Origin of the sequence: Flavobacterium sp. XN-5 (assembly GCF_008033395.2) — a bacterium.
GTDB classification, from domain to species: Bacteria; Bacteroidota; Bacteroidia; order Flavobacteriales; family Flavobacteriaceae; genus Flavobacterium; species Flavobacterium hiemivividum.
Map to the genome: position 1 here is coordinate 57672 of NZ_VOGZ02000001.1, position 57671 is coordinate 115342.

Genomic DNA, 57671 nt, shown 5'->3' on the forward strand with positions numbered 1-57671 from the left:
GTGCTAATTTCGTTTCTAACTACAGAGACTATATTAAATCAACAACAAAAAACGCTTTTTTTGGAGGATTGCTTTACACCAAAGAGAAACCAGCTGACGAGAAATTATTGCGATGGACCTTTGGCAAAAATCGAGAAGCTATTCCTTTAGCTGACAGAACAAACAATCCTTATGCCACAGCATTTGTTTCTAATTTCGTAATACAGAAATCTGTTTTTGAAACCATCTTCTTTGATGAGAAAATCAGCACCTACGGCTATGAAGATTATTCTTTTATTACGACTTTAAAAGATAGAAAAATCTCCATTCAGCACATTGAAAACCCTGTTTTTCATCTAAATCTAGAAACCTCCGAGTTGTTTTTATCGAAAACCAAAACTGCTCTAAAAACACTTTCATCGATTTCTAATTGTAATTCTAAAATCACCACAGAAAGCAAAATAACTCAATTGCATAAAACTCTTTCCTTATTAAAATTGGATTCCTTGGTATCCAAATTATTCCAGCGATTTAGATTTAAACTTGAGGAAAACCTAACTTCAAAAAAACCGTCTCTAATTGCGTTCGACATCTACAAAATAGGTTATTTTTGTTTCTTAAACAGAAAATAAATGCCATTCTTTTCGGTCATAATTCCACTTTTCAATAAAGAAGAATTTATAGAAGCCACTCTATATAGTGTCTTGAATCAAAGCTACGCTGACTTTGAAGTGATCATTGTTAATGATGGCTCAACTGACAATAGTGCGCAAATAATTTCAAAATTTACCGATTCTAGAATTCGTGTTTTTACCAAAGAAAATTACGGCGCAGCAGCAGCAAGAAATTACGGAATAGAGAAATCGCAGTCCAATTACATTAGCTTTATAGATGCCGATGATTATTGGCATCCAACATTTTTACAGGAAATGCTCAAAAAAATTAACCACTTTCCTGATATTAAAGTGTTTTCGGCAGCGATAGAAATTGAAACTTCAAAAACTATTTTTCCAGCACATTATTCCATAAAAAAAACGGGCGATTACGAAATTGTAAATTATTTTTCTGCCAGCACACAGGAAACCGCGATATGTACTTCCTGTGCTGTTTTTAACAACGTTGTTTTCGAAGACGTCGGGAATTTTGATACACAAATAAAAAGCGGTCAAGACACTGATATGTGGATTCGCATTGGGTTAAAGTATGATGTTCTGTTTATTTGGAAGATACTTGCGAGGTATGTTTATGATGAAAATAGCCTTTCGAAAAACAAAAGCTTTTTAGATACAAAAGTTAATTTTTCAAAATTCACACAAGACGAAAAAACAAATCCAGAACTAAAAAATTTCCTTGATTTGAATCGGTTTTCACTAGCTATAAAACACAAAATAGCAGGAAATAAAAGTCTATTCGAGAATTGTTATTATCATATTGACCTAAAAAATTTAGCCTTAAAAAAAAGAGTATTACTACTACTTCCCGCTTTTATTTTGAAACTACTAATTGCTACCAAAACAGTTTTAACCAATATTGGTTTTAGCTCATCGATTTTTAAATAATTTGAATTCTTTATAATCACGAATATAATCGGCTTCATCAAACTCAGCCGAAGCCATTACCACGCAAACGGCTCCCGAGGAAAAGTTCTCCAATTCTCTCCAAATTCCATCCACTATCAACAAACCTACATTTGGTTTATTTAGCGTCATCACTTTCTTTGACTTTCCATCTTTCAAAACCACATCAAAGCTCCCGCTTAACGCAATTAGAAATTCCTGCTGCTTAATATGACAATGACCGCCTCGTTTACTTCCACTAGGCACATCATATAAATAATACACTCTTTTAAATTCAAAAGGAATAGTATCGCCCTCCACTACCGAAAGATTACCTCTGCGATCTTTAATCTTTGGGATTTCAATAAATTGAACATCGTCATTAGTTGTCATTTCTTCTAGCTTAAAATGGTTTCCCATTGTTTTGAAATCGTTTCTATAGATAAATGCCCTACGCTCTTGACTGCATTATCTTTGCAAAAAGTATATAACTCGCGATCTGCAAACATTCGATTAAAGGCATTAGCGAGGTTTGTAACGTTATAATTCTCTACCAATAATCCATTGTATTTATCAATTATTATTTCTCTTGGGCCTGATTTACAATCAACAGCCACAACTGGTATTCCCAATGCCAAAGACTCCAGAATCGACATTGGAAAACCTTCGTAACGACTCGTTAATACCGTAAATTTAGCTTGCTGAACAATATCAAACGGATTGCTGGTAAAAGGTAGAATTGTTACATGTCTTTCCAATTGAAATGTTTTAATCGAATCTTCTATTGTATTTAAATCTGTGCCATCTCCCATAAGCACTAATTTTATTCCCTGCTCAAACAATTTGGAAATAGAAAAAGCTTCTAGCATTAGATTGAAATTCTTTACTTTATCATCCAATCGCCCAAAATACAAGATGTAATCTTCATTATTTGCAACTTGCTTTCTAATTTGCGACCTCGAAAAATCATAAGAATTGTAAATTGTGGTGGTATTCTTTAAATAGAATTTAAGTTGTATTTCCTTTTCAATAGCTTTTGAAACACATACTATTCTATCTGTCTTTCGATACAAAAACTGCGACCAAAACACCGACTTTGGAAAGTAGTTATTTAATTTAAAACTGTGAACTACAACTATCTTTTTTCGATTTCCATAAATCCAATTAGTAATTAATTCCCGAGCCAAATTATTTCTGGGTCTATTATCTATGACAACATCGATTTGCTTCTCCTTTAAATACTGATTTAAAAGAAATCCTTTTTTTATTTTCTTAAAAAAAGGAAACCTACTTTCGCCATCGATACCTAAATTTAATAACTCTCCGCCATATTCAAAGTCAATGCCGTTATTAATAATGATATTATGTACTTCGATATTTAAATTCTCTAACATAAAACTCAATAACGACGCAAATTTTTCCGCTCCTCCATTTCCTAAAGAGGTCGAAATTATTGCTACTTTATTTTTGTTTTTTATCATTCCTGTCTAAAAGTAAATATATTTGTCAAATATACATAGAAATGAAAGTTTTACTTGTTGGCGAATTTAGTAGGTTACACAACTCCCTCAAAGAAGGCTTACAGGAATTGGGTCACGAGGTTTCAATCGTAGGACATCAAGACGGTTTCAAGAATTATCTAATTGATTATCCAATTACAAAAAAATGGGACAATGGATTTTTAAAAAAATTAAAAGTTGGAATTCACATGCTGTCTGGTTTCGACATCAGTTCCTATTTTACGTATCGCCAATTTAAAAAGCATCAAAAGCATTTCACAGGATTTGACGTAGTACAACTTATCAACGAAAACAGTTTTTATTGTAGCTATTATTATGAAAAAAGAATTCTGAAACACCTCTTTCAAAACAATTCTAAAGTTTTCTTATTGTCTTCTGGTTATGATTATTTAAACGTGAAATATTGCTTTGAAAATCCTAAATACAAATCGGTTATTCAAGCTTATTTACAAGGCCGAATTAAGGCCCAGGATTTTCAAAACGTATTGAAATATAAAACAAAATCATTTAAGAAACTTCATCAATTTATTTATTCAAACATTCAAGGCATTATTGCGTCTGACATGGATTACCATTTTCCATTATTGCAAAACCCAAAATATTTAGGACTAATTCCTAATCCAATCAATACATTAAAAATTAATTTTAAACCATTAGAAACAGACCATAAAATCATCCTATTTCACGGGATCAACCAAGCTAATTATTATAAAAAAGGAAATGATTATTTCGAAAAAGCCTTAAAAATAATAACGGTGAAATACGGCGGAAAAGTCGAAATCATTACCACCCACGATGTTCCTTATGGGACTTACATCAATTCCTATAATAAAGCGCATATTCTGCTAGACCAAACCTATGGTTACGATCAAGGATACAATGCTTTAGAAGCTATGGCTAAGGGAAAAGTGGTTTTTACAGGAGCAGAACAGCAATTCATGTCTCACTATAAACTAACCAAAAAAGTGGCTATCAATGCCATCGCTGATGTAGATTATCTGGTAAAAGAACTGTCTTATTTAATTGATAATCCGAATGATATTATTGCAATTGGCAATCGTGCCAGAGCATTTATAGAAAAGGAGCACGATTATATCAAGATTGCTGAACGCTATACCGAAACTTGGACACGCTAATTAAAATAAACTTTTCCTAAAATAAACCGCAAGCACTACTAAATACACGAAGTACGTCAAGGCATGTGCCATCACTACTCCTTCTAGTCCATAAATTGAAACTAAAAACACGCTGGAGAAATAGACAATTGAAAGAGATAGCAACTCCGTAATAATAAAGGCTAAGGTAAGTTTTTTGGCAAAAAACTGATAGCCCAAAATCAATGAAGATACTTTTAATACATCTCCTACCAATTGCCAAAAAAACAAACCGCTAACCGGTAAAAATTCGGGTGTAAAAAGTAATTTTACAATATAAAAACGCAAGAAATAAACAATCGTAACCCCGAGAATAAAAACGGGTAAAATCCCTTTGTAATAACTCCAAAAAACAGTTTTTGTATCCTCATTGTCTTTGGCTACAGCCAACTTTGGTAAGAAATAAACAGTCAAAATAGTAGTTACAAAAAGCATATAATAGGTTGAAATTCTTGTCATAGTTTCCCAATATCCCGCCTGGTCATAATCTAAAGTTTCAATTATATTATTTCGTATCGAAAGAAAAACCACAGGCCCAAAAACGGATGAAACCAGTGCCATAAGGGAATAGGAACCCAAATTCTTTATAATTGAAAAATCAAATGCAGTAAGACAGATGGTATTAAAGAGATGTATTTCTTTATTTACAAAATAGAAACTGACAAGAAACAATAAAGCAGGAGAAATAACGATCGCTAATAATGCTCCAAAGGTTTTATATTCTAAAATTAGACCTATTGAAACCAGCAATCCAATCGCATTTCCGATACTATTAATCCAGATCACATTCTTAAAGCTTCCTAAACCATTAAGAACGGAAATTAAAAAGATGGAGATAACGTACCAAGGCAATGCTACAGCCAAAGCCTTAAAAACCGAAATATATTGGTAATTAGCTCCAAAAATTTCTTGATTCCAAAATGATGCAAACAAAATTAAAGTACCGCTTAAAAAGACAGCGATAACAAATAAACTTATAAAAATAGTAGACAATATTTTTTGGAGTTGCGGTTTATCTTCTTTAGTTTCTGCAACATATTTTACAATTCCGTTTTGAAAACCTAAAGTAGCAACACTTTCTAATGAGGTCACGAAATTTCTAAGATTCCCAACAAGCGCCATACCACTTGGGCCTACAAAAACAGCCAACAATTTAGACGTAACTAACCCAATTCCTATTTTTAATATAATGCTTAAGCTATTTAAAGAACTAATTTTAAACAACTGTGATTGGTATATTTTTCTCAAAACTTCCAAATCAATATTTATTTAAAATTGCTATAATAAAAGATACTTCCTCAGCGGTCAAAACGGAACTTATAGGAATACTCAATACCGTTTGATGTATTTTCTCTGTAAAAGGAAAAGATAGTTTATGATAATCAGACAATGCCTTTTGTTTGTGTGGCGGTACTGGGTAATGAATCACAGTCTGTATTCCGTTTTCATGCAAATACTCTTGCAATTCGGCTCTGTTCTCTGTTCGAATAACAAACAAATGAAAAACATGCTTATTGGATAAATCCCATTCAGGTAATAGTATTCTTTTGTTTTTAATTTCAGACAAATACCTTCTTGCAATAATCCTTCTTTGTTCATTTTCTGCATTTAAATGCGGTAATTTCACATTCAAAAAAGCAGCTTGCAACTCATCCAATCTTGAATTTACACCCGCATAATCGTTGTAATATTTTGTCTCAGAACCATAATTACGAAGAGATCGAATGACTTTATCCAATTCTGAATTATCTGTTACAACCGCTCCACCATCTCCCAGCGCTCCCAGATTTTTTCCTGGATAAAAACTGTATGCTTTGGCATTGTCACTTTCGATTTCATTAGAAGCCCCATGAGCTTGGGCCGCATCTTCAATTACCAGTAAATCACTTGCAGCACCGATTGTATTGATAGCGTCCATCTCGGCTAATTGTCCGTACAAGTGAACTGCCAGAATCGCCTTGGTTTTTGAGGTGATTTTTTCTTCGATTAACTCAGGATTTATATTATAAGTTGAAATTCTTGGCTCGACTAAAATCGGAATTAAATCAGCTTCCAAAATCGCCAAAATACTCGCAATATAAGTATTAGCAGGAACGATTACCTCGTCCCCTTTTTGTAATTTACCTAACTTAATGTAGCCTTTAAATATCAAAACCAATGCATCAAAACCATTCCCTACTCCGACGCAGTATTTACTTCCGCAATAATTGGCAAAACTATTTTCAAAAGCTTTAACTTCCTCTCCTAAAATGTACCAACCGTTTTCTAAAACTGTTTTCAATTTTTCTTGAAAAGCAGTTTCATACGGCGCATTTATTTTTTTTAAATCTAAAAATGGTATCATATAAGATTCATTTTATAAAAATCCTGACCGTAAACAGCGCAGCCCAATTCTTCCTTTTGTTTCAAAAGTCCGGCATGATATCCTTCTTCATTGCTGTCATTTACAATCCCCATATCAAAAAAAAGTTTGCCTTCTCGCTTGTATTTCTTTATTAAATTAATGAATAAAAAATCCAATGCACGCAACTCTCCCCCTTTTTTAATGGTAGCTCCATATTGTGATTTCACGACTCTATCGGTTTCAAAAATTGTAATTCCTGCAATAATTTCATTGTTATAGTAAACAGAAAATTGCTTGATATTGTTTGGAAATTTTTCTTTTAATTTTGTTATTTCTTGTAGTGTATGAACTGGCTTAGCATTATATTTCTCATGCAGTCTTGGTTCCAAAACCAGCTTCCAAAATGATTCTAATTGGTCTTCTTCGACTATTTCTAAATCGAGATCTTCAATTCTCTTAAAATGCTTCAGTTTGCTTTTTGAAATCGTTAATGGCATTGCTAGGTTTATAGCCATATTCATTTCTTTTTTATCTAGAAACGCTCCTTTTTTAATTAAGAAAAAATCAATTTCATGATTTCCGCCTGAAGTATAAAAAGAAGGAATGGGGTTGAAATAAAAGAACTGCATCCCTTTTTCCTTTAGGAAGGATAGCAGAGAATCAATAATTCCCGCTACTTTTTCAGCAGTAATTTTAGTAGAATATACTAATCCGCCATACGTCAAACCTTGATGAGAATACACGGTCTTTCCAACTTGGTTTGCGGGCATTACCGTAATTAGTTTTTCTTCGTCAAAAATCAATAATGAAAAATCTTGAAAACGTTCCTTATGGTATTCCATAAAATCGCGATGAAATAGGAATGTAGCATTTTTGGCCTTGCTTATAAAAGCATTCCAGATATCATAATCGCTAACTTGATATTGTCTGACAGAATAATTTTTCACTGTTAAGGTTTAAACTTAATGAAAGTAATCATTTTTTAAATCTTTTCTAAAGTAGGCAAATACCATTTGAATTTTACGGCCATCAATCGAACAGAAATAATGACTAATGAAGTTATTAAATATAAAATATCGTTGTCTAAATTGAAACTTTTTAACAAGAAAAAAACCATTCCGCCAAGGATACAAATCGTGGCATAAATTTCTTTTCTAAAAATTACTGGAATCTCAGCACATAAAATATCCCGAATAACACCTCCAAAACAGGCAGTCATAGTTCCTAAAGCAATACAAATAGTAGGATGCAGGCCAACATTAATTCCTTTTTCGAGACCAATTAACGTAAAAACTCCTAATCCAATAGTGTCAAATAGAAAAAGTGACGTTCGTAGTTTTTCGAATTTTTTCCTAAATACTATCGCTAAAACAAAGGCAAAACAAATTACATAAACATATTTCAAATCGAGCATCCATCCCACAGGTGTTCTTCCAATCATGACATCACGTAAGGTTCCGCCACCTACAGCAGTTACAAAGGCTATGATAAATACGCCAAAAAGATCAAGCTTTTTATTCATAGCAGTCAAAGCTCCCGACAAGGCAAAAGCAATTGTCCCTATGATATCTAATAAATTAAACATGATTTTTATAAGTTAAATTGAAGGAACTACGCTGCTTTTATTTAAAAATAATTGCCACAAAATTAAAGAAAATTACCGGCGTAAAGTAGTTCTCGTGAACATATCTCCAAATTCTCTTTTCAGATTTACAAATATTCTGTTTCAAATTTAAAAATCTGCCTTTTCTCTATGTATCTTTGTTTCCTAATATAATAATTAAATTTTAGCATCTCTTGAAACAAATCACTTCAATTCAAAATCCATTCATAAAATCGTTGGTGTTATTACAAGAAAAAGCCAAAAACCGCAAACAAACTGGTACTTTTTTAATCGAAGGAAAACGCGAAATTTCCTTAGCATTAAAAGGAGGTTATGAAATTGAAACCATCTTGTTTTATCCCGAAATTTGTACTGAAACTGAGGCAAAAAAAATATCAAGAAATACAGAGCTAATTGAAATCAACAAAGATGTTTTTCAAAAGTTGGCCTATAGAGACACAACCGAAGGAATTTTGGCTATAGCCAAAACAAAATCACAGCAGCTGTCTGATTTAAAATTATCCGATAACCCCTTAATTCTTGTTGCCGAAGCGCCTGAGAAACCAGGAAATATTGGTGCTTTATTGAGAACTGCAGACGCTGCAAATCTTGATGCCGTAATTATTGCTAATCCCAAAAGTGATTTATACAATTCCAATATTGTTCGTTCCAGCGTAGGCTGTTTGTTTACAAACCAAATTGCAACTGGAACAACTGCAGAAATTATTGCTTTTCTAAAAGAGAAAAACATTAATTTCTATTGTGCGACATTACAAAACTCAACATCGTACCATACGCAAGATTATACCACCCCAACAGCCTTAGTCGTAGGAACCGAAGCAACAGGTCTAACCCAAGAATGGCGTGAGGCCGCCACTCAAAATATTATTATTCCGATGCAGGGAGAAATCGACAGTATGAATGTTTCTGTTGCTGCAGCTATATTGATTTTTGAAGCCAAAAGACAAAGAGGGTTTTAAATAGTAATTTCTATTTTCACATTCAAAATATAATTCAAAATCGGTCCTTGTTTAAGAGTCAAAAAATTATCTACTAGACCCTAATTTACCACTTGCGTATTTGCTAACTTATAGTTATTTTTAAAAAATGAACCATGCCGTTATGACAGAAATAGATATAGAGAAGGAAAACAAGGCAATTGCTCAGGAATACAAAGAACTACTTCGTATTAGTTACCAAACCTTATCTACAGAAGATAAGAAGCTAATCCGTAAAGCTTTTGATGTTTCTGTAGAAGCCCATAAAGAACAACGAAGAAAATCAGGCGAGGCCTATATATTTCATCCTATTGCTGTGGCAAAAATCGTCGCCTCAGAAATAGGTTTGGGAGCTACTTCAATTGCTGCCGCTTTACTACATGATGTTGTAGAAGACACACCTACGACGGTTAAAGACATTGAACGGATATTTAATCCAAAAGTGGCACAGCTTGTAGAAGGTCTAACTAAGATTTCCTTGGTTCAAAAGGATATGAATGTATCAATGCAAGCCGAGAATTTTCGTAAAATGCTGTTGACACTTAATGATGATGTGCGTGTAATCCTGATAAAAATAGCTGACAGACTACATAATATGCAGACTATGGAGTCCATGGAAAACCATAAACAAGTCAAAATTGCTTCAGAAACATTATACATTTATGCTCCACTTGCCCACCGTTTAGGTCTATACAAAATAAAAAATAAACTAGAAGATTTAGGATTAAAATACACTGAGCCAGAGGTATTCAATGAAATTATTAGCAGAATAAAAGAAACTAAAGATCAGCAAGATGCCTATATAAAAGACATTACGGAGGTACTTAAGGCTTCGTTGACTGTTGAAAACATTGACTGTATTATAAAAGGTCGCCCAAAATCGATTTATTCTATTCGAAGAAAAATGCTTGCTCAAAATGTAAGTTTTGATGAAGTTTATGACAAGTTTGCTCTTCGAATTGTGTACAAATCAAACCCGCACGATGAAAAGTTTTTAGCTTGGAAAATTTATTCTATTGTGACTGATCATTATCGTCCTAGCCCAAGCCGTTTACGTGATTGGATTTCTTCACCTAAATCTACCGGATATGAGGCCTTGCATATTACAGTAATGGGGCCAAAAGGTCGTTGGGTAGAAGTACAAGTACGCAGTGAACGCATGGACGAGATTGCAGAAAAAGGATATGCTGCTCATTACAAATATAAAAATGGCGCTACCGAAGAAGGTGGTCTGGATGTTTGGTTGAACTTATTGAAAGAAGCACTTGAAAATTCAGAAACAAGTGCCGTAGATTTTGTAGAGGATTTTAAAATGAATCTGTACTCAAAAGAAATATATGTGTTCACGCCAAAAGGAGATATCAAGTCCTTGCCAAAAGGCGCTACATCACTAGATTTTGCCTTTAGTATACATTCTGAAATAGGAATTAAAACTCGTGGAACCAGGGTGAACGGAAAATTAGTTCCTCTAAATTATGAACTAAGAAATGGAGATCAGGTAGAAATCATCACTTCTCAAAATCAAAAACCTACCATTAACTGGCTTGATTATGTTACTACTTCCAGAGCAAAAAATAAAATTAGAAATGTATTAAATGAAAATACTAAGAAAATTGCAGAAGACGGAAAAGAACTGCTTACTCGTAAACTAAAGCATCTTAAAGTTACTTTAAACGAGTCTGTAATTAATGAACTGGTCAATTTTTTCAAATTAAAAACAAGTTTAGATCTGTTTTATAGAGTTGGCGTAGGTTCCATAGATAACCAGCAACTTAAAGATTTTGCTGCTCAAAAAAGCAATACTTTAATCAACTTCTTTAAAAATAAAATAAAGCGTTCCGGACAGACAGCTGATACAGACCTTCACAAGCAGGTATTGAGTAGTAATTATGATATGCTTGTTTTTGGCAAGGAACAAGATAAATTAGACTATAAACTTTCAGCTTGTTGTAATCCTATTCCTGGAGATACCGTGTTTGGATTTGTTACTATTAATGAAGGAATTAAAGTGCATAAAAAAGATTGTCCAAATGCGATTGCCATGCAATCCAACTACGCGTATCGAATTATGCAGGCCAAATGGATAGATTCATCACAACAAGAGTTTAAAGCGATCATAAATATTACAGGAATGGATACTTTAGGACTGACAAATAATTTAACAAAAGTTATTTCAAACAATATGCAAGTGAACATTCAAAGTATATCTTTAAATGGTGATGCAGGACTATTCAAAGGTCAATTAATAGTTGTGGTTAAGAACAGCACTTTACTAAATAAACTAATCGACAATATTAAAAAAATTGACGGAATCGACAAAGTAACTCGGGTTTATAAAAAATAAAGATATTCCCGTTAACTTCTAATTACAGACCTTCATGAGCAATTGAAGGTCGCTAAAATTGCGCTCATTTTGTTTCAAAAATCACAAATTGTGTCCTTATAAATTCTTAAAGTTGAGAACTATTAGAATAAATGATTTACCTTTGCCAGATATGACACTCATTTCCACAGATAACAATAAAAACCAAGAAATTGTAAAAAATGTTTTTACAATGTATCTTGAAAAAAAAGGGCACCGAAAAACTCCTGAACGTTATTCCATCCTTCAAGAAATTTATGAAAGTGAAGAGCATTTTGATATTGAGAATCTATATATCAAAATGAAAAACAAAAACTACCGTGTCAGTAGAGCTACCTTGTACAATACAATTGAGTTATTGTTGGACTGTGCCTTGGTACGCAAGCATCAGTTTGGTCAAAATCAAGCACATTATGAAAAATCATACTTTGACAAACAGCATGATCATATTATCATGACTGATACTGGAGAAGTGATCGAGTTTTGTGATCCGAGAATACAAAGCATCAAAAAAACAATCGAAGAAATATTTGATATTGAAATTACAAATCACTCCTTATATCTATATGGAGTTAAGAAAAAACCAGTATCAGAAACTGAAATAAAATAAAACACGAACCGCTAGAAGGAGGTTTTGATAATAAATAATTAACTGCAAATAATAAACAGAATGACCGTAGATTTATTACTAGGATTACAATGGGGAGATGAAGGAAAAGGGAAGATCGTAGATGTTCTTACTTCAAAATACGATATTATTGCTCGTTTTCAAGGTGGACCAAATGCTGGACATACATTAGAATTTGACGGAATAAAACATGTCCTTAGAACAATTCCTTCTGGGATTTTTCACGACAATAACATTAATATTATTGGAAATGGTGTTGTAATCGACCCAGTTGTTTTCAAAGGTGAAGTTGACGGTTTAGCTAAATTTAATTTAGATATTAAATCGAAATTAATCATTTCAAGAAAAGCACATTTAATTTTACCAACGCACCGTTTACTAGATGCGGCTTCAGAAGCTTCAAAAGGGAAAGCTAAAATTGGTTCTACTCTTAAAGGAATTGGACCAACATACATGGACAAAACGGGTAGAAACGGAATCCGTGTTGGAGATATCGAACTAGAAGATTTTAAAGAAAGATACAGAGCGCTTGCTGACAAGCATGAAGCGATGATTGCATTTTATGATGTCAACATTCAATACAACTTAGAAGAACTTGAAAAAGAATTTTTTGAATCTATCGAAGATTTGAAAAAACTGGACTTTATTGATAGTGAAGAATATTTACACCAAGCTCAAAAAGCAGGTAAATCAATACTATGTGAAGGAGCTCAAGGTTCTTTACTAGATGTAGATTTTGGTACATATCCATTTGTAACTTCTTCTAATACTACTGCCGCAGGAGCTTGTACAGGTTTAGGAATTGCTCCTAACAAAATCAAAGAGGTATACGGAATTTTTAAAGCTTACGTTACTCGTGTAGGTAGCGGACCATTTCCTACTGAACTTTTTGACGAAGACGGTACTACAATGGCACGCGTAGGAAACGAATTTGGATCAGTTACGGGAAGACAAAGACGTTGTGGATGGTTAGACTTAGTAGCTCTTAAATATGCTATTCAAGTAAACGGCGTTACACAGTTAATGATGATGAAAGGTGATGTGCTTTCAGGATTTGAAACTTTAAAAGTTTGTACGGAGTACACTTATAAAGGTAAAAATATCGCTCACTTCCCTTACAACATCGAACCAGAAAATGTAACTCCAGTTTATAAAGAATTCAAAGGTTGGAAAGCTGATTTAACCGGTATGACTACATACGATGAATTACCAAAAGAACTAAAAGAATACATCGACTTCATTGAAAAAGAAGTTGAAGTTCCTATAAAAATTGTCTCTGTAGGGCCAGATAGAAAACAAACAATTAATAAATAAGATTAACTAACGCTCTGAAATTTCAGAGCGTTTTTTAATTGTAAAAATATTTTTTTTTCAAAAGCCTATAAACATCGTCAAATGCACAATCCGCAAATAAAAATTAAACAAACCGATTTACTTTCTGATAATTGGTACCTATTAAACAAAGTCACTTTCGACTACCAAAAAAAAGACAATAGCTGGATTACTCAAAAAAGAGAAGTCTATGACCGCGGAAATGGAGCGGCTATTTTACTCTATAATTCGAAACAAAAAACAGTAATTCTTACTAGACAGTTTCGTTTACCTACCTATCTAAACGGCAATAAATCAGGAATGATGATTGAGGTTTGCGCTGGACTTCTAGACCAAGATAATCCAGAGCAATGTGTGATTAGAGAAACAGAGGAAGAAACAGGATATCGCATTACAAAAGTCGAAAAAGTAATGGAATCCTATATGTCACCGGGCGCCGTAACCGAAATTTTACATTTATTCGTCGGTGAATATGACGAATCTATGAAGGTAAGTGATGGCGGAGGTGTAGAACACGAACAAGAGAACATTGAGGTTATGGAAATGTCTTATGATGCCGCCTATGCAATGATTGCATCTGGCGAAATTAAAGACGCTAAATCAATACTATTGCTACAGCATGCTAAAATAAATAAGCTCCTTTAAAACCAATTATTTAGAATTAAAGAATATGAATAACCAGACAAAAGGTGTTTTATTCGCCTTATGCGCTACCCTACTTTGGTCAGTAAATTTTGTAATTGCCAGCGGAATAAAAGGCCATATTCCTCCTGTAGGATTGGCTTTTTGGAGATGGGCAATTGCTTGTCTCTTTTTAGCACCATTTACAATCAAAAGCACCATTAAAAGCCGTGATGCAATAAGAAAAAACATTCGTTTTCTTGCAATCACTGCAGTTCTTGGAATCACCATCTTCAATACTTTAATTTATTTTTCTGGAAGAACAACTTCTGCAGTTAATCTATCCTTAATTGCCATTTCCATTCCTTTATTTATTGTGGCGCTATCTCGAATTGCTTTTAAAGAAAAAGTGAGCACTACAAAAATAATAGGAATCGCAACAATCATCTTTGGTGTTTTAATATTAATAACCAAGGGTTCTTTACAATCATTGTTTCAAATCCAGTTTGCATTTGGTGATTTATTAATGTTGTTTGCTTGCATTTTCTTTGCGAGCTATACCATTTTAGTTCGAATGAAACCGAAGGAATTATCTCCTAAAGTCTTTCTATTCACTGTTTTCACTTTAGGAACACTTTTCCTCTTTCCATTTTATCTTTGGGAGCACATTTATTATCAAAAAGTTATTTTTGACTCCACCACTATTTTTGCCACAACATACGTTGGCATCTTCGCATCACTGGTCTCTTATTATTTATGGAATGAGGCAATTACATTAATTGGCACTCAAAAAACAGCAGTAATCTATTATTTAATACCAGTATTTAGTGGAATATTAGCCTATTTTTTTCTGAATCAGAATATTATTATGAGCCAAATCATAAGTATGGGAATCATCGTTTTTGGTCTGCTGATTACCAATAGAAAAAAAAGTATAGTTCCAGTTACACTGTTTTTGAGCATAAAAAAAAGTATAATAAAATAGTTTTCATTATACTTTTCGACTATTAAAATACTTACAACCCTTATTTATTAGGCTGCGGAGTCATCCTTAAATAAGTTTTTATTTGCTGATATCCTTTTGGAAACTTCGCTGGAATATCATGGTCTGCAACTGAGGGTGAAATCACAACTGCATCACCGTCTTTCCAGTTTGCTGGAGTTGCTACACTATAATTAGCTGTTAATTGCAAACTATCAATAACACGAAGTAATTCATCAAAATTCCTACCTGTCGAAGCGGGGTACGTGAGCGTTAATTTTACTTTTTTGTCAGGTCCAATTATAAAAACAGATCGAACAGTAAAAGTATCATTTGCATTGGGGTGAATCATATCATAAAGATTTGCAATAGTCTTGCTTTCGTCTGCAATAATTGGGTACTGCATAGTAACATTTTGAGTTTCCTCAATATCTTTAATCCATTTTAAGTGCGACTCAAGTCCATCTACACTCAATGCAATTACTTTTGTATTTCTTTTTTCAAATTCAGGGAAATAATTAGCTACTGTCCCTAATTCAGTGGTACAAACAGGAGTAAAATCAGCAGGATGCGAAAATAACACACCCCAGGAATCCCCTAGCCATTCATGAAAATTCACATTTCCCATTGTTGTTTCTGCCATAAAATCTGGAGCTATATCTCCTAATCGTAGTGTTGCCATGTTTACTTTCTTTATATTTTACTTAAAGTTAGTTAAAAAAAATCCCTCAACGAGCAAATTCAAAATAAAAAATTAGCTGCCGCTTGGTTTCATTTTTACATTGGGTAAAAAATAGGTAAAAACACCCAGTAAAGGAAGAAATGAACTGATTTTGTAAACATATTCTATACTGGTTTGATCAGCCAGATAACCCAAAATAGCCGAACCTAAACCTCCCATTCCAAACGCAAAACCAAAAAATAACCCAGAGATCATACCCACTTTACCGGGCATTAATTCTTGTGCATATACCAAAATTGCTGAAAATGCCGAAGCAATTATAATTCCGATTATAACTGATAATATTCCGGTCCAAAACAAATTAGCATAAGGCAAAAGCAAGGTGAATGGAGCTGCTCCCAAAATGGAAACCCATATAATATATTTCCTTCCAAAACGATCGCCTAAAGGTCCGCCAATTAATGTTCCTGCAGCAACAGCCGCTAAGAAAACAAACAAATGAAATTGAGACTCTTGAATACTAAGTCCAAATCTTTTCATCAAGTAAAATGTAAAGTAGCTCGACATACTAGACATGTAGAAGAATTTCGAAAATATTAAAAGCAGCAATACTCCGATTGAAATTTTAATTTGTTTCTTCGAAAAAGGAACTGTGTTTTCCCCATCAGATATTTTCTTAGAAGCTCGTAAATTCAAATGATTTTTGTACCAAGTGGCAATCTTAGACAAGAGAAACATTCCTAAAACACCCACTAATACAAACCAAATTATATTAGATTGACCATAAGGAGCTACAAGTATTGCAACTAATAAGGGGCCAATAGCACTCCCGCTATTTCCGCCCAACTGAAAGATGGATTGTGCTAAACCTCTTCGCCCTCCAGACCCTAAGAAAGCAACTCTAGATGCCTCTGGATGAAATATGGAAGATCCAACACCTACGAGAGAAACCGACACTAAGATCATCCAAAAATGCGTTGAATAAGACAATAAAGCCAATCCGAAAATAGTGAATACCATAGCAATTGTTAAAGAATAAGGCTTTGGTTTCTTGTCCGTATAAAATCCAATAAACGGCTGCAGTATTGAGGCTGTAAGCTGGTAAACGAAGGTAATTAAGCCGATCTGGGTAAAACTCAAATCAAAATTTTCTTTAAGAATTGGGTAAACAGATGGAATCACCGACTGCAATAAATCATTTATCAAATGAGCAAAAGCAATAGAAAACAGAACTGAATAAACAGTTTTTTGAACTAAGGCAGGATTGTCTGATTTTAAATCAGAATTAGAAATCGTATTCATATTGGGATAAAAAAAGAATAAATAATTTAGATAAAGTGAAGCACTAAATACCAAAATGCTAAGGTCACGAAAGAAATAGGGATACCAAAACCAATCATCATACTGCTTAAACGAGGTTTTAATCCATATGCAGTAGCGAGTATACTCGCAGCGATCATCGGAGCCATTGCTGATTCCATTATGGCGACTTCGACCATTTTAGAATTTTGATTTAAAAGAACAACATACAACACATAGATTAGGAACGGCATCAAAAGTAATTTATATAGAAGTCCGAGGCCTAAAAAACGCCAATGTTGACTTCTGCTTTCAAAACGCAACTGCAAGCCTACAGAAATTAATGCTAATGGAGTAACTGCGCTTCCTATTTTTTGCAACATTAACTGTATCCATTCATGGAAATCAAAATTAAATACGTTCATCAAACAGGCTACAATAAAAGTGACAAAAGGCGGAAATAACATTATCTTTTTACAAATCTGAAATCCATTTGCCTCACCCTTAGAATACAAAGTGGCTACTAAAATTCCTAAGGTAGAAAGAACTACAAAAGTTCCAGGTTGATCTACTAATATGGCCGTTTTCATTCCTTCTTGACCATATAGTGCTTCAATAATGGGAAATCCTAAAAAGGAGGTGTTTCCTAGACCAGCTGTAATAATCAAACAACCTGTAAGTTTTTTTGACCAACCATATTTATTTCCTAAAAATCGAAATAACAGAAACGAAGTCGCAAAACCAATCCATGCCACCCCAATAGGATATAACAACTGATTATTCCAATGAATTTTAGGGATGTAATATAATGCCAATGCTGGAAGACAATAATAAATTACAATCTTGTTTAATAACTTATAACTGTTAGTCGGGAACCTCTTTACTCGTTGCAAGACAACTCCAAGAGCTAGATAAAAAAAGATAAGTAGTAAGTTAATCATAATACAGCAAATATATTGACTAATTTACTAATATCACTTTGTAGTGATCTAAATATTATAAAATGTAATCAAGTATTTTTACATTTTACAAATTCATTCAAAATTGACGAATTATTATCTTTAAAAAGGGCATAAAATTCTAATAATCCATGTTTAAGTACTAATTTTACTAAAATGATTGTAAACTTTGGAAAACAAAAAAATAAAACATACCGCCCTTAACGAGAAAGCTGGAATTTCACAACCAGAAATTTTTAGTGCATCTGTTGTAAAAAATATTCAAAAATTCAGGAAAGCACAACCTTCGTCTGAAGAACTGGTTAAGGGAATTTTATCAGGCAACATAACTGCTTTAAGTCGGGCCATTACTTTAGTCGAAAGCACAAATCCAGATCATTTACACAAAGCGAATGCTGTTATAAAAGCCTGCCTGCCACACGCGAACAAATCAGTTAGAATAGGAATAACCGGCGTTCCTGGCGTTGGAAAAAGCACCTTTATCGAAGCTTTTGGTAAACATTTAACGGGATTAGGAAAAAAAGTAGCAGTTCTGGCTGTTGATCCTAGCAGTACGATTTCTCACGGAAGCATTCTAGGAGACAAAACCCGCATGGAGGAATTAGTCAAAGACGAGAACGCCTACATTCGCCCTTCAGCTTCTGGAGACACATTAGGAGGTGTTGCCCGAAAAACACGAGAGACAATTACAATTTGTGAAGCTTGCGGATTTGATACAATTATTATAGAAACAGTCGGTGTTGGTCAGAGTGAAACTGCAGTTCACAGTATGGTCGATTTCTTTTTGCTATTAAAAATTGCTGGAGCGGGTGATGAATTACAAGGAATTAAACGCGGCATTATGGAAATGGCTGATGCGATTGTTATCAATAAAGCCGACGGTGATAACATTCGAAAAGCAAAACTAGCAAAAACGGAATTCAACAGAGCGTTGCATTTATTTCCAGCAAAAAGGTCAGGCTGGATTCCCACAACAGCCACTTGCAGTGCCATAACCCAAGACGGAATTCCTGATGTTTGGGAAACGATTTCTAATTTTGTCGAACTCACACAAAGCAATGATTATTTTAATGTAAAACGTTCCGAGCAAAACGAATATTGGATGCTTGAAACCATAAACGAACAACTGAAACTTAATTTTTATAATAATTCCGAAATTCAAACCTTATTGGAATCAAATAAAAAAGCGGTGCAAAATGGTGAAATTTCACCATTTGCAGCCGCTAAATTATTATTAGAAAAGTATTTTGAAGGATAAACCTACTTGAAAGCTCATCTAGTTTTCCTTTAAAACAATTGTATTGTAAAAGGTTATTCTTTCTCGTAACGTTCCATTTCTCTATCATAGAATTCGTTAGCCAAAACTATTAGCCCTTCCATTTCGGCATTTAATTCCCCTTCATCAAGATCTTCGGCCTCTTCAATAAATTCAACCTCATCATCTTTTAGATTGATGATAAATCTTGGGTAATCCAGGTGAATAATAAAAATATCTTCTTGAAAATCAGTGTTATCGCCTAATAAAAATTTTGGTAATTCCATTTTTAAATGTTAATTCATTAATTGCTAAATTCATTGCCACGATTAAATCAATAATCATGGCAGCAAATATAATCTATTTATCAGAAAGAATGATTGAAGAACTTCCTTTACCATCCATAAAAATAATTTTTGTGTTTGGTGATGCAGCCAGTTCTTTTTGTGCTTTTATCGATTCATATTGCAATTGTTTCGCTGATAATCCAATACCAATAATTCTTTGATAATCAGCAATACCTTGTGCCTCTACTCTTTTACGTTCTGCTTCTTGTTTTTCCTTTTGAAGTACGAAAGTCATTTTTTGCGCATCTTGTTCCGCATTAATTTTACTTTCTATGGATGCTTTTACTGAAGCTGGAAGATTAATATTTCGAATTAATAATTGTTCTAAAATCAAACCTCTTAATTTAAAATCAGCTTCAATAGTTTTAAAAATACGATTTTGAAACTCCACTCTTTTAGTAGAATATAAAGCTACAGCATCATAATAAACTGCATTATCACGAATACGTGTACTTGTAACAGGTCGCACTATTTTATCCTTATAACTCACCCCTATTTCTTTTAAAATGGTTGGAGCATCTGCAGCCGATACACGGTATAAAACAGTTAAATCAATAATCACCTCAAGCCCGTCATTTGATAATACACGAATCGCATCATCACCTTCAATATCACCTTCAGACTGCGTAGAAGACATGGTGTAGTTTTGAGTTCTAATATCAAAAGTGGTTACATCCAAAAGTGGATTTATCACATTCAGACCACTTTCAAGAATACCTGGTTCTACATTTCCATAAAGTGACTTCACACCTACTGTACCTGCATCAATTTGCTTAAATGCCGAAGAGAATATACCTAATACAATTAATAAAATCCCGATGATTTTAAATAGACCTGAAAATTTAGAAAGTGGATTTTGATCAGCTTTCAAAGTAAAGCTCATAATCACTAAGATTATGCCTAGAATAATAAGTATTATCATGTATTTCAAATTAGAATGTCTATTGCTCAAATTAAGAACAACAAACGAATTAGAAGTAATAATGTTAGGATAACATTACTGTATAGCTTTCTCTAAGATTAACTTTTTTGTTAATCGAGAAAAGCGAATATACAAAAATAAAGCGGCAAAAGATAATCCTACCAATAATCCTATCCATATTCCAATAGCTTTCAAATCAGTATACAATCCTAAATAAATTGATATTGGAAAACCAACAACCCAATAGGCGACAAAAGTAATATACATTGGTACTTTCACGTCCTGCAAGCCCCTTAAAGCGCCTAGAACAACAACCTGAATTCCGTCAGAAATTTGAAAAAACGCTGCTACAAATAACAATTGGGAGGCGATTAAAATAACTTCCTTGGTTGCTACTATATGCTCTACATCATTTACATCGACAAATATTTGCGGTAAATATTTGTGGAAAACTATAAAAATAATAGCAAATAAAGTTTCAAGAATTATAGCCAATAAAAATATTGATCTCGCCACAAGTTGCATTTTCACATAATCCATAAGTCCTTTCTGGTTCCCTACTCTGATGGTTACGGCCACACTCAAACCCATCGCAAACATAAATGTCAAAGAAGCTAAACTCAGTGCAATCTGATTTGCAGCCTGACTCGTGGTTCCTAAAATTCCTGAAAGCCAGATTGCTCCAGTAAACAAAGCTACCTCAAAAAACATTTGCATCGCCGAAGGAAAACCTAAGTTGATAATCTTATTAAGCATTTTTTTCTTAATTTCTTTTAAACTGAAATTTTCAAAGTAGGCATGAAATTTTGGGTTTCTAATCATAATGTAATGCATAAAAAATACCATCGCAATACGAGAGACAATAGTACCAATTGCTGCACCCACAATTCCCATTTTTGGAAAAAACCAAATTCCATAAATCAACAAATAATTTATAACCACATTAATAACATTCCCCATGATAGTGGCCCACATGGAATACTTCGTTTCTGATTTTCCATCAGCAAATTGCTTGTAACCTTGGAAAATAATAAGCGGAACGAGTGAAAAAGCAACGATGTCGAGATACGGTTTTGCCATTTCTACCACAATATCAGGTTGCCCCATGAATGCGATTAAAGGTTTAAAAAAGAATATTATCAAAAACAATGTCATCCCTAAAATCGTGCACAAAAATAATCCGTGATGCAATACACTTCTACCTTCTTCAATATTACTCTTTCCATCAGCCTCTGCGGCCAGTGGAGTTATGGCCGTAGAAAAACCAATACCTAGTGACATGGCTATAAAAACAAAACTATTCCCCAAGGAAACTGCTGCTAATTCTGTTGGCCCTAGTTTCCCCACCATAATATTATCTACGATTCCAACGATTGTGTGTCCAAGCATCCCTAAAATGATTGGATAGGCTAATCTCAAGTTATAAGAAAACTCCTGAGTATATTTCGAAAAATTCACTTTACTTTTTTTTAACGCCAAAGATAATTAGAAGCTTTCGATTGTGTCTATTTTATTCTATTAATAAGCTCACTTTTTTAAAGATATTTGTCCGGACTCCCGAATTATATAAGAAAATCAAATAATTCTATAACTTTTCGGTAGCACCGTCGTTATACATTTGTCCCAGTCATCAGTGGGATAGTAATTACATTGATGGTGTAAAAAAAATTAATATTAAAACCCAAATTTATGAAAACGACAACAAAAATTAAAACACTACTTGTACTAGCAATTTCTGCTTTTTTCTCGAATACAACATCTGCACAAGACAATCCAGCAACAAATTACGATCAAGGATTCCGTTTAGGAGTAGGTTTAAATGCAGGATACGCGGTAAACGATCCATATAAATTAGCTCTAGGAGCTGACGCAAGATTGCAATATGATTTGACTAAAAGATATTCTCTTACTTTAACAACAGGTTTTACAAATCTTTTTGTAAGCGAAGCGGATGCTTTTCCAGGTCAAACTACTGGAAAAGATCTAGATTTTATTCCAGCTAAAGCAGGTTTTAAAGCTTTCGTATGGAATGATGAGTTTTATTTAATGGGAGAAGCTGGTGCTGCATTTGCCGTAACAAACGGTTACAACAAAACCTCTTTATTATTAGCGCCAAGTATTGGATACGCTACAAAATATGTTGACATTTCAGTGCGTTACGAGCACTATTCAGATTTCCCAAAATTGAATAATGACGGAACAACTGGAAAAGGTATCGGGCAAGCAGCTGTGCGTCTAGCTTATGGTTTTAAACTATAATAACGCGTAGAATTAGTTAAAAAAAATGCTCTGGATTCCAGAGCATTTTTTATTATTCTTTGGCTAAAATATCTTTATACATTTCTATATTCTCCTGAAGCTTCTCTTCCATTTCGGGTTCTTGAATACCAGTATATTTCTGCATTTCTTCCCAAATAATTTTAGCGATAATATAACGACACATGTCTTTATCATCGGCAGGAACTACATACCAAGGAGCATAATCCGAAGAGGTATTGTTTATCGCTTCTTCATAACAATGCATATAATCATCCCAACGCCCCCTTTCCTTTAAATCGCCAACTGAGAATTTCCAATTGTGCTTTTTTTCTTCTAATCGGCGCAACAAGCGTTGTCTTTGCTCCTCTTTACTCATGTGTAAAAAGAATTTCAACACAATGGTTCCGTTTTGAGTAATGTGTTTCTCAAAATTCTTGATTTGATCCATTCTGTTTTCCCAAAAACGCTCTGTAATCGATGAAACATCTTCAATTCCAGGTAAATTCTCATTTAGAATATATTCAGGATGCACCCGAGTTACCAATACATTCTCATAATGGGTTCTGTTAAAAACGGCAAATTTTCCTTTCTCGGGCAAAGCCAAATAATGGCGCCACAAATAATCGTGTTCAAGCTCAGTCGAGTTTGGTGTTTTAAAACTATGGACCACAACTCCGCGTGAATTGAATTCCTTAAAAACTTCCCGAATCAAGCTATCCTTGCCCGAAGTATCCATTCCTTGTAGACAAATCAAAACTCCATACCGGTTATGGGCATACATGGTGTCCTGCAAATCACTCAGTTTTTCGCGGACATCATCTAATTTATCCTCTTTCTTATCATCACTCGCACCAATATTTAAATTAGTTGGAAGTTTGGACAACTCTATCTTGTTTATTACTTTAAAATCTTCAGGATTAATTGATTTCATAGGGATTTTTTTATCTTTACTTTCTCAAATATAACAAATAATCAGGATTAATCTTGATGGTTTTTTGGAGCTTTTTCCAGCTATCCGCTACAACCTATTGTGTCGTCCCCAAGTCTTGCGACTGCCACAATAGGATTTTCACTGCTATCTGGGCTAGGGCTTTTCGGTTTCAACAACAAATTATGAAAAAATTTACATTAGAATTATTTACAACAATAATCGGTATTGGTTCTGCATCAGGGCTTTTCTTTCAAGACAATTTCATCTACTTAATCGGAGACAACAGTGGCTTTTTATATGAATACAACATTACCAATACCAGCTTTAATAAACATCCTCTTTTGGAAAACCCAAGTCAAAACATCCCTAAAAAGGATAAGCCTGACTTTGAATCGCTAACTCATTTTGAAGATACGCTTTACATATTTGGCTCGGGCTCCACTGAAAAAAGAAACGCGATGATCGAATTTGATTTAAAAACTAGAAAAAAATCAACGACAAATAATCTGGTTGATTTATATGCGGTAATGCAGAGTTTTGGATATATAAATCCAAAAGATTTTAATTTAGAGGGTGCCATCTATAATGGCGAAAACTGGTATTTCTTTAATCGCGGAAATGGCAGCAGCAATAAAAATGTTGTTTTTACTTTACATGCAAAGAAACTAAACGAAGAATTTAGTCTTCTTTCTAATGATTACAAGCTCCCCAAAATAAAAGGAGTACGAACTAGTTTTACCGATGCAATTTTAGTTGACAACAAAATTTATTTCTTGGCTACAGCCGAAAACACTACTTCTACGTATGACGATGGCGAAGTCTTGGGAAGTATTATTGGCCGAATTGACCTAGAGTCCATGAAAATAGATTTTACCAAAAAAATTAGCCCCACAAATAAATTTGAAGGGCTAACTGTATTTTCAAAAAACGAGGATCAAGTTCAGTTTCTACTTTGCGAGGACAAAGACACAGATACTTTAGAAAGCACTATTTACAAACTAAGTCTCGACCTTCGATAGAAAAGAACAAGGTGATGATTATATTTTAGCCGTCTGAACTTTTTGTCTGTTCTTTTGTTCTTTTAGGATATCGGTTAAGAACGGCATTGTCTGTTCCTTAATTTCGTTTTCTGAAATATCTAAACCTTTTGAATTTACAGTTAATTGCAACCATGGTTTTGGCGCACTAAAATCATAATTACCAAAAACAATCACAGGAGTTCCTTTTACCTTAACCGTCTCTGAATCTGCCAATTGCCATTCATCGGCCCATTTATACATAAATTTAGCATCCTTCTCCTGCAGTCTTAGACAAGAATGAGAAGCCGGATACCCTGGTAATTCATACTGATGCCATCCTACACCTAGTTTATTTTCTATATTAAAATTCCAACGCAGTTCCCATTCATCATTAAAGGTACTTGTAGTTTCCTCTGCTTTCCAGTTTGTAAAAGACAGCCCTCTTGGAGTTTGGTCTTTCTCTCTCCCCATGTTTGTAGGCCCAGAGTAAACTAATTGTCCTTTTTCATAAGCGGCAAATGTTTGCGTAGGATACGAGAAAAATACGATTTTCTTTATGTCCTTTAAGTAGGGAACAGTTAATGGAAATGGAAGATAAAATTCTACATCTCCGCTCACGTCCTCTGGAACTATAATTGAATCCATCAATTTTAAATTAGTAGCATCTGTACGATTTACAGCGTATGCAATATTAAGTGCTTTAGAATTGTCAGTATTAGCCGCTAGCCATTGTTTGGTGTTTTCAATTCGATAAGATACATTTTTAGGCTCTTGACGTTTGATAGCTGGTTCCCTATCTACGCTATCATTATTTTCCACATCACCTTGTTGCTTGCATGATACTAAAAGAATCATGACAATAATATTCAAAAGAAGGGCTGTTTTTTTCATAGTTATTATTTTATACTACAAACATCACCAATTTGAGAAGCCAAAGTGTTACATAATTATTTGAAATGTTTATCTAATTCCAATATTAGAAGCCAGCGGAAATTAACTTTTATTTACTTTATGTTCTGCCAATAAAAAAATACAAAGCCTTAACTTTGCTGATACTAAATAAAAATTGAACACAATGACTGACTTAAAAAATAAAAATGCGCTAATTACAGGTGCCGGAAAAGGAATAGGAAAAGCAATCGCAATTGCATTGGCTAAAGAAGGTGTAAATGTAATTTTAGTTGCTCGTACGCAATCTGATTTAGACGAGGTAGCTAAAGAAGTTAATAATCTTGGAGCAAAATCATTGACGCTTACCGCTGATGTTTCTGATATTTCTTCAGTAAATACAGCAGTGGCAGCAGCGTTAGATAAATTTAAAACGATTGACATATTAATCAATAATGCCGGAATTGCAGCTTTTGGAAAAATTTTAGAAATGGAACCTACAGCTTGGGAGCGTATCATTCAGGTAAACTTAATGGGAACTTATTATACAACTCGTGCAGTATTACCTAATATGATCGAAAGACAAACTGGAGATATCATTAACATTTCTTCGACTGCAGGATTAAAAGGAAATGCATCGACTAGCGCATACAGTGCTTCTAAATTTGCCGTACTGGGACTAACAGAATCCCTGATGCAAGAAGTTAGAAAACACAACATTCGTGTAACCGCTTTAACGCCAAGTACCGTAGCTACTGATATGGCCAAAGACTTAAAATTAACTGACGGTAATCCTGAAAATGTAATGCAAGCAGAAGATGTAGCTGAATTAATCATCGCTCAGTTAAAATTAAACCGACGCGTATTTATTAAAGAATCAGGGATCTGGTCAACAAATCCATAATACTTGTCGAAAGACTGATGAGAAATCATCACTAAAAAAAACCATTAAGAGATTGATTTCATTAAGTTTACCCTTAATTTTCTTAATCCCTTAATGGTTTAATAATTTAAATTATCTTGCTATTCTTACACCTCAACCGCTACAAATTCCATTCTAACACTACCATCAGTGTCAATTGTAGTCAAATTAATTTCATGCAAAGTATTTACCAATTCTGGATTCCATGGTGTTTTTACTTTCACGTAGTTCTCCGTAAAACCATGAATATATCCTTCTTTATTTTCACTTTCGAAAAGAACTGTTCTAGTACTTCCCAACTGACTTTCATAAAAAGCGCGACGTTTTTTTACCGATAATCCACGCATCATTTTACTTCTTTTCACACGGACATTCTCAGGTACAACACCATCCATATCTGCAGCTTCTGTATTATCCCGTTCAGAATACTTGAAAACATGCAAATAAGAAATATCCATTTCATTCAAGTAACGATACGTTTCTAAGAAATGTTCATCAGTTTCACCAGGGAATCCAACAATCACGTCCACACCAATACAGGCATGAGGCATTACTTCTCTAATTTTATTTACTCTCTCAGTATATATTTCACGCTGGTAACGACGTTTCATCAATTTCAAAATATCATTACTTCCAGACTGCAATGGTATATGAAAATGCGGTACAAAAGTTCTGCTTTTCGAAACAAATTCAATAGTTTCATTTTTCAATAAATTAGGCTCTATAGATGAAATTCGTAAACGCTCAATCCCTTCTACTTTGTCTAATTCCTGAACTAATTCTAAGAAAGTATGTTCGTGCTTTTTGTTTCCAAATTCCCCTTTTCCGTAATCTCCAATATTCACACCTGTAAGGACAATTTCCTTGATATTTTGCTGCGAAATCTCGTAAGCATTTTTCAAAACATTGTTTAATTCATCACTTCTAGAAATTCCTCTAGCAAGTGGAATCGTGCAATAGGTACATTTGTAATCACAACCATCTTGCACTTTCAAGAAAGCTCGGGTTCTGTCACCTATCGAGTAACTTCCCACATAGAAATCAGCATCGGCGATCTCACAAGAATGTACTTCCCCAAAATCATTTTTGGACAAATCATTGATGTAATCGGTAATTTTAAATTTTTCAGTAGCTCCCAGAACTAAATCAACTCCATCAACTGCAGCTAATTCTTCTGGTTTTAACTGTGCATAACAACCCACAGCGGCTACAAAAGCTTTATCATTAAGTTTCATTGCTTTCTTAACCACTTGCTTGAATTGCTTGTCGGCATTTTCAGTAACGGAGCATGTATTGATTACATACATATCAGCGACTTCTTCAAAATCTACACGATCAAAACCTTCGTCTTCAAAACTTCTTGCAATCGTAGAAGTTTCTGAAAAATTCAGTTTGCATCCAAGCGTATAAAAGGCAACTTTTTTTCTGTTTTCCATAGGGATAAACTACGTTTTTAGTAGTAACTTATTATATTTACATCTTTGTAAAAAGAGTTTGCAAATTTACGTACAATATTCTTTAAAATGAAATCAATAATTCACTATATATCAACGCTTTGTATTGTATTAACATTTGTTTCCTGTGGAAAAGACAGTGCAGAAAATAAACATCATCTTGTTTTTCGATACAATGAAAGTTCTAATATCACTTCTCTTGACCCTGCTTTCTCAAAAGTGCAATCGAATATCTGGGCTTGCAACCACATTTTTAACGGTTTACTACAACTAGATGACAGCTTAAATATTCAGCCCGATATTGCCAAAACCTGGACTATTTCGTCCGATGCAAAAACCTATACTTTTACGTTGCGAAAAGACATCTATTTCCAAAAACACGTCTTATTTGGTAAAGACAGCACCAGAACTGTAACCGCCTCCGATTTTGAATACAGCTTAAACAGATTATTAGACGAAAAAGTCGCTTCTCCCGGTGGTTGGGTTTTACAAAACGTAGAAAGCTTCAAAGCGCAAAACGATAGCATTTTTGAAATCAAACTCATAAAACCTTTTCCTGCTTTCCTGGGTTTAATGACCATGAAATATGCCTCAGTTGTACCAAAAGAAGTAGTTTCCCATTATGGAAGTGATTTTCGTTCAAACCCAATAGGAACTGGCCCTTTCCAAATGAAATTATGGGAAGAAAACGTAAAACTGGTCTTGCGAAAAAATCCTTTATTCTATGAAAAAGACGAAGATGGTAATGCGTTGCCATATCTCGAAGCTGTTGCTATTACTTTTTTACCAGACAAGCAAAGTGGCTTTCTACAATTCATACAAGGGAAATTAGATTTTACTTCAGGGCTGGATCCTTCTTATAAAGATGATATTTTGACTCAAAAAGGAGAATTGCAACCCAAATATAAAAATGAAATCAACCTTATAACTGGGCCTTATCTTAATACGGAATACCTTGGTTTTAGAATGGATGGTACTGACAAAGCAGTTTTAGACTTACGCATTCGTCAAGCAATGAATTACGGTTTTGACCGCCAGAAAATGATTACTTATTTGCGAAATAATATGGGAACACCGGCAGTAAACGGAATTATTCCAGCAGGATTACCTAGTTTTAATAATGCCAAAGGATACACTTACGATATCGAGAAGGCGAAAAAATTAGTAAATGAGTACAAGAAAGCTACGGGTGATAAGAAACCCGTAATTCAATTGAGTACGAACGCTTCTTATGTAGATATTGGAGAGTTTTTACAAAGGGAATGGCAAAAAATAGGTTTAGATGTTCAGGTTGATATCAGTCCGCCTTCTACGTTGCGTCAAGCTATATCTACGGGAAAAGTTTCTTTTTTCAGAGCGAGCTGGATTGCTGATTATCCTGATGCTGAGAATTATTTATCGCTATTTTACAGTAATAATTTCTCTCCAAATGGGCCCAATTATACCCATTTTAAAAATGCGGAATTCGATCGTTTATACGAACAGGCTTTTAAAGAAACCGATGATGAAAAACGATTTGTTTTGTATCAAAAGATGGACAAAATTATAATTGATCAAGCACCAATAATTCCTTTGTTTTATGACAAAGTAGCCAGATTCACCAGAAAGGAAGTCACTGGCTTAGGGATTAATCCTTTGAATTTATTGAGTTTGAAAAAAGTAAAAAAGAGCATCCCTAAATCGTAACATACAAATGAAAATAGCCATCGTATTTTTTCTGTTTTTCCAAGTAGTAATCTCAAATGCACAGAATGCTATTGAATGGGACGGTACCTATCAACTGCAGTTATCCGATTTTCAGTCAAACGCTACACAAATTGGAAGTGAAGTTACTGTCACTAGCATTAACACCGCTTCAAGCCTTGATTTTGCATTTATGATGAGTAATGTAGAGTTTATGTTTACTAAAAACTTTAACTCCAAAGTAAATTGCTCGTTTCAAAGAGACGCAGCATATCTAATTGCTCCAGATGCACTCACGGCCAACAAACTGCTGGATTTTGCACGCTATGAATTTGATTTATCTGAACTGTATGCTCGTAAACTACGCAAAGAAATCTACGAGCAAAAAGGAACTTTTTCTGATGTTAGCTTTTTAAAAGTTATTTACGACCAAATACAAAAACAATATACCGAAGAGCATGCCACGGCTGCAAAAAGCACTAATTTGGGTCTTGAAACAGCAAAACTTACCGCCCTCCACACCGAAGTCTCCAAACAAATTCAGAACTATCCTGACTTTTGTAAAACTTGCAAACCACCTAAGAAAAAGAAATAAAACCTCTAATTCAAAATAAATTCCTTCACTACCTACAACTCCATAATCATTATTTAAAGCGACAATAACAATCCATTTATCTCTTAAATCTGGCGTAATGTGATCGCGCCAAATTCCGATTATAGTTTGATAGCCATTCCATTTGGATCGAGCTCAAATCCATAATATCGCTATGAAGAAAACCAAGGTATGTAAAGTGTAAATCCTAATTATAACTTCAAAGCAACTATTTCGAATAAATACTAAGTCATTATTCTAATCTAAATGACCAAAACCTTCCCACATAGAAATTAGAAAATCATTACTATTTCTAACAAATTTGATTGGAAACTGAGCAGTAAAAACTATTTTACGTCATATTAAATATTAATAATCAAGTGTTTACATAATTTACTACATTTACATTTGTGCAATTGTAGTGAAAGATTACAAAGTACTCAATAGAAACAAGACAATAATATACTATCTATTTCTTAAACAGTAATAACTAACCATTTTAAAATTTGAACTATGAAAAAACAATCCTTATGGCTATTTGTATTCCTAATTTCAGTTAGTACTACAATTGCGCAAACTGCAACAAATCCTACAACTCCTATTTTAGATAGAGAATTATTTTTTGGTAATCCCGAAATTGCTGGCGGACAATTAAGCCCAGATGGAAAATGGATTTCATTTATGAAAGCATACGAAGGAATAATGAATATTTGGGTCAAAAAATTTGACGAACCTTTTAGTAAAGCACGCCCTCTTACCGATAGTAAACGCCCGATGCGTGGCTATTTTTGGTCATACGACGGAAAATACATTTTATATGTAAAAGATGAAAACGGCGACGAAAATATAAATATTTTTGCAGTTGACCCAATGGAGACAGTAGAAAATAATTCCGTTCCTACCTCTAGAAATATTACTCCTTTAAAAGAAATTACAGCTCAAATAAATTTAGTCAGCAAGAAAAATCCAGATATAATAATAGTTTCACTAAATGATAGAGACAAAGCTTGGCATGATTTGTATCAACTTAAAATTTCGACAGCTGAACTTACCAAAATGTATGAGAACAAAGACAGAGTTACCGGTTATGACTTTGATTGGGATGAGAACCTGAGAGTGCTCTCTAAAACTGACCAAAAGGGAACTACCACATTCTTTAAAAAAGAAGGAGCTAAACTGACTCCAATTTATGAAACTACAGTAACAGAGCAAGCTTACATTGCCAGCTGGACGCCAGATAATAAACAAGCCTACTTTGTAACTAACAAAGGAGACTTAGATCTTTCGACCCTCTTTCTAATGGATTTAAGCACTCTAAAACTAAAAAAAATAGAGAGCGATCCAAAGAACAGAGTAGATTTTGGAAATCTAACTGTTAGCGAAGTAACTAGAGAATTAATTTCTACATCTTATACTGATGACAAGACAGAATACGTCTGGAAAAATAAAAAACGGGAAGCAAGTTATAAATTTTTACAATCAAAATTTCCTGGAAGAGAGATTGGTTTTCAAAGTCAAACTAATGATGAAAAGAAATTTTTAGTATCCGTCTCTGGTGATAAATATGCTGCTGAAGTCTATTTTTTTAATTCAGAAACCAAAGAATTGTTACTGCAATATGTTCCAAGACCCGATTTAAAGAAAGTGGAAGCGTATTTAGCTCCTATGAAACCTATTTCTTATAAAAGTAGCGACGGCCTAGAAATTACAGGATATTTAACACTGCCCGTAGGAAAAGACAGTAAAAATTTACCAACAGTAATTCTAGTCCACGGTGGACCAAAAGGCCCAAGAGATAATTGGGGATATAATTCTATCGCTCAGTTTTTGGCAAATAGAGGATATGCCGTTTTACAACCCAATTTTAGAGCAAGCGGCGGTTATGGAAAAAAATTCTTAAACGCAGGAGACTTAGAATGGGGGAAACGTATGCAAGACGATGTCACTTGGGGAACTAAATATTTAATTTCAAACGGTATTGCAAACAAAGATAAGGTTGCCATTATGGGTGGAAGTTATGGCGGTTATGCTACTTTGGCTGGCTTAGCTTTTACTCCAGACTTATATACGTGTGGCGTCGATATTGTGGGGCCAAGTAATATATTTACATTATTAGAGTCAATACCCGCTTATTGGGAAGCCGGAAGAGCGTTTTTATATGGAATGGTTGGCGACCCAAACACTGAAATTGGTAAAAAATTAATTCATGATGCTAGCCCACTTTTCAGCGCAGACAAAATTGTAAAACCATTGCTGATTATTCAGGGAGCAAACGACCCTAGAGTTAAAAAAGCCGAAGCAGAACAAATTGTGGTTGCGTTGCGAGACAAAGGCAAGCAAGTATCTTACATTTTAGCCGATGATGAAGGTCATGGATTTGCGAAACCAGTAAATAACATGGCTATGTACGCAGAAATCGAAAGATTCTTAGCTAGCATTTTAGGTGGTCGCTTTCAAAAAGAGGTACCAGAAAATGTAGCCAAGCGTCTAGCTGAAATGACTGTTGATATTAATACCGTAACTTACGATCCTAAAAAGAAATAAAAGGAAAAAACTAAAATCTCCGATAATTCACATGAATTATCGGAGATTTTCTATTAAGGAGATTTCATTAATGGAAGCCGTTGAATCAATATAAAATTCAATCCGTCCTTCATATGCGTAACGGTCATTATATAGTGCAAAAGCCAATCCGGATTCCATTTCATATCATTTCCAGAAAGCTTCTGTATAATTTAAAAACCTCTGATATTTGAATTAGAGGAAAAACCTTAATTCAAAATAAATCTTCGCACAACCTCAGCAACTCCATGATCATTATTTGATGCGACAATTACATTAGCTCTATCTCTTAATTCAGGAGTAACGTTATCGACCCAAATACCCAATCCAGCATATTCTATCATTGTCAAATCATTTCCTGCGTTCCCTACTGCGATGATTTCGCTTTGGTGAATACCTAGTTTCTCTGCCAATATTTTAATACTTGCTGCTTTATCTATGCCATTTGGCGCCACTTCCAGGAAAAAAGGCTTCGACATACTCACGCTCAAATGAGGCATGGCTAGTTTTAAGTCTTTCTCTACTTCTTTCAGGTAACTTGGCTCTTCAAGCAAAATGCACTTGACAGCCGATGAAGTAACAGCACCTTTGAAATCCAAAACTTTATTGTGTGATAAACCTGTAATATGCAACTCAATATCGATGTATTCTGAATTCGTTTCACTCAACACTTTACCGTCTAGATAAGTAATGATATGGGTTTTGCTTTTTATACTGTAGTCATATAATTTATGTATTTCTTCCTGAGTCAGAGATTGTTCGAAAATTACTTTCTCTTCTTTTAAATCTGTGATCACCGCTCCATTATAAGAAATCATATAGGAATTATCCATTTTCAATTCCTTGGCATAAGCCGCCATTGCAGGAGTTGGTCTTCCAGACGCTAAAATAACATAAACTCCTTTTGCCTGAGCTATAGCAATCATTTCCTTATTTTCATCCGAAATTTTATGGTCGTCAGTCAACAAGGTATCGTCCATGTCTAAAACCAGCATCTTATATTTCATTCTCTTTTTTTATTTTTATACAACCATTAAAAAAGAAAACCCTGATATCAAAAAAGACATCTAGGGTTTAAATCTATAAAATAGTTATTCTTTATTAAATACTTAACCTAAATTCTTCGATAATTGGATTTGCTTTTGCAAAATCAGTTTCCTGTATAAAAATCTCAACAGCAGAACCAGAACTTCCAAAACCCGCTAATCTAGCCGATTGAATATTATCTTTCATCACCGTATCAACACCTGCTGCTTCAATCTTTTCTTTTAAAGCCATTGCTAATATTTCGCTTCCTGAAAACACTTTCATTAATCCCATTTTACTTTATTTTTAAATTATTTTGTATCCTCTTCTTCCTCATTCTCTTCTTCACCTTCTTCGATTTCGAATAAATAAGGCTCTATCATCATTTTGTCAGCAAGACTTTCTATTCGCTCCGTAAGTCGTTCGGCGAATATAATGCGTTGCGTTTTATTAATGCTATTTGACATGCGCATCAGTTTAGTTTCATGGCGCAATTTCAAAATAGGATCAGTGTCATCAATAATAAACATTTTCAATCTGTTTACATTAAAACCAGCCGTGGTAAACATTTCGTTCAACTTAATTGGTGTTCCTATCAATACATCAACTCCTCCAGAAATATAGTTTTTATCATATTCCATATCACCTCTGTCGTGCACTCCGTAAACAACCAAATCAGTATATCTTTCGAATTTCTCGAAGATAGCCTCCATTTCTAATACCTTGGCTTTATCTTCTACAATAATCAAAGCACGAGGTGATTGTTCTCCCTCACAAACCAGTTGCTGGATCACATTGATAACAATTGTAGTCGATTTACCGCTTCCTTTTGGCGCAATAATAATACAGTCCGCACCACTTTTTAAAGTAGAAAAAGTTTCTTTTTGTAAAGTATTAGCTTCGGTTAAACCGTTATCAACTAATCCTTCACGTAACTTTTCGTTTATTTTCTTTAATTTCATATTTTAATTTAGGATTTTAGATTTAGGATTTAATTAAAAGAAATTATTTGTTTTCACATTCGCATCTTTCATAATTCCAACAACCACTTTTATCTAAACAATTATCTATTTGTATAAATCGGAATATTTTAAAACCAAAAAATAGTAATGCAATGAATATTACTATTAAAATTACTTTATTCCGTTTTTTCATTTTATATATTATATTGGCTAATTTGAATCTAAAATCTAACTACAATATTATTTACTGGCGAACAGCTTAACATCATTTTCAGAAATCTCGCTTCCGCCAAGGATAATCAAACGCTCTACTACATTGCGCAATTCTCGTATATTTCCGGTCCAATCGTATGCCTGCAATAACTTTACAGCGTCTCCAGAAAATTTCTTCACTGCGTTTCCTTGCTCGGAAGCAATTTTGGAAGCAAAATGAGAAATCAACATCGGAATATCTTCGCGTCTATCGTTCAGCGAAGGAACTTTGATCAAAATCACTGCCAGTCTATGGTATAAATCTTCTCGGAAACGGCCTTCGGCAATTTCGACTTTCAAATCTTTATTTGTAGCCGCCATTACACGAACGTCAACCTTTATATCTTTATCTGCTCCTACTCTTGTAATCACGCTTTCTTGTAACGCTCTCAATACTTTGGCTTGAGCCGAAAGACTCATATCTCCAATTTCATCCAGAAAAATAGTTCCTTTATCGGCAGCTTCAAATTTACCAGCGCGGTCTTTTACCGCTGATGTAAATGCTCCTTTTACATGACCAAACAATTCACTCTCTATTAATTCAGATGGAATCGCTGCACAATTCACTTCGATTAAAGGAAAGTTAGCACGCTCACTTTTTTCATGTAATTGATGTGCTACTAACTCTTTACCAGTTCCGTTAGGCCCTGTTATCAGGACTCGAGCTTCAGTTTCGGCTACTTTATCAATCATTATCTTAATATGATTGATCGCTTCACTTTCGCCAATCATCTCGTAGTTTTTACTGACTTTTTTCTTTAAAATCTTATTCTCAACCACAAGCTGTTTTCTGTCCAATGCGTTTCTAACTGTATTCAACAATCGGTTTAAATCAGGTGGTTTTGATATATAATCAAACGCACCTAATCGCATTGTATTAATTGCCGTTTCCATATCACCGTGACCCGAGATCATAACAATTGGAATTTCTGGTTTTATTTTTTTGACAGCTTCTAGCAATTCAACACCGTCCATTTTCGGCATTTTTATATCGCACAAAACAAGATCGTAATCGTTATTTTTTATTTTTTCAAAACCTACGATACCATCTTCTGCATCTTCCACCTGATAGGTGTCACTCTCCTCAGAAAGTATTTTTGAAAGTACTCTTCTAATAGCTGCTTCGTCTTCTATAATTAATATTTTACTCATTTATCTTTTAATTATTAGCATTTGGTTTTTGAAGTTTCGGATAACCGAAGCAACGAACAACCAAATAAACTTTAATATTTAAGCCATTTGTATAATTCTTTCCAGGTAGGTTTCTTTCCGTACATCAAGATTCCCACACGATAAATTTTTGCTGCAAACCAAACTACTGAGAAGAATGTCGCAAATAACAAGGTTACGGAAATGGCAATTTGCCACAAAGGTACGCCAAACGGAATTCGCATCAACATAACTATAGGCGATGTGAGCGGAATCATCGAAAATACAACGGCCAAAGTACCGTGCGGATCATTCATTACACTAAAAAACCCTACATAAACACTCAGCATTAAAGGCATTATGATAGGCAGAAGAAATTGTTGCGAATCCGTTTGATTGTCTACAGCAGCACCGATCGCGGCATAAAAAGAACTGTATAGAAAGTATCCACCAATGAAATAAACTACAAAACCGATGAGCATACTCGCAATAGGCAAGTTCCACAATTCTTTGATATACATTTGTACAGTCCCAGACAATTCATGTTGTGCCTGTTCCATTAATTCAGGAGAAACTCTTGCTGTTGGCCCCACATTTACTCCAAAAAATATTGAAGCGGCAAACATTAGCGACAGTCCTATTATAGCCCATATAAAAAATTGAAGAATTCCAGCCAATGAGGTTCCGATAATTTTACCAATCATTAATTGAAACGGCTTTACCGATGAAATAATAATTTCGATAATACGATTTGTCTTTTCTTCGATCACACTACGCATCACCATATTACCATAAATGATAATAAACATCATAATTAAGTAACCAAAACCACCACCAATGGCAATTTTTATTTCATTAAGTCCTTTTACACTTTCCTCTCCTGAGGCTTTCGCCAAGCTGATATTAACCTTTGATTGAGCATTTCTAATCGCCAAAGTATCTAAGTTTGCTTCTACTAGATTCGTTTTGGTAATTTTGTTAGCGACAATATCCTGCACCTTTTCGATAAAAGAAATACTGGGACTGCTATTCGATATAAATTGTATTTTACTTTCAAAATCAGCAACATTATTCGATTTTGGAATTAACAATAAACCCTCATAACTTTCATTTGTGATACTATCCTTGAGGAATTTCGAATCAATTAATGATAAATCCAGGTATTTAAATTCACTTTTCGAATTGTTTTGCGCTATAAATTCTTCTACAAACAATCCGGATTCGTCGTGAATCGCAATTCGTTTAGTCTCCGCTTTCATCGAACTTAAATACCCTACAAATGCGGCGATAGCTACAAATAGCAGCGGACTTAAAAAGGTCATAACTATAAAAGATTTATTACGCACTTTGGCAACAAATTCTCTTTTTATGATTAATGAAATAATACTCATTTCAATTTGTGATTTATGATTGATGCTTTTAGGTTTCAGTAATCTAAAAACATTGCATTAAAAATTATTTACTTTTCGCTTACCGTTTGAATAAAAATATCATTTACACTTGGGATTTTTTCCACAAAATGAGTCACTTGTCCTCTTTGGGTCAATACCTGTAACAATTCATTTGGCATCGCATTCCCAAGTTGAATTTCGAGTTTTAACTCTTTTCCAAGCGATTTAAAATTTGCTGGAGATACCGTAAATTTTTGAGTGATATCATACATCAACTTTTCTACGTTGTCGGATACAATTCCTACTTCGAAGCTATTGCTTTTAAATTGTCTTTTGACATCGTCTAACTTTCCTTCAATAAGTTTATTTGATTTGTGGATCAAAGCAATATGATCACACAATTCTTCTACACTTTCCATACGATGTGTAGAAAATATAATTGTAGCGCCATCCTCTCGGAGCGCCAGAATTTCGTCTTTAATTACATTAGCATTTACAGGGTCAAAACCAGAAAAAGGTTCGTCAAAAATCAGCAATTTAGGTTTATGCAAGACACAAACGACAAACTGAATTTTCTGGGCCATTCCTTTAGAAAGTTCTTGAATCTTTTTATTCCACCAACCTTGAATTCCTAACCTATCAAACCAATATTCCAATTGCTTTTTAGCTTCTGCTTTTGACAAACCCTTCATTTGAGCGAGATACAAGCATTGCTCGCCCACTTTCATACTGGTGTATAAACCTCTTTCTTCAGGAAGATAACCGATGTATTGTACGTGTTTTGGCTGCAGTTTTTCACCTTCAAGGATAATTTCACCACTATCAGGTAAGGTAATTTGGTTTATTATTCGGATTAAGGATGTTTTTCCGGCGCCATTTGGACCTAAAAGTCCGTAAATACTGCCTTTGGGAACTGTTAATGAAACTTCGTTAAGCGCCACGTAATCACCATATTGCTTCACGACTTTATTGACTTCAAGTAGAGTACTCATGCTAAAATTTGAATTTGTGTAAAAGTAAATAATTAGTAACGAAATTGATATAATTGTTACATAAAAAAAACCCATCCTTATTTTCACAAGGATGGGAAACTTATTTTAATTTTTAACCTTTATAAAAATTAAGAAAACATATCTTTTACTTTCTCGAAAAATGATTTATCTGATTTTTCAGGATTTGGAATAAAATGCTCGTCATTGATATTATTTTCAAAAAATGACTTTTGCTCTTTATTCATCGTTTTCGGAGTCCATACATTTACATGCACCAATAAATCACCACTTGCATAGCCATTTATATTTGGAATACCTTTTCCTTTAAGCCTAAGAATCTTACCAGATTGAATTCCTTCTTCTAATTTAATTCTAACTTTTCCGTTAATGGCTTCGATATCTTTAGAAACTCCAAGAATAGCTTCAGGAAAACTAATGTATAAATCGTAGTGCAAGTTCTCTCCTTCACGTTTCAAAAATTCATGCTCTAATTCTTCGATAGCGACAATTAAATCTCCAGGAATACTGTTTCCAGGCGCATCGTTTCCTTTGTTAGAAACTTTTAACTGCATCCCATCAACTACACCCGCAGGAATTTTAATTGAAACCGTTTCGTCTTCAACAATCATCCCTTGAGAATCTGCTTCTGACGGTTTTTTATCTAAAATCTGACCTGATCCATTACAAGTAGGACAGGTAGATGCTGATTGCATTCTTCCAAGTATGGTATTAGTAACACGCATTACTTGCCCTTGCCCATTACAGGTAGAACATGTTTTATAAGAAACACCTGGCGCTTGAACTTTACGTTTTACTTTTACTTTTTTCTCAACGCCATTAGCAATTTCTTCTAATGTCAATTTGACCTTGATTCGTAAGTTACTTCCTTTAGTTCTGCGTTGACCTCCGCCACCGCTGCTAAATCCGCCACCGCCACCAAAGGCGCTACCAAAAATATCACCAAATTGGCTGAAAATATCGTCCATGTTCATTCCTGCATGTCCGCCGCCGCCAAAACCTCCAGAACCATCAAATGCACGATGACCCATTTGGTCGTATTTTGCTTTTTTATTCGGATCGCTTAAAATTTCATAAGCTTCAGCAGCTATTTTAAACTTTTCTTCTGCCGATTTGTCTCCAGGGTTTTTGTCAGGATGATACTCAATAGCTTTTTTTCTGTAAGCTTTCTTTATCGCTGCTGCATCAGCACCTTTTGAAATCCCTAATACTTCGTAAAAATCTTTTTTCATCTTTATTTTTTCTTATGAAAGTATAGAAGCATTTAAAAATGTCTATACATGTTCACATTACTGTCCTACAACCACTTTTGGAAATCTAATAATCTTATCTCCTAGTTTATATCCTTTTTCAAGAACATCAACAATTTTCCCTTTCATCTTATCAGAAGGTGCAGGTATTAATGTAATCGCTTCAGCAAAATCAGCATCAAATGCATCACCCGCTTTAACTTCGACTACCTCTAATCCTTTTGAAACTAGGGTGCTTTTTAATTTTTCATGAATAAGTTCCACTCCTTTTAAAAGCAACTTGTCCTCAGATTTACTTATTTCAACCATTGCTCTGTCATAATCGTCTAAAACAGGCAGCATAGCTAAAAGCACTTCTTGATTTGCTGTTTTATACAATTCAATACGCTCTTTTGAAGTTCGTCTTTTATAATTTTCAAATTCTGCAAATAATCGTAAATATTTATCTTTCTCTTTCGCTAAGTCTTGTGCCAATTGCTCTTCAACACTCAACTCATCAGCAACAATTTGCTCTTCAGTCGTATTGTTATCTAATGTTACCTCATCCATCTCTTTATCGATTTCTGTATTTTCAGTAGTCATATTACCCTTATTTTTAAAAATATTCTTAAACTTCATTTTTTATACTTTTCTTTGGATTGCAAAAGTACTGCCAATTCTAACTAAATGTCAAATTGTCATTCTTTTTTTTTAAATACCAACTATTTCCAATGAAGAACATTATACCCTATCTTTTTTACTTTAAAATAAATTTTAAGACTTTTTTAAGACTTTAGTGGTTTAATTTCTTTATGTTTGTTACTGGTTCTAATCTGAATTGCATTTTTAATTTGTTAAAAACAAATAGAAGACTGGTTCCTAAACAATTATTAATTCGTGATTACCTCATATCAAAAAAAGCTTTGTTTTTCAACAAAGCTTTTTTTATGCCTAAAAATAAATCTATAACAATGCCTTTTTCAAACCTTCAAAGTCAAGTAAAACTTGCTCTCCGCTAATTAAGTTCTTCAGCGAAAAAGAATTTGAAGCTATTTCTTGTTCTCCTACAATTACCGCATAAGGAATATTTCTCTTGTCAGCATGTTGAAACTGCTTTGCCATTTTTGCATTATCTGGATATAATTCTACTTTTACACCTTCGCCTCTTAATTTTTGAATCGCCTGTAAAGCATAAAATGCTTCGGCATCACCGTAATTAATAAACAGCGCTTTAGAAGTTGCCGTTACGGTCTCTGGAAAAAGATTCAATTCTTCGACAACTAAATAAATGCGATCTAATCCGAAAGATATTCCAACACCACTCATATTCTTTAATCCGAAAATTCCAGTCAAGTCATCATATCGACCACCACCACCGATGGAACCCATAGCCACTTCTTTTGGCGCAGCCACTTCAAATATTGCTCCGGTATAATAATTTAATCCACGCGCAAGCGTTACATCAAGATCTAATATTGCTGATGACAATCCTAGTTTAATTACGTTTTCACAAATGAAACGCAATTCTTCAACTCCTCTCATCCCTTCTTCTGAAGTAGCTAAAAGCAGCGCTAGTTTTTCGATTTTTTCTGTAATGGAACCCGTAAAATTAAAAAGAGGCTGAACTTTCTCGATCGCTGCAGCTCCAATTCCTTTTTCTATCATTTCCTTTTTTACGCCATCCTCACCTATCTTATCTAGTTTATCAAGCGCAACAGTAAAGTCAATCAATTTATCCGAGGCTCCGATAACCTCAGCTATTCCAGATAATATTTTTCTGTTGTTAATTTTGATAGTAGCTCCTTTCAAACCTAATTCCGTAAAAACAGTATCATAAAGTTGAACTAACTCTACTTCTTGCCATAAAGATTTCGAACCAACCACATCAGCATCACATTGAAAAAATTCTCTGAAACGTCCTTTCTGAGGTCGGTCAGCACGCCAAACTGGTTGGATTTGGTATCTTTTAAACGGGAATTCGATATCATTTTGATGTTGTACCACATAACGAGCAAATGGAACCGTCAAGTCATATCGCAAGGCTTTTTCAGAAATACTAGATGTAAGCTTTGTACTGTCTTTATTTTCTAAATGTGCTGCATTGGCTTTCGCCAAATAATCTCCAGAGTTTAAAATTTTAAAAATCAGACGATCGCCTTCTTCTCCGTATTTTCCCATCAAGGTATCTGAATTTTCAAACGATGGTGTTTCTATCGGTTGAAAACCAAATTTCTCAAAATTACTTTTAATAATTTGGATGATATATTGACGCTTTGCCACCTCAGCAGGTGAAAAATCTCTTGTTCCTTTAGGGATGCTCGGTTTTGATGCCATTATTTTTTATTTAAGATTTATTATTTAGGATTCGGCATTCAATCGATTGGTCATAAAATCCCAATCTTTAAACTCCCAACTCGCAAATTCAGCTTGCAAATATCTTATTTTTAAAATAAATAATCCTCCTTCCAAAACAAACTTGTAACAAAAATTGTATTTTCGTGTCAAACAACTATGATGTTAAATTTATTCAAAGAAAATGTACGAATTGCTTTTGGCTCTATTAGAACCCAAATATTGCGTACCTCACTCACCGTATTAATTATCGCTATAGGAATTACAGCTTTAGTGGGGATTTTGACCGTAGTTTCTGCTCTGGAAAATACGATTTCTTCTGATTTTGCTTCTATGGGTGCAAACACTTTTAATGTCAAACAATATGAAAACACAGCGCAAAGACAAGGAGGAGAAGAACGTGAAATTATAAATCCTATTATCTCCTATCCCGAAGCAGTCGATTTTAAAGATAAATATGACTTTCCATTTACAGAAACTTCCCTTTCATTTACAGCAACTTCTACTGCAGAAGTAAAATATGAAGCCACCAAAACAGATCCCGAAATTGCTGTTGTGGGTGTTGACGAATACTTCATGACTAATTCTGGTTTAGAAACAAGCTTAGGGCGAAATTTTACAGGTTTTGACATAGACAATAACAACTATGTATGTATCGTAGGCTCTGATTTTGGCAAAGGACTTCTTAAAGACGTTAACCCTATTGACAAAACAATCTCGATACGTGGCGCAAGATTCAAAGTCATTGGTATCCTGAAAGAGAAAGGTTCCACTTTTGGCAATAAGCAAGATTTAAGAGTTTTAATTCCCATACAAGTCGCAAGATCTTTATTTACCGCACCCAATATTAATTACACGATGAGCATCATGGTTTCCAATAGTGAATTATTAGACCAAGCCATCGATCACGCCGTAATTACAATGCGTAATGTTCGAAAATTAAGTCCGGTAAGAGATAATAATTTTGGGGTTGTACGTAGTGACGATCTTATCAATAGAATCCTTGGTATCACAAAATACCTTGGCCTCGCTTCCTGGCTAATAGGAATTATTACCGTTTTAGGGTCTTCTATTGCCTTGATGAATATCATGATTGTATCTGTTACCGAAAGGACCAGGGAAATAGGAGTCAGAAAAGCATTAGGCGCCAAAAGATCCACTGTCGCCATTCAGTTTTTTATAGAAACCTTACTCATTGGTCAAATGGGCGGAATAGTGGGGATAATTTTAGGAATATTAATAGGTTTTGGGATTGCGACTGCTTTAAGTTTTGCATTTGTCATTCCTTGGGGAGCAATTCTTGCTGCTTTTTTCACCAGCTTCATGGTAGCAATCGTTTCTGGATTATATCCTGCGATTAGAGCAGCTTATCTAGACCCGATTGAAGCTTTACGATACGAGTAAAGTTTAAGTTTTCTGATATGAAGTATCACTAAAAGGAAACTAATCGATTGCTTTTAGAAGACCGTAATTGTCATCCCGACAAAAGAGGAATCTTATCAAACTGCTCACGAAACGGAGATTCCTCCTTCGTCGGAATGACAAGATAAGTTTCTTGTTGACTCCAAAAAAATTGCTGAATATCTTAAATTGTCCCTCGAATCATTCGATCATTGCCGTAAATATCTTTTCGCAATTCAATGTTTTTGAAATTCATTTCAGTAAGTAATTCGACCATTTCTTTTCCTAAATATTGATTGATTTCGAAGAAAAGCCGACCATTTTCCGAAAGGTTTTTTTGTGCCAATTCTGCTATTTTCCTATAAAAAATTAAGGCATCGTCATCTTCCACAAAAAGTGCCAAATGCGGTTCGTTGTCCAAGACATTTTTCTTGATTTCCTGTTTTTCTAAATTTCGAACATAAGGAGGATTAGAAACTACAATGTCAAACTGCTGATCTAAATCCTCGGTTTCCAGAATATTCTGAGTGATAAAAGTAACATCAACTTCGTTGAGCGTTGCGTTTTTTTGGGCTGTAGCCAAAGCATTTTCGGAAACATCAATTGCGTACACCTTTGCATTCGGAATATTTTTTGCCAATGAAATCGCAATACATCCACTTCCTGTTCCAATGTCCAAAATTTTTAAATCTTTAAGTCCTTCGGTCTTTGAATTTTCTTTAACAATCCATTCCACCAACTCTTCAGTTTCCGGCCTCGGAATCAATACCTTTTCATTTACTTCAAAGTCCAATCCATAAAAACTAGTTTTCCCCAGCAAATACTGAATTGGGATTTCTAACTTCAATTGTTCCAAGATAGAATTCCAACCTACGATTTCTTCATTCGAAAAAACCAACTCAGGATCCAGAGCCAGATCAATTCTTTGTAGCTGACGCTTTTCTTCCAGTATCAGGTAAAAAAAACTTTCGGCTTCGCCTTCTCCGTGAATTGGAGACAGAACTTGAATAAATTGACTTCTATATTCTTTGATTTTCATGGTGTATTTATTGCTTTATGAATTTAGAACTCATAATTCCCAATTTATAATTTCTTCAACATCCATACCGGACAAGAAACATGTCCCGTACTTCCCATAGGCGCATCTATATATTCAAAACCCGATTTTTTATACAGCTTTTGAGCATCATGCATAAATGGCATCGTTTCCAAATAACAATTTTCGAAACCAAAACCTTTGGCACTTTTCAGACATTCAGTCATTAGCTGACCACCTATTCCTTGACCTCGTGTTTCTGGTAAAAAATACATCTTCTGTAATTCACAAATCGTATCAGCTTCATTTTCCAAAGGAGCGATTCCCGCCGAACCTACAACTTTCCCGTCTTTCTCGACAACATAATAGACGGATTGTGGCTTGTTGTATTCCTCATACATTAAATCTAAATAAGGATCTGCGTATGCCGTTCCTACTTTTGGGATATTCAACTCATCAAAAACAGCTCTTATTAACTGCGCAACAGCTGCATTGTCTCTTTTTTCGATCTTTCTAATAATCCAATTTTCCATGCTATGTAACTACTTGTTTCTAAAAACACAAAAATAGAAATTGTTATTGTTATATTTAGAAGTTTCAAAACTAATCCCAAACTTTTTAGGCTCCGCTCAAAAATAACTACTTTTGCATGGTGAAAACAGATGAAAAATACATACGAAGATGCATCCAATTAGCCCAAAACGGCTTACGAACAACCTATCCCAATCCGATGGTGGGCAGTGTAATTGTTTATGAAGATACAATTATTGGGGAAGGCTGGCATAAAAAAGCGGGAGAACCGCACGCCGAAGTCAATGCGATAAATTCCGTAAAAGATAAATCCCTTTTACAAAAAGCTACGATTTACGTGAGCTTAGAACCCTGTAGTCATTTTGGAAAAACACCGCCTTGCTCTGATTTAATTGTAAAAAATAAAATCCCAAAAGTAGTTATTGGAACTGTTGACCCCAATGTAAAAGTGGCAGGAAATGGAATAAAAAAGTTAGTTGAAGCGGGAATAAATGTAACTGTGGGTATTCTTGAAAAGGAATGCTATGAGCTGAACAAACGATTTTTTACTTTTCATCAAAAGAAAAGACCTTATATCATTTTGAAGTGGGCCGAAAGTCAAGACGGCTTCATTTCCCCGAAAGAAAAGTCAGAACAAAAACCAGTTTGGATCACAAATACCTATTCCAGGCAATTAGTTCATAAATGGAGAAGTGAAGAACAGGCTATTCTTGTGGGAACACAAACCGTTATTGACGACAATCCAAAATTAGATGTGAGAGATTGGACTGGAAAAAATCCTACTCGAATCGTTTTAGATCAAAACAATCGAATAGAAAAAAGCTGTAACATATTTGATAATCAGACTAAAACGCTGCTTTTTTCGAAAGAAAAAAAGAATATCGATAAAGAAAACCTTATATTTGAAACCCTAGATTTTGAAAAAAACATCGCTGGCCCAGTGGCAGATGTCTTATATAATCATCAAATTCAATCGGTGATTATTGAAGGCGGCCGACAAACTATACAAACTTTCATTGATGCTAATCTCTGGGATGAAGCACGAATTTTTAAAGGAAACATCCTTTTTAAAGAAGGAACAGCTGCTCCAATACTAAACGGGATTTATTTAAATAAACAGTTAATCGGCCATGATGAACTTACAATAACCAGAAACCATGATTAATGCAATTATATTTGATTTTGGAGATGTCTTTATTAATTTAGACAAACAAGCTACTATCGACGGACTTAAAAAATTAGGTCTTAGCGAATGGAATGACGATTTGAACCAGTTGAACATAGAATATGAAACGGGGCAAATATCCAGAGAAAACTTTATTGGAGGTATTAAAAAACACATTCCTAACGCTAGTTCTGAAGAAATCTTAAAAGCTTGGAATGCCGTTTTGCTTGATTTCCCTTTGTATCGATTGGAGTTTCTACAGATGTTATCTAAAAAATACCGCTTATTTTTACTCAGTAACACTGATGCCATTCATATCGAAACTTTCGAACAAAATAATGGCGCATCCTTTTACGGTGATTTTTACAAATGTTTTGAAAAAGTGTATTTCTCATTCGAAATAGAGATGAGAAAACCAAATCCTGACATTTACACCTATGTTTTAAACAACCATGATTTACAGGCAAAACGCACACTATTCATAGATGATAAAAAGGAAAATACTGACGCTGCGCTATCATTAGGGCTTCACATATGGAATTTACAAGTGGGCAAAGAAGATGTAGTAGACTTATTTACAAAAAATTTAATTTAGAAAATACTTTTGGAAATTAACGACACCTACAATACCATCGAATCTGAATCGGAAGAAATACTGTACAAAGAAAAGAATAGTAAGTTTTTTGGATATGCCTTTCCCATTCAATCAGAAGAGGAAGTAAGAACCATTATTGACGGTTTGAGAAAAAAGCATCCCAATGCAGGTCATTTTTGTTACGCGTACCAAATAGGCACTGAAACACTTTCTTATCGAGCAAACGATGATGGAGAACCAAGCAATAGCGCAGGAATGCCTATTTATGGTCAAATACAGTCATTTTCTCTTACAAATACACTTGTAGTCGTCGCTAGAGTTTTTGGAGGCGTTAAACTAGGCGTTGGCGGATTAATTTCTGCTTATAAAACCACCGCACAACTCACACTCGAAAGCAGTGTAATTATCGAAAAAACGATAAATATCCATTATCTTATTTCATTTGAGTACAAAAACATGAATAAAATCATGCGAGTAATTAAAGAAAAAAAGCTCGAGATTGTAAATCAAGAAATGGAGATGAACCAAGAAACTGGATTGCCAAATGGAAAAATCGAAATTAAAACACGAAAAAAAAATGCCGAAATGATTTTCGACATTTTCAATTCTATATTTGAAATAGATATAAAAATTAAAGAATAATAAAATATAAATTCTACCAGTTTTTTATTTTCAAAAGCTTTTCTGTTACATACTCAGGAGGAACCGTTGGTCGAGCCGTTTTCATGTTCACAAATACTAAAATTGAGTTGGCAATTGTTAACAACTCTTCCTTCTCATTGTAAATTTCATAATCAAACTCAATCTTAACAGAGGTCTGACTTTTAAATATAGTTTTTACTCTTAAAAGGTCATCGTAACGAGCTGGTTTTTTATAATTTATATTCAAGGAAACCACCGGAAGCATAATTCCATTTTCTTCCATCCATTTGTAAGAAATCCCAAGGTTTCTAAGCCATTCCACGCGTCCCATCTCAAAATACTGGGCATAATTCCCGTGATAAACCACTCCCATTTGATCCGTTTCCGAATACCTTACTCTTACGTTAAATTCGTGTTCTTTCATACTAAAATCTATTTACTTTTTTATATTATTTTACTTTCTAAATACTACTTACAACAATAATTCTACATAATCAACCCCTTAATATTTTTTTTTACAGAAAATTGTTCACATATTTGTTACCCCGAAAAACAGTGCTTTTTTAAGCATTATTTAATCAGACAACGATTACTAAATAAAATAATTTACATAGAATTTATGAACAAAACTGCTCAATCAGTATGGGAAAACTGTTTGTCTTTTATTAAAGACAACATCCAAGACCAAGCGTTTAAAACTTGGTTTGAACCTATTAAATCAGTTGAACTTACCGATAACGCATTATACATTCAAGTACCAAGTAAATTTTTCTACGAATGGTTAGAAGAACACTATGTAAAATTATTAAAAGTCGCCTTAACTAAAGAACTTGGTAAAAACGCAAAGTTACTTTATAAAATCAAGATGGAAAACACTCATGGTAATAAACAACCGTTTACGGAACAATTGCCAAGTGCAAATAGGGCACCTATGAAGCCGCAAAATATTGATGCTCCTTATAAAAATCTAGATCCTGAATTAAAGAATCCTTTTGTAATTCCTGGAATTAGAAATTTAAAAATTGAATCTCAACTGAATGCGAACTATAGTTTTGATAATTTCCTTGAAGGAGACTCAAACAGACTAGCCCGTTCAGCAGGTATGGCAGTTGCCAATAAACCGGGCGGAACATCATTTAATCCGCTATTGATTTTTGGTGGTGTAGGATTAGGTAAAACACATCTTGCACATGCTATAGGTGTAGAAATTAAAGATAAATATCCTGAAAAAACTGTTTTATATATTTCAGCTGAAATTTTCACCCAACAATATATTGACTCGGTAAAGAAAAATAACCGAAATGATTTTATACATTTCTATCAGCTTATTGATGTTTTAATTATTGACGATGTACAATTCCTGTCCGGTAAATCAGGAACTCAGGATGTATTTTTCCACATCTTCAATTACTTGCATCAAAATGGTAAACAGGTTATCCTTACTTCTGATAAGGCACCTGTTGACATGCAAGATATCGAACAACGTTTATTGTCCCGATTTAAATGGGGACTATCAGCAGAATTGCATCAACCGGATTACGAAACAAGAATTTCTATCTTGAAAAACATCTTGTACCGAGATGGTGTTGAAATTCCGGAAGAAATTATTGAATATGTAGCTAGTAATATTAAATCGAATGTTAGAGAACTAGAAGGAGCTATAATCTCTTTAATCGCTCAATCTTCTTTCAATAAAAAAGAAGTAACGATCGAATTAGCAAAAAGCGTTGTTGAGAAATTTGTTAAAAATGTAAAACGCGAAATTTCTATCGATTATATTCAGAAAACAGTTTCAGACTATTTCCAATTGGATTTAGAAACTTTACAATCGAAAACTAGGAAAAGACATGTGGTTCAAGCAAGACAGCTAGCTATGTTCTTTGCTAAGAAATTTACAAAAGCTTCTTTGGCAAATATCGGGTCTCAAATTGGAGATCGTGATCACGCGACTGTATTACATGCTTGTAAAACCGTTGACAACCTGGTGGCTACTGACAAACAATTCAAGAAATTTGTTGAAGATATTCATAAGAAATTAACGCTATAAACGCAACATGTCCGTAAAAATTTTAATGGTTTGTTTGGGCAATATTTGTCGGTCACCTTTGGCCGAAGGTATTTTAGCTTCAAAACTACCCGCAAATAAATTTACTGTTGACTCAGCAGGCACAGGCTCTTGGCACATTGGCCACGCTCCTGACGCCCGTTCAATCGCTACGGCAAAAAATAACAACCTAGATATTTCCAATCAAAAAGGCCGACAAATCGAAGAAGCTGATTTTGATAAATATGATTATATCTATGTTATGGATACATCTAACTATAGGGATGTACTCGAACTTACAGACAAGCCAGAACATCACGCCAAAGTACAAATTATCTTAAATGAAGTGTATCCCAACGAAAACGTAGATGTTCCAGATCCTTATTTTGGAATGGCAAACGGATTTGAAATCGTGTACGGTATGCTAGATGAAGTATGCGAAATTATAGCTAATAAATTAATAGCCAAGCACTCGTAAATTAGCAATCCTTATACTTTTTGTTGTCGAAAAAAAACTCACTCTCTATTTAATCCTGTATTTTTGTCGAATAATACAGATTAAAAAACATAAACAACTCTATAATGAAATCAGCTACTCTTTTAGGAAAACTATATTTAATCCCTACAACCATGGGAGAATGTGACCCAATGGATGTTTTACCACAAACCGTAAAAAGAACAATTGACTTCATTGACCATTATATCGTTGAAAACGAAAAAACAGCACGTAAATCAATCAAGGAAGTTCATCCTGATAAGAAACAATCGGAGTTAATTCTATTTGTTTTGAATAAACGTACCGAGGTAAAAGAACATCAAGATTTCATTCAACCTTTATTAGAAGGTAAAAATGTTGGTCTAATGAGTGAAGCGGGATGTCCTGGCGTAGCAGATCCTGGCGCTGTAATTGTTAAACTGGCACACGAAAAAGGCATACAAGTAGTGCCGTTAGTAGGACCTTCTTCGATTCTTTTAGCTATGATGGCTTCAGGAATGAATGGGCAAAGTTTTACATTTCACGGTTATTTACCTATAGACAAAGACGAAAAAAGAACCAGTTTTAAAACACTAGAACGAACTTCTTTCGAAAAAAACCAGTCTCAAATTTTTATTGAAACCCCTTACCGTAATAATAACTTACTAGAAGATCTATTACAGACGCTGCATCCAGAAACCCATTTATGCATCGCAACTGATATTACCTTACCAACAGAATATATCAAAACAAAGAGAATTGCGGCATGGAAAAAAGAGACTATCGATTTACACAAACGACCTACTATTTTTATTATTCATAAAATGTAATTTTTAGATTACAAAACATCTCTTTTTTTATATATTAGCATCTCTAATTCTTCAAACTATTTAAAAATAAAAGTAACCGGTAGAGATGTTCGTGTATTTGTATTAGGAATTATAGCTTATCTAATTTTTGAATTCATCTACAATTGGGAAGAATCAAAACTAGCCTTTATTTCGGGATATTATGGCGTTAAATAAGAATTCCCGAATTAGTACATACCCTTTTTTAATTTTAATCCAAACAGATTAAAAACATTTGATTGTAATAAAAAAATAATTATTTAAATACTGATTATCAATATTTTATACCTAATTTTATTTACCCTTAATCTTTAACTTAATCCATTTTGTTAAATTTTAATTCGGTAAAATTATGAAAAACAGTATTTTTAAGGAAGGATTAATGGTAGTTATCATGTTTGTGATGCTAGCCTGTAATCAAAAAAAGGAAGTTCCCGCAGCCGTGGTTGACAAAGAAGCAATCAAAACTGAGATTCAAACAATGGAAAATGCTTTCGCAGAAGCCTACAATAACAGAAGCACCGATGGAATAATTTATTATGCCGAGGATGCCATCAGTTACTCAAACGGCAAAATACCTTTAGAAGGAAAAAAATCAATTCATGAACACATGAAAAGTGAACTACTTACTTTCCCAAAAGACGCAAAAATCTCTTTCGAAACTAAAGAAATCTACCCTTCAAATGATGGGAATATGGTAGTTGAAATTGGTGGATACACAGTCACAGACGCCTCAGATAAAAAAATCAACAGTGGAAATTTTATCAGTCTTTTTGAAAAAAAGGACGGAAAATATGTTTGTATCAGAGACATGGGAAACTCAGATATGCCGGTGACCAAAAAATAAAAATGAATAAAGAAAGACACTCCGCACGAAGTGTCTTTCTTTATTTTAACTATCACCTCCAAATAGCAATGAAACTATCTATTAACTCAAACCATTTGCTTACTTTTAGATTGCTAAAAAACAAAGTATGTCTAAACTTCCAAACATTGGTACGAGTATTTTCACAATAATGTCAAAAATGGCTGCAGAGCATGATGCCATTAATCTTTCGCAGGGATTTCCAAATTTTCCAGTTGACACCGTATTAACAGATATTGTTGCACGACTTGCCAAAGAAAATCTCCACCAATACCTTCCTATGGCCGGCTATCCTTCACTTTTATCAAACATAGCGCTTCTAGTCAAAAACTCCTACCGCCGAATTATTCTACCAGAAACTGAAATACTAGTAACTGCCGGAGCAACACAAGGGATTTTTACTACCATTCAGGCCTTAGTACAAGCTAATGACGAGGTCGTTATTCTAGATCCAAGTTATGATTGTTATGAAGCTCCTATCCTATTATGCAATGCAAAACCAGTGCGAGTTTCAGTAAATGATGATTATACTCCGAATTGGAATACCATTGAAAACGCTTGTTCTACCAAGACTAGAATGATAATCATAAACAACCCACATAATCCAACAGGAAAGATTCTAACCCAATCTGATTTTGAAACTTTGGAATCCATATTGGCACAATATCCAGACATTATTGTTCTCTCAGATGAAGTTTATGAATACATCACTTTTGAAGAAAAGCACATTTCGGCGCATACGCGTATCAACCTACTCAACCGTTGCGTGATGGTTTCCTCATTCGGAAAATCATTCCATGTCACTGGTTGGAAAATTGGCTATCTCGTAGCACCTGCACATTTGATGAAAGAAATCAAAAAAGTACATCAATTCTTGGTTTTTAGCGTCAACAGCTTGTGCCAGGTTGCGATCAGCGAATATTTAGACACAGTTTCGGTTGACGGAATAAGAAAACTATATCAGAAAAAAAGAGATTATTTCAGAGAATTACTCGCCACAAGTCGTTTTAAACTCCTGCCTTGTGAAGGAACTTATTTTCAAGTGGCTTCCTACGAAGCTATTTCTTCTGAAAACGACGTCGATTTTTGCAAAAGATTAATCACTGAATATGGCGTGGCAGCAATCCCTATTTCGACTTTCTACGAGAACGGAAAAAACCTCCATCTAATTCGTTTTTGTTTTGCAAAAGACAATGCAACTCTAGAAGAAGCTGCGCGAAGACTATGCAAAGTCTAATATCTTTAATTTCTAATTTTATTATGCGTGCATACTATTTAATTCTCTATATTTACAATACCAAAAAAAATATAAACTGATATGAATTATACCGATAAAATGTTACGCGATGACGCGTTAAAAGGAAAAGTAATTGTTGTTACGGGTGGTGGTAGCGGTTTAGGAAAAGCGATGACCAAGTATTTTCTGGAACTGGGTGCAAAAGTTGCCATTACCTCAAGAGACTTAGAAAAACTAAAAAACACTGCTTCAGAACTGGAAGCAGCAACCGGCGGTACTTGTTTGCCACTACAATGTGACGTTCGCCATTATGAGGAAGTAGAAAACATGTTGCAAGGTGTTTTGAAAGCTTTTGGAAAAGTTGATATTTTACTGAATAACGCTGCAGGGAATTTCATTTCACCAACCGAAAGATTGTCGGCTAATGCATTTGATACCGTTATTGATATTGTTCTAAAAGGAACAAAAAACTGTACACTCGCTTTTGGTAAACATTGGATTGACAGCAAACAAAAATCTTCAACTGTACTAAACATTGTGACTACTTATGCTTGGACTGGTTCAGCTTATGTGGTGCCAAGTGCAACTGCCAAAGCTGGAGTGCTTGCGATGACACGAAGTCTTGCTGTAGAATGGGCTAAATACGGCATTCGTACCAATGCAATTGCACCAGGTCCTTTCCCCACAAAAGGAGCTTGGGACAGATTGTTACCAGGAGATCTTGCCGAAAAATTTGATATGTCAAAAAAGGTGCCGCTACAACGTGTGGGAGATCATCAAGAATTAGCCAATTTAGCTGCTTATATGGTTTCTGATTTTTCTGCATATATAAATGGTGAAGTCGTGGTTATCGATGGTGGAGAATGGCTGAAAGGTGCGGGACAATTTAATCTATTAGAAGCTATTCCTGAAGAACTATGGGACCAACTGGAAATGATGATAAAAGCAAAAAAAAATAAATAAGTTAAGATCTGAATTCTTTTTAAAAAGAGAGAACCCTTTGTTTGGTTCTCTCTTTTTGCATTTAATACTCCATATTTTTCTCACTAATAGTTCATTATAGTAAAAATCGTTTTATTACTACCAATGGTCAAATAGCCCGGATAGTAGTAAAAAGCGTTGCAGCCGAAAAGCGTTGATTTCCTGACCTAAAAAAGCGACTATAAGAAGTTCTTTTTAGGGCATTGGAAAAACAGCTTGTAGGCAAAACCTTGAAATGGATAGCCGGAATAGCTACTTCATTTAAAGCCCAATATTTTATCTAAAAACAAAAAACACTGCCAATTAAATTCCTATTTTTGCGCTATCAATATGTAACAACACCATTTTATGCTAATAATAGGAATTGCAGGCGGAACAGGAAGTGGAAAAACTACCGTAGTTCATCAGATTATGAATGAGTTACCAGAAGCCGAAGTAGGTATTATTTCGCAGGATTCTTATTATAAAGAGAATAAAAACTTGTCTTTTGACGAGCGTGCATTAATTAATTTTGATCATCCGCGTGCTATTGATTTCGAATTACTAGTTGCCCATTTAAAAGAGCTTAAAGACGAGAAAACAGTGCAACAACCCGTCTATTCTTTTGTAACACATAACAGAACAGAAGATACTATTACGACACATCCCCGAAAAGTGATGATTGTAGAAGGAATTTTAATACTAGCAAATCCGGAGTTACGTGATATGTTTGACATCAAAGTTTACGTCCATGCCGATTCTGACGAAAGGCTAATACGCCGTATGAAACGGGACATTGCAGAACGCGGACGCGATATGGAGGAAGTTCTAAGCCGATATCAAAATACGCTCAAACCAATGCATCAGCAGTTCATTGAGCCTACTAAAGCATTTGCAGACATTATTATACCCAATGATAAATACAATACGGTTGCTATAGACGTAGTTCGTGCCGTAATAAATCAAAGAATTCTATAATTTTATTGTAATTTTATCACATTGCGATAAATAAGAAATACTCCAACCTTTTGTTTGAGACCGTTTTCTATTTCAATCGGTGTAAATACTATTAAAGATTCACTGTACTCAAGGCTAAATAAATAAAACATGACAAATCCACATAAAAACAAACCTTGGTTTAAATTCTTAAGCAATAAATATGTTTGGGTATTGTTATTTTTTTCAACTTGGATGATTTTCTTGGACAATTATTCCTACTTTGACCATCGTTTCTTAGACAACCAAGTCAGTGAACTAGAGGACAACAAAGAATATTACCAGCTAGAAATCAAAAAAGACGAAGAGCAAATCAAGCAATTGAAGAATCCAGAACAAATAGAAAAATATGCTCGTGAAAAGTACTACATGAAAAAGGAAAATGAGGATATATACCTCATAGAATTTGAAAGTGATAGCATAGTAAAAAAATAATAAATCTTGAATTATTAAAAATTAAACTTAAAATGGCTACTAATTTATTCGAAGATTTCGATGCTGTTTCTTCCAAACAATGGAAACAAAAAATCCAGTTTGAACTGAAAGGAGCAGATTACAATGAAACCTTGATCTGGAATTCGCCGGAAGACATTAAGGTGAAACCCTTTTATCATAAAGACGAATTTGCTAAAGCTGCTACGGTAAAAACTAAAGCATCTGAATTTAAAATTTGTCAAAACATTTTTGTTTTCGACATTGAAAAATCAGTTGAAAGAGCTTTAGACACCTTAAAAAGAGGCGCAGAGAGTCTTCGTTTTACTATAGAAAATGACACGATAGATGTAGCAAAACTTTTAGAAAAACTACCTTTAGAGAATCTTACAGTTTACTTCAATTTTAAATTTTTCTCAATCGATTTCGTTAAAAAACTGGATGCTATCATTCAGCAAAAAAAGGCTATCGCTTATTATAATATAGATCCAATAGGGCAATTAGCACGTGACGGGAATTGGTTTACTACTAAAGATAAAAACAATTTCGATTCGCTAAACTTACTTTCAACTGCGATTCCAAATAGCTCCATTATTAGTATTAATGCCGCTTTATACCAAAATGCAGGAGCTAATATGGTGCAACAACTTGCCTATAGCTTAGCGCATGTTAATGAATATTTCAACAGAATTCCAGTTATAACGCAGCGCATTGTTTTTGAAATTAGTGTAGGTACGAATTATTTCTTTGAAATTGCAAAACTCAGAGCGTTGCGATTACTTTTTAATTTAGTTGCTAAGGAATACAACCATAACTTAGAATGTCATCTTTTAGTTTCTCCTACAAAACGAAATAAAACCTTGTATGATTACAACGTAAACATGCTGCGAACTACGACTGAATGTATGTCGGCAATTATAGGAGGAGCAGATGCAATTGCTAATCTACCTTACGATGCACTATATCATAAAGACAATGAATTTGGAGATCGAATCGCTAGAAACCAATTATTAGTTCTGAAAAACGAAAGCTACTTTGACAAAGTGAACAATCCTGCTGATGGGAGTTATTATATCGAAACATTGACTACTCAATTAGCCGAAAAAGCATTGGTACTATTCAAAGATATCGAAGCTAACGGTGGTTTTCTAAAACAATTGAATGAAGGTATCATCAAGAGAAAAATTCAAGAAAGTGCTGATAAAGAACAGGAACTTTTTGACTCTGGAAAAGAAGTATTACTAGGAACGAATAAATATCCTAATAAAGATGACAAAATGAAACAAGATTTAGAATTGTTTCCTTTTGTAAAAGTGAAGCCAAGGAAAACCCTGATTACGCCAATTATTGAGAAACGATTGGCAGAGAAAGTAGAACAAGAACGCCTGGATTTAGAAAAATAGTGTAGTACTGAAATCAGTCAATAATACTTATAAATTAGTGTCAAAATGATAAGAAATGACCTCCAACATATTCAAATAGACAATCAAAAGTCAAAAGAAGAACCGGCACTGCACGAACCAGATGCAGCAACTACCGACTTTTTTACGGCTGAAGGCATTGAACTCAAGTCCACCTATTCGAAAAAAGATCTTGAAAACCTTAAATATCTTGATTTTGGTGCTGGCTTTGCGCCAAATTTAAGAGGACCATACACGACAATGTATGTTCGTCGCCCTTGGACTATTCGTCAATATGCAGGATTTTCAACTGCAGAAGAAAGCAATGCTTTTTACCGGCGAAATCTTGCTGCAGGACAAAAAGGATTATCAATCGCTTTTGATTTGCCTACACACCGTGGTTATGATTCAGATCATGCACGCGTTGTGGGTGATGTAGGAAAAGCAGGAGTTGCCATCGACTCTGTAGAAGATATGAAAGTATTATTCGATCAGATTCCATTAGACGAAATGTCAGTTTCAATGACCATGAACGGTGCCGTTTTACCCATCATGGCTTTCTATATTGTAGCTGCCGAAGAACAAGGAGTAAAACCAGAACAACTTTCGGGAACCATACAAAATGATATTTTAAAGGAGTTTATGGTGCGCAATACGTACATCTATCCTCCTACTCCTTCGATGAAAATTATTGCAGATATTTTCGAATACACCAGCAATAAAATGCCGAAATTCAATTCCATATCTATTTCTGGCTACCACATGCAGGAAGCTGGTGCAACTGCTGATATTGAATTAGCTTACACGCTTGCAGACGGAC

57 protein-coding genes (2 of these 57 cut by a window edge) are annotated in these 57671 nt (G+C 34.3%); 30 read left to right on the forward strand and 27 right to left on the reverse strand.

Annotation, left to right across the window (positions count from 1 at the left end; all coding sequences use genetic code 11):
- Together FQU23_RS00235 and FQU23_RS00240 are read left to right on the forward strand one after the other, a co-directional pair.
- On the forward strand, positions 1–611 hold the 3' portion of the coding sequence (locus tag FQU23_RS00235) for a glycosyltransferase family 2 protein (protein ID WP_147672083.1). It extends 280 nt beyond the left edge of the window; 611 of the gene's 891 nt are visible here — the last part of the coding sequence; its start codon lies off the left edge, out of view; it ends in the stop codon at positions 609–611.
- Entirely contained in the window at positions 612–1538 is a 927-nt protein-coding gene (locus FQU23_RS00240; protein WP_147672084.1) for a glycosyltransferase family 2 protein, read from the forward strand.
- Here the strand turns inward: FQU23_RS00240 and FQU23_RS00245 are convergent.
- Together FQU23_RS00245 and FQU23_RS00250 are read right to left on the reverse strand one after the other, a co-directional pair.
- Entirely contained in the window at positions 1521–1955 is a 435-nt protein-coding gene (locus FQU23_RS00245) for a sugar 3,4-ketoisomerase (RefSeq protein ID WP_245181051.1), read from the reverse strand. The two genes, FQU23_RS00240 and FQU23_RS00245, sit on opposite strands and share 18 nt — an antisense overlap.
- Positions 1934–3016 carry a glycosyltransferase gene (locus tag FQU23_RS00250; RefSeq protein ID WP_147672085.1) on the reverse strand — a complete coding sequence of 361 codons (1083 nt, stop codon included), beginning with the start codon at positions 3014–3016 and terminating at the stop codon, positions 1934–1936. The genes FQU23_RS00245 and FQU23_RS00250 overlap by 22 nt, the downstream gene beginning before the upstream one ends.
- A 41-nt stretch (positions 3017–3057) precedes the next feature.
- Between FQU23_RS00250 and FQU23_RS00255 the strand changes: the two genes are divergently transcribed.
- Complete coding sequence (locus FQU23_RS00255) at positions 3058–4191, forward strand: glycosyltransferase (protein WP_147672086.1); 1134 nt, start codon at positions 3058–3060, stop codon at positions 4189–4191.
- Here the strand turns inward: FQU23_RS00255 and FQU23_RS00260 are convergent, their stop codons facing one another.
- From FQU23_RS00260 to FQU23_RS00275, 4 genes are read right to left on the reverse strand one after another with little or no spacing between them, the layout of a single operon-like run.
- Positions 4192–5457 (reverse strand): O-antigen translocase, encoded by a 1266-nt coding sequence (locus FQU23_RS00260; protein WP_245181052.1) that lies wholly within the window; start codon positions 5455–5457, stop codon positions 4192–4194. It lies immediately after the preceding gene.
- A gap of 10 nt (positions 5458–5467) precedes the next feature.
- Positions 5468–6553: a DegT/DnrJ/EryC1/StrS family aminotransferase gene (locus tag FQU23_RS00265; RefSeq protein WP_147672087.1), complete on the reverse strand. Its 1086-nt coding sequence runs from the start codon at positions 6551–6553 to the stop codon at positions 5468–5470.
- Positions 6550–7500: a FemAB family protein gene (locus tag FQU23_RS00270; protein WP_147672088.1), complete on the reverse strand. Its 951-nt coding sequence runs from the start codon at positions 7498–7500 to the stop codon at positions 6550–6552. Before FQU23_RS00270 ends, FQU23_RS00265 begins: the two co-directional genes overlap by 4 nt.
- 35 nt (positions 7501–7535) lie before the next feature.
- The gene (locus tag FQU23_RS00275; RefSeq protein WP_147672089.1) at positions 7536–8138 is read right to left on the reverse strand and encodes a trimeric intracellular cation channel family protein; all 603 of its coding nucleotides are present in this window, start codon (positions 8136–8138) and stop codon (positions 7536–7538) included.
- A 212-nt stretch (positions 8139–8350) separates the two neighbouring features.
- On the opposite strand from FQU23_RS00275, the gene FQU23_RS00280 reads away from it, so the two are divergent.
- The 6 genes from FQU23_RS00280 (at position 8351) to FQU23_RS00305 (ending at position 15082) form a co-directional block, all read left to right on the forward strand.
- Complete coding sequence (locus tag FQU23_RS00280) at positions 8351–9136, forward strand: TrmH family RNA methyltransferase (RefSeq protein WP_147672090.1); 786 nt, start codon at positions 8351–8353, stop codon at positions 9134–9136.
- A gap of 142 nt (positions 9137–9278) precedes the next feature.
- Complete coding sequence (locus FQU23_RS00285) at positions 9279–11498, forward strand: RelA/SpoT family protein (protein ID WP_147672911.1); 2220 nt, start codon at positions 9279–9281, stop codon at positions 11496–11498.
- Between the two features lie 151 nt (positions 11499–11649).
- Positions 11650–12126, forward strand: a complete 477-nt coding sequence (locus FQU23_RS00290; RefSeq protein WP_147672912.1) for a Fur family transcriptional regulator — start codon at positions 11650–11652, stop codon at positions 12124–12126.
- 60 nt (positions 12127–12186) lie between these two features.
- Positions 12187–13458, forward strand: coding sequence for an adenylosuccinate synthase (locus tag FQU23_RS00295; RefSeq protein ID WP_147672091.1), 1272 nt, complete (start codon positions 12187–12189; stop codon positions 13456–13458).
- 81 nt (positions 13459–13539) lie between these two features.
- The gene (gene nudK / locus FQU23_RS00300; RefSeq protein ID WP_147672092.1) at positions 13540–14121 is read left to right on the forward strand and encodes a GDP-mannose pyrophosphatase NudK; all 582 of its coding nucleotides are present in this window, start codon (positions 13540–13542) and stop codon (positions 14119–14121) included.
- Between the two features lie 25 nt (positions 14122–14146).
- Complete coding sequence (locus FQU23_RS00305; RefSeq protein ID WP_147672093.1) at positions 14147–15082, forward strand: DMT family transporter; 936 nt, start codon at positions 14147–14149, stop codon at positions 15080–15082.
- 40 nt (positions 15083–15122) lie between these two features.
- Here FQU23_RS00305 and FQU23_RS00310 read toward each other — a convergent pair whose 3' ends face one another.
- The 3 genes from FQU23_RS00310 to FQU23_RS00320 form a co-directional block, all read right to left on the reverse strand.
- Complete coding sequence (locus tag FQU23_RS00310; protein ID WP_147672094.1) at positions 15123–15761, reverse strand: peroxiredoxin; 639 nt, start codon at positions 15759–15761, stop codon at positions 15123–15125.
- A gap of 72 nt (positions 15762–15833) precedes the next feature.
- Entirely contained in the window at positions 15834–17063 is a 1230-nt protein-coding gene (locus tag FQU23_RS00315) for an MFS transporter (RefSeq protein ID WP_147672095.1), read from the reverse strand.
- 26 nt (positions 17064–17089) lie between these two features.
- Positions 17090–18001: an AEC family transporter gene (locus tag FQU23_RS00320; RefSeq protein WP_147672096.1), complete on the reverse strand. Its 912-nt coding sequence runs from the start codon at positions 17999–18001 to the stop codon at positions 17090–17092.
- Between the two features lie 187 nt (positions 18002–18188).
- Between FQU23_RS00320 and meaB the strand changes: the two genes are divergently transcribed.
- On the forward strand, positions 18189–19277 hold the full coding sequence (gene meaB / locus FQU23_RS00325; protein WP_147672097.1) for a methylmalonyl Co-A mutase-associated GTPase MeaB: 1089 nt from the start codon (positions 18189–18191) through the stop codon (positions 19275–19277).
- A gap of 53 nt (positions 19278–19330) precedes the next feature.
- Here the strand turns inward: meaB and FQU23_RS00330 are convergent, their stop codons facing one another.
- The 3 genes from FQU23_RS00330 to FQU23_RS00340 all read right to left on the reverse strand — a co-directional run bounded on the left by FQU23_RS00330 (position 19331) and on the right by FQU23_RS00340 (position 22001).
- A complete protein-coding gene (locus FQU23_RS00330) occupies positions 19331–19561 on the reverse strand; it encodes a hypothetical protein (protein ID WP_074721236.1) in 231 nt (76 codons plus the stop codon).
- A 73-nt stretch (positions 19562–19634) separates the two neighbouring features.
- Complete coding sequence (locus tag FQU23_RS00335; RefSeq protein WP_147672098.1) at positions 19635–20543, reverse strand: prohibitin family protein; 909 nt, start codon at positions 20541–20543, stop codon at positions 19635–19637.
- Between the two features lie 75 nt (positions 20544–20618).
- Complete coding sequence (locus FQU23_RS00340) at positions 20619–22001, reverse strand: MATE family efflux transporter (RefSeq protein WP_147672099.1); 1383 nt, start codon at positions 21999–22001, stop codon at positions 20619–20621.
- Positions 22002–22232: 231 nt separating this feature from the next.
- Here FQU23_RS00340 and FQU23_RS00345 point away from each other — a divergent pair, with 231 nt between their 5' ends.
- A complete protein-coding gene (locus FQU23_RS00345; RefSeq protein ID WP_147672100.1) occupies positions 22233–22802 on the forward strand; it encodes a hypothetical protein in 570 nt (189 codons plus the stop codon).
- A gap of 52 nt (positions 22803–22854) precedes the next feature.
- Here the strand turns inward: FQU23_RS00345 and FQU23_RS00350 are convergent, their stop codons facing one another.
- Positions 22855–23733, reverse strand: a complete 879-nt coding sequence (locus FQU23_RS00350; protein ID WP_147672101.1) for a PPK2 family polyphosphate kinase — start codon at positions 23731–23733, stop codon at positions 22855–22857.
- Between the two features lie 182 nt (positions 23734–23915).
- Between FQU23_RS00350 and FQU23_RS00355 the strand changes: the two genes are divergently transcribed.
- Complete coding sequence (locus tag FQU23_RS00355) at positions 23916–24752, forward strand: DUF6929 family protein (protein ID WP_147672102.1); 837 nt, start codon at positions 23916–23918, stop codon at positions 24750–24752.
- Between the two features lie 18 nt (positions 24753–24770).
- Here FQU23_RS00355 and FQU23_RS00360 read toward each other — a convergent pair whose 3' ends face one another.
- Positions 24771–25643: a L,D-transpeptidase gene (locus tag FQU23_RS00360; RefSeq protein ID WP_147672103.1), complete on the reverse strand. Its 873-nt coding sequence runs from the start codon at positions 25641–25643 to the stop codon at positions 24771–24773.
- 184 nt (positions 25644–25827) lie between these two features.
- Here FQU23_RS00360 and FQU23_RS00365 point away from each other — a divergent pair, with 184 nt between their 5' ends.
- Positions 25828–26544: a 3-ketoacyl-ACP reductase gene (locus tag FQU23_RS00365; RefSeq protein WP_147672104.1), complete on the forward strand. Its 717-nt coding sequence runs from the start codon at positions 25828–25830 to the stop codon at positions 26542–26544.
- Positions 26545–26669: 125 nt separating this feature from the next.
- Here FQU23_RS00365 and mtaB read toward each other — a convergent pair whose 3' ends face one another.
- The gene (gene mtaB, locus FQU23_RS00370; protein ID WP_147672105.1) at positions 26670–27998 is read right to left on the reverse strand and encodes a tRNA (N(6)-L-threonylcarbamoyladenosine(37)-C(2))-methylthiotransferase MtaB; all 1329 of its coding nucleotides are present in this window, start codon (positions 27996–27998) and stop codon (positions 26670–26672) included.
- Between the two features lie 87 nt (positions 27999–28085).
- On the opposite strand from mtaB, the gene FQU23_RS00375 reads away from it, so the two are divergent.
- The 3 genes from FQU23_RS00375 to FQU23_RS00385 all read left to right on the forward strand — a co-directional run bounded on the left by FQU23_RS00375 (position 28086) and on the right by FQU23_RS00385 (position 32835).
- Complete coding sequence (locus FQU23_RS00375) at positions 28086–29702, forward strand: ABC transporter substrate-binding protein (protein WP_147672106.1); 1617 nt, start codon at positions 28086–28088, stop codon at positions 29700–29702.
- 7 nt (positions 29703–29709) lie between these two features.
- Positions 29710–30294, forward strand: coding sequence for a hypothetical protein (locus FQU23_RS00380; protein WP_147672107.1), 585 nt, complete (start codon positions 29710–29712; stop codon positions 30292–30294).
- Positions 30295–30804: 510 nt separating this feature from the next.
- Positions 30805–32835, forward strand: a complete 2031-nt coding sequence (locus tag FQU23_RS00385) for a S9 family peptidase (RefSeq protein WP_147672108.1) — start codon at positions 30805–30807, stop codon at positions 32833–32835.
- A 227-nt stretch (positions 32836–33062) separates the two neighbouring features.
- On the opposite strand, the gene FQU23_RS00390 is transcribed toward FQU23_RS00385, so the two are convergent.
- The 9 genes from FQU23_RS00390 to hisS all read right to left on the reverse strand — a co-directional run bounded on the left by FQU23_RS00390 (position 33063) and on the right by hisS (position 42206).
- Entirely contained in the window at positions 33063–33860 is a 798-nt protein-coding gene (locus FQU23_RS00390) for a Cof-type HAD-IIB family hydrolase (protein ID WP_147672109.1), read from the reverse strand.
- Between the two features lie 94 nt (positions 33861–33954).
- A complete protein-coding gene (locus FQU23_RS00395) occupies positions 33955–34173 on the reverse strand; it encodes a putative signal transducing protein (RefSeq protein ID WP_132108104.1) in 219 nt (72 codons plus the stop codon).
- 17 nt (positions 34174–34190) lie between these two features.
- On the reverse strand, positions 34191–34841 hold the full coding sequence (locus tag FQU23_RS00400) for a DEAD/DEAH box helicase (protein ID WP_147672110.1): 651 nt from the start codon (positions 34839–34841) through the stop codon (positions 34191–34193).
- A 240-nt stretch (positions 34842–35081) separates the two neighbouring features.
- Positions 35082–36245, reverse strand: a complete 1164-nt coding sequence (locus tag FQU23_RS00405; protein ID WP_147672111.1) for a sigma-54-dependent transcriptional regulator — start codon at positions 36243–36245, stop codon at positions 35082–35084.
- A 71-nt stretch (positions 36246–36316) separates the two neighbouring features.
- Positions 36317–37633, reverse strand: coding sequence for an ABC transporter permease (locus FQU23_RS00410; RefSeq protein WP_147672112.1), 1317 nt, complete (start codon positions 37631–37633; stop codon positions 36317–36319).
- Positions 37634–37701: 68 nt separating this feature from the next.
- Positions 37702–38625 (reverse strand): ABC transporter ATP-binding protein, encoded by a 924-nt coding sequence (locus tag FQU23_RS00415; RefSeq protein WP_147672113.1) that lies wholly within the window; start codon positions 38623–38625, stop codon positions 37702–37704.
- Positions 38626–38753: 128 nt separating this feature from the next.
- Positions 38754–39875, reverse strand: a complete 1122-nt coding sequence (gene dnaJ / locus FQU23_RS00420) for a molecular chaperone DnaJ (protein ID WP_147672114.1) — start codon at positions 39873–39875, stop codon at positions 38754–38756.
- 57 nt (positions 39876–39932) lie between these two features.
- The gene (locus FQU23_RS00425) at positions 39933–40511 is read right to left on the reverse strand and encodes a nucleotide exchange factor GrpE (protein ID WP_132108116.1); all 579 of its coding nucleotides are present in this window, start codon (positions 40509–40511) and stop codon (positions 39933–39935) included.
- 324 nt (positions 40512–40835) lie between these two features.
- Entirely contained in the window at positions 40836–42206 is a 1371-nt protein-coding gene (hisS, locus tag FQU23_RS00430) for a histidine--tRNA ligase (protein ID WP_147672115.1), read from the reverse strand.
- A gap of 177 nt (positions 42207–42383) precedes the next feature.
- On the opposite strand from hisS, the gene FQU23_RS00435 reads away from it, so the two are divergent.
- Positions 42384–43628, forward strand: a complete 1245-nt coding sequence (locus tag FQU23_RS00435) for an ABC transporter permease (RefSeq protein ID WP_147672116.1) — start codon at positions 42384–42386, stop codon at positions 43626–43628.
- Positions 43629–43809: 181 nt separating this feature from the next.
- Here FQU23_RS00435 and prmC read toward each other — a convergent pair whose 3' ends face one another.
- Both prmC and FQU23_RS00445 read right to left on the reverse strand, forming a co-directional pair.
- Positions 43810–44664, reverse strand: coding sequence for a peptide chain release factor N(5)-glutamine methyltransferase (prmC, locus tag FQU23_RS00440; protein ID WP_147672117.1), 855 nt, complete (start codon positions 44662–44664; stop codon positions 43810–43812).
- 44 nt (positions 44665–44708) lie between these two features.
- Positions 44709–45194 (reverse strand): GNAT family N-acetyltransferase, encoded by a 486-nt coding sequence (locus tag FQU23_RS00445; RefSeq protein WP_147672118.1) that lies wholly within the window; start codon positions 45192–45194, stop codon positions 44709–44711.
- A 119-nt stretch (positions 45195–45313) separates the two neighbouring features.
- Between FQU23_RS00445 and ribD the strand changes: the two genes are divergently transcribed.
- The 3 genes from ribD to FQU23_RS00460 are packed head-to-tail and all read left to right on the forward strand — an operon-like array spanning position 45314 to position 47594.
- On the forward strand, positions 45314–46357 hold the full coding sequence (gene ribD / locus FQU23_RS00450) for a bifunctional diaminohydroxyphosphoribosylaminopyrimidine deaminase/5-amino-6-(5-phosphoribosylamino)uracil reductase RibD (RefSeq protein ID WP_147672913.1): 1044 nt from the start codon (positions 45314–45316) through the stop codon (positions 46355–46357).
- Complete coding sequence (locus tag FQU23_RS00455; protein WP_147672119.1) at positions 46350–46952, forward strand: HAD family hydrolase; 603 nt, start codon at positions 46350–46352, stop codon at positions 46950–46952. The genes ribD and FQU23_RS00455 overlap by 8 nt, the downstream gene beginning before the upstream one ends.
- A gap of 9 nt (positions 46953–46961) precedes the next feature.
- Complete coding sequence (locus FQU23_RS00460) at positions 46962–47594, forward strand: IMPACT family protein (RefSeq protein WP_147672120.1); 633 nt, start codon at positions 46962–46964, stop codon at positions 47592–47594.
- Between the two features lie 13 nt (positions 47595–47607).
- Here the strand turns inward: FQU23_RS00460 and FQU23_RS00465 are convergent, their stop codons facing one another.
- Complete coding sequence (locus FQU23_RS00465) at positions 47608–48018, reverse strand: acyl-CoA thioesterase (protein WP_147672121.1); 411 nt, start codon at positions 48016–48018, stop codon at positions 47608–47610.
- Between the two features lie 195 nt (positions 48019–48213).
- Between FQU23_RS00465 and dnaA the strand changes: the two genes are divergently transcribed.
- The 10 genes from dnaA to scpA form a co-directional block, all read left to right on the forward strand.
- A complete protein-coding gene (gene dnaA, locus FQU23_RS00470) occupies positions 48214–49641 on the forward strand; it encodes a chromosomal replication initiator protein DnaA (RefSeq protein WP_132108132.1) in 1428 nt (475 codons plus the stop codon).
- A gap of 7 nt (positions 49642–49648) precedes the next feature.
- Entirely contained in the window at positions 49649–50116 is a 468-nt protein-coding gene (locus FQU23_RS00475) for a low molecular weight protein-tyrosine-phosphatase (RefSeq protein WP_147672122.1), read from the forward strand.
- A 104-nt stretch (positions 50117–50220) separates the two neighbouring features.
- Positions 50221–50943, forward strand: a complete 723-nt coding sequence (locus tag FQU23_RS00480; RefSeq protein WP_147672123.1) for an SAM-dependent methyltransferase — start codon at positions 50221–50223, stop codon at positions 50941–50943.
- 370 nt (positions 50944–51313) lie between these two features.
- Positions 51314–51808, forward strand: a complete 495-nt coding sequence (locus FQU23_RS00485) for a YybH family protein (RefSeq protein ID WP_147672124.1) — start codon at positions 51314–51316, stop codon at positions 51806–51808.
- Between the two features lie 127 nt (positions 51809–51935).
- The gene (locus tag FQU23_RS00490) at positions 51936–53063 is read left to right on the forward strand and encodes a methionine aminotransferase (RefSeq protein WP_147672125.1); all 1128 of its coding nucleotides are present in this window, start codon (positions 51936–51938) and stop codon (positions 53061–53063) included.
- Between the two features lie 81 nt (positions 53064–53144).
- A complete protein-coding gene (locus tag FQU23_RS00495; RefSeq protein ID WP_165425704.1) occupies positions 53145–54026 on the forward strand; it encodes an SDR family oxidoreductase in 882 nt (293 codons plus the stop codon).
- A 366-nt stretch (positions 54027–54392) separates the two neighbouring features.
- Positions 54393–55001 carry a uridine kinase gene (udk, locus tag FQU23_RS00500; protein ID WP_147672126.1) on the forward strand — a complete coding sequence of 203 codons (609 nt, stop codon included), beginning with the start codon at positions 54393–54395 and terminating at the stop codon, positions 54999–55001.
- 129 nt (positions 55002–55130) lie between these two features.
- Complete coding sequence (locus tag FQU23_RS00505) at positions 55131–55454, forward strand: FtsB family cell division protein (RefSeq protein WP_132108145.1); 324 nt, start codon at positions 55131–55133, stop codon at positions 55452–55454.
- 32 nt (positions 55455–55486) lie between these two features.
- Positions 55487–56854: a methylmalonyl-CoA mutase subunit beta gene (locus FQU23_RS00510; RefSeq protein WP_147672127.1), complete on the forward strand. Its 1368-nt coding sequence runs from the start codon at positions 55487–55489 to the stop codon at positions 56852–56854.
- Between the two features lie 45 nt (positions 56855–56899).
- Positions 56900–57671: the start of a methylmalonyl-CoA mutase gene (gene scpA, locus FQU23_RS00515; protein ID WP_165425705.1), read on the forward strand. The gene runs 1373 nt beyond the window's last position; 772 of the gene's 2145 nt are visible here — the first part of the coding sequence; it begins with the start codon at positions 56900–56902; the stop codon falls past the right edge of the window.

Bases quoted from the DNA above. Each gene is read 5' to 3' on its own strand.
- FQU23_RS00495 (WP_165425704.1), top strand. From the start codon at position 53,145: ATGAATTATACCGATAAAATGTTACGCGATGACGCGTTAAAAGGAAAA.
- FQU23_RS00505 (WP_132108145.1), top strand. From the start codon at position 55,131: ATGACAAATCCACATAAAAACAAACCTTGGTTTAAATTCTTAAGCAAT.
- dnaJ (WP_147672114.1), bottom strand. From the start codon at position 39,875: ATGAAAAAAGATTTTTACGAAGTATTAGGGATTTCAAAAGGTGCTGAT.
- FQU23_RS00290 (WP_147672912.1), top strand. From the start codon at position 11,650: ATGACACTCATTTCCACAGATAACAATAAAAACCAAGAAATTGTAAAA.
- FQU23_RS00480 (WP_147672123.1), top strand. From the start codon at position 50,221: ATGAAATCAGCTACTCTTTTAGGAAAACTATATTTAATCCCTACAACC.
- FQU23_RS00390 (WP_147672109.1), bottom strand. From the start codon at position 33,860: ATGAAATATAAGATGCTGGTTTTAGACATGGACGATACCTTGTTGACT.
- FQU23_RS00405 (WP_147672111.1), bottom strand. From the start codon at position 36,245: ATGAGTAAAATATTAATTATAGAAGACGAAGCAGCTATTAGAAGAGTA.
- FQU23_RS00425 (WP_132108116.1), bottom strand. From the start codon at position 40,511: ATGAAGTTTAAGAATATTTTTAAAAATAAGGGTAATATGACTACTGAA.
- mtaB (WP_147672105.1), bottom strand. From the start codon at position 27,998: ATGGAAAACAGAAAAAAAGTTGCCTTTTATACGCTTGGATGCAAACTG.
- FQU23_RS00395 (WP_132108104.1), bottom strand. From the start codon at position 34,173: ATGGGATTAATGAAAGTGTTTTCAGGAAGCGAAATATTAGCAATGGCT.
- FQU23_RS00385 (WP_147672108.1), top strand. From the start codon at position 30,805: ATGAAAAAACAATCCTTATGGCTATTTGTATTCCTAATTTCAGTTAGT.
- FQU23_RS00510 (WP_147672127.1), top strand. From the start codon at position 55,487: ATGGCTACTAATTTATTCGAAGATTTCGATGCTGTTTCTTCCAAACAA.
- FQU23_RS00400 (WP_147672110.1), bottom strand. From the start codon at position 34,841: ATGAAATTAAAGAAAATAAACGAAAAGTTACGTGAAGGATTAGTTGAT.
- FQU23_RS00245 (WP_245181051.1), bottom strand. From the start codon at position 1,955: ATGGGAAACCATTTTAAGCTAGAAGAAATGACAACTAATGACGATGTT.
- FQU23_RS00350 (WP_147672101.1), bottom strand. From the start codon at position 23,733: ATGAAATCAATTAATCCTGAAGATTTTAAAGTAATAAACAAGATAGAG.
- FQU23_RS00320 (WP_147672096.1), bottom strand. From the start codon at position 18,001: ATGATTAACTTACTACTTATCTTTTTTTATCTAGCTCTTGGAGTTGTC.
- FQU23_RS00445 (WP_147672118.1), bottom strand. From the start codon at position 45,194: ATGGAAAATTGGATTATTAGAAAGATCGAAAAAAGAGACAATGCAGCT.
- FQU23_RS00465 (WP_147672121.1), bottom strand. From the start codon at position 48,018: ATGAAAGAACACGAATTTAACGTAAGAGTAAGGTATTCGGAAACGGAT.
- FQU23_RS00335 (WP_147672098.1), bottom strand. From the start codon at position 20,543: ATGATAATACTTATTATTCTAGGCATAATCTTAGTGATTATGAGCTTT.
- FQU23_RS00355 (WP_147672102.1), top strand. From the start codon at position 23,916: ATGAAAAAATTTACATTAGAATTATTTACAACAATAATCGGTATTGGT.
- FQU23_RS00345 (WP_147672100.1), top strand. From the start codon at position 22,233: ATGAAAACGACAACAAAAATTAAAACACTACTTGTACTAGCAATTTCT.
- FQU23_RS00365 (WP_147672104.1), top strand. From the start codon at position 25,828: ATGACTGACTTAAAAAATAAAAATGCGCTAATTACAGGTGCCGGAAAA.
- FQU23_RS00490 (WP_147672125.1), top strand. From the start codon at position 51,936: ATGTCTAAACTTCCAAACATTGGTACGAGTATTTTCACAATAATGTCA.
- FQU23_RS00285 (WP_147672911.1), top strand. From the start codon at position 9,279: ATGACAGAAATAGATATAGAGAAGGAAAACAAGGCAATTGCTCAGGAA.
- FQU23_RS00380 (WP_147672107.1), top strand. From the start codon at position 29,710: ATGAAAATAGCCATCGTATTTTTTCTGTTTTTCCAAGTAGTAATCTCA.
- FQU23_RS00435 (WP_147672116.1), top strand. From the start codon at position 42,384: ATGATGTTAAATTTATTCAAAGAAAATGTACGAATTGCTTTTGGCTCT.
- FQU23_RS00410 (WP_147672112.1), bottom strand. From the start codon at position 37,633: ATGAGTATTATTTCATTAATCATAAAAAGAGAATTTGTTGCCAAAGTG.
- FQU23_RS00330 (WP_074721236.1), bottom strand. From the start codon at position 19,561: ATGGAATTACCAAAATTTTTATTAGGCGATAACACTGATTTTCAAGAA.
- FQU23_RS00250 (WP_147672085.1), bottom strand. From the start codon at position 3,016: ATGATAAAAAACAAAAATAAAGTAGCAATAATTTCGACCTCTTTAGGA.
- FQU23_RS00455 (WP_147672119.1), top strand. From the start codon at position 46,350: ATGATTAATGCAATTATATTTGATTTTGGAGATGTCTTTATTAATTTA.
- FQU23_RS00310 (WP_147672094.1), bottom strand. From the start codon at position 15,761: ATGGCAACACTACGATTAGGAGATATAGCTCCAGATTTTATGGCAGAA.
- FQU23_RS00265 (WP_147672087.1), bottom strand. From the start codon at position 6,553: ATGATACCATTTTTAGATTTAAAAAAAATAAATGCGCCGTATGAAACT.
- FQU23_RS00315 (WP_147672095.1), bottom strand. From the start codon at position 17,063: ATGAATACGATTTCTAATTCTGATTTAAAATCAGACAATCCTGCCTTA.
- FQU23_RS00275 (WP_147672089.1), bottom strand. From the start codon at position 8,138: ATGTTTAATTTATTAGATATCATAGGGACAATTGCTTTTGCCTTGTCG.
- nudK (WP_147672092.1), top strand. From the start codon at position 13,540: ATGCACAATCCGCAAATAAAAATTAAACAAACCGATTTACTTTCTGAT.
- FQU23_RS00415 (WP_147672113.1), bottom strand. From the start codon at position 38,625: ATGAGTACTCTACTTGAAGTCAATAAAGTCGTGAAGCAATATGGTGAT.
- udk (WP_147672126.1), top strand. From the start codon at position 54,393: ATGCTAATAATAGGAATTGCAGGCGGAACAGGAAGTGGAAAAACTACC.
- FQU23_RS00485 (WP_147672124.1), top strand. From the start codon at position 51,314: ATGAAAAACAGTATTTTTAAGGAAGGATTAATGGTAGTTATCATGTTT.
- FQU23_RS00295 (WP_147672091.1), top strand. From the start codon at position 12,187: ATGACCGTAGATTTATTACTAGGATTACAATGGGGAGATGAAGGAAAA.
- FQU23_RS00360 (WP_147672103.1), bottom strand. From the start codon at position 25,643: ATGAAAAAAACAGCCCTTCTTTTGAATATTATTGTCATGATTCTTTTA.
- FQU23_RS00375 (WP_147672106.1), top strand. From the start codon at position 28,086: ATGAAATCAATAATTCACTATATATCAACGCTTTGTATTGTATTAACA.
- hisS (WP_147672115.1), bottom strand. From the start codon at position 42,206: ATGGCATCAAAACCGAGCATCCCTAAAGGAACAAGAGATTTTTCACCT.
- FQU23_RS00475 (WP_147672122.1), top strand. From the start codon at position 49,649: ATGTCCGTAAAAATTTTAATGGTTTGTTTGGGCAATATTTGTCGGTCA.
- dnaA (WP_132108132.1), top strand. From the start codon at position 48,214: ATGAACAAAACTGCTCAATCAGTATGGGAAAACTGTTTGTCTTTTATT.
- FQU23_RS00255 (WP_147672086.1), top strand. From the start codon at position 3,058: ATGAAAGTTTTACTTGTTGGCGAATTTAGTAGGTTACACAACTCCCTC.
- FQU23_RS00240 (WP_147672084.1), top strand. From the start codon at position 612: ATGCCATTCTTTTCGGTCATAATTCCACTTTTCAATAAAGAAGAATTT.
- FQU23_RS00305 (WP_147672093.1), top strand. From the start codon at position 14,147: ATGAATAACCAGACAAAAGGTGTTTTATTCGCCTTATGCGCTACCCTA.
- prmC (WP_147672117.1), bottom strand. From the start codon at position 44,664: ATGAAAATCAAAGAATATAGAAGTCAATTTATTCAAGTTCTGTCTCCA.